The sequence below is a fragment of the Streptomyces bungoensis genome, assembly GCF_001514215.1.
Classification (GTDB): domain Bacteria; phylum Actinomycetota; class Actinomycetes; order Streptomycetales; family Streptomycetaceae; genus Streptomyces; species Streptomyces bungoensis.
Genome location: NZ_KQ948869.1, coordinates 1 through 56,201, shown reverse-complemented (window position 1 = coordinate 56,201; position 56,201 = coordinate 1). Strand labels below are relative to the sequence as shown.

Here is a 56,201-nt window from a genome sequence, read left to right as displayed (position 1 = left end):
GCGTCGCCGCGCACGGGAGGGCTCTGATGGTCCTGGTCTTCACTGTCTCTCTCCTGGTCGTGCGGAACCGAGGGCGCGACGGCGCGCCCGTTGCGAGACTGAGCTGTCACGGCACTTCACTGCGAGAAGACGCAGGTCAGGGCATTGAACGAGGGTGGCGCGATGACCACTTGGACCTTGCCGGGACAACGCTTGCACGCTAGGAGTGCACCTGGGGGAAGTCAATCCGTAACTTGTCGGTAGCTCGAACAAATATAGATGCGCTACCCAGCTTGTTTACGGAGGAAATAGGACACAACCCCACAGGAACTCCACCGTCCCGGCATTGAGACAGCGCTGTCACGAAAGGGCGGCGGGATGCGGGCGGCCTGTGCTAACTTCCGCCTCATGTCACCCGCTCAACGGCACCCCACGATGACCGACGTCGCCGAACGGGCCGGCGTCTCCCCGTCCACCGTCTCCCGCACCCTGCGCGGTCTGCCGACCGTCTCGCCGGAGGTGCGTGCCCGGGTCGAACAGGCCGCCCGCGAACTGAACTTCGCGGTCTCGCGCCAGGCCGCGAGCCTCGTGACGGGCCGGACCGGGGTCGTGGCGGTGCTCGTGCCGACGCTCAACTCGTGGTTCATGGGGTCGGCGCTGTCCAGCCTCGGGCCCATGCTGCGCGCGGCCGGGCGGGAGCTGAACGTCTACGTCATACCGGACCTGGCCGAGCGCACCGCGTTCTTCGAGCGGCTGCCGGCCCGCCGGAACGCCGACGCGCTGCTCGTCTTCGGATTCGACCTCACCGACGAGGAGACCGCGCGACTGGACGACCTCGGGATGCCGGTCATCTACGTCAGCCAGCACGCCGAGGGCCGGCCGAGCGTCTACGTCGACGACGTGGCCGGGGCGCTGATGGCCACCCGGCACCTGCTGAACCTCGGGCACCGCAGGATCGCGTTCGCGCCGACCGTGGGGGCCAGCGGCTTCAGCTTCAGCTCTCGTGAACGTCTGCTCGGCTACCAGCAGGCGCTCACCGAGGCGGGCATCCCGCTCGACGACGAACTGGTGGTCACGATGGCGATCGACGACAAGCGGGGCCTGGTCTCGGGGGTCGGGCGCCTGCTGGGCCTGCGGGAGCCGCCCACCGCGCTCTTCGCCGAGCAGGACGAGCTGGCCGTCGCCGTCGTGCACACCCTGCGCCGGGCCAGGATCGAGGTGCCCGAGCGGATGTCCGTCATCGGCTTCGACGACCACCAGGTGGCCGAGTGGTTCGACCTGTCGACGGTGGCCCAGTCGCCGTCGGACATGGGCCGGGTGGCCGGTGAGCTGGCCCTGCGGCTCATCGACGACTCCGAGGCGGACCACACGCGGCACGTCGTCCTGCCGGTCCAGCTGATCCCCCGGGCGACCACCGCCCCGGTCGCCGCGCCGTCGCGGCAACTCGCCGACCCCGCGGCGTCCTGACGGGGCGTCGGGACGAACGGGCCGTGCGGGGTGGGGAACATGCCGCTGACCGGAGCAATCGCCGGTGCGCCGCGTCCCGTCGCAGCAGGCTGGACCTTTGCCCAGGTCGTGTGACAGGAGTCCGGTGTGCGAAGGCCGCGTAAGCCGAACCGTCAGGAATGTCGTTCGCCCGAATGCCGCGCCCGCCGGGCCGCGCCGGCCGGGCCGCCGGTGCCGGCGCGCGGGAGCTCTGGGTGAGGCACCGGCATCCGGCCGGGGAGCCCGGGGCCGGCCCCGCCGTACGGATGCGGCTGCCCGCTCCCCCGGCCTGGCTGCGCTGGCTGCCCTTGCTGTACGTCGCGGGGGTGCTGGTCCTGGAGCCGCTCACGCCCGTCGACTGGCCGGTGAGCTTCCTGCTGATCGGCGTGCCGCTGGTGGCCGCGTTCGCGCACGGGCCCGTCATGACCGGCGCCGCCACGGTGTTCGCGGTGGTCTTCGAGGGGGTGCTGGCCGGCACCCCGTGCTGCGCCGGACGGTCCGTCGGCTACCTGTGGGACCGGCACTACGTGGCCTCGTACCTCTGCACGGCCCTGGTGGGCGGCCTCGGGACGGTTCTGGCCGCGCACCGCATCCGCCGCGAGCGGGCGCTCGCCGACGTCCGCTTCGTGGCCGAGGTCGCGCAGCGCGTCCTGCTGCGGCCGCCTCCCCACCGGATCGGCGGCCTGCTGCTGGAGAGCCTGTACCTCTCCGCCGCCGCGGAGGCGCGCATCGGCGGCGACCTCTACGAGGCGGTCCCGACGGCGCACGGGGTGCGGCTGCTCATCGGTGACGTCCGCGGCAAGGGCCTGCTCGCGGTGGAGACCGCGGCCGCGCTGCTGGGCGCGTTCCGCGAGGCGGCCCACGACGAGCCGGACCTGGCCGCCCTGGCGGGCCGCGTGGAGACGAGCATGAACCGCCGGGCGACCCAGCTGGGCGGCAGCGAAGTGGGCGAGCGGTTCGTCACCGCGATCTTCGCCGAGGTCCCCGCCGACGGCCGTCTCGTCCGCGTCGTCAACTGCGGCCACCCGCCCCCGGTCCTGATCCGCCCCGGCGAGGTGCGCGAACTGGACCACGGGCACCCGGCCCCGCCGCTGAACCTCGGGATGCTCGTCGACGACCCGTACCACGTCGACACCTACTCCTTCCTGCCAGGCGAGCAGCTCCTGCTGTACACGGACGGCGTCACCGAGACCCGCGACCCCGGCGGGACCTTCTACCCCCTGCTGGAGCGGCTCCGCTCCTGGGGACCGCTGCCGCCGCGGGAGCTGCTGGAACGGCTCCACGACGACCTGCTCGCCTTCAGCGGCGACCACCTGCAGGACGACACCGCGGCACTGGCCGCCTGTCTGCTCGCCGACGAGCCCGAGCCGGCGCCGGCCGGGACCGGCTGACCGCAGGGGCGGGCTCCGGGCGCCGGGTCCCGGCGGCGGTCAGGCGGTAGCCTGCTCGTGAGGCAGTCATGGCCGATGACGTACACATCCGGCTTCTCGGTGGCTTCGCCGTCGCGGTCCAGGACCGTCCGGTGCCCGCCGGGGCGTGGCGGCTGCGCAAGGCCCGGAGCCTGCTGAAACTGCTGTGCCTGGCACCGGGCCACCGGATGCACCGGGAGCGGCTCTACGACCTGCTGTGGCCGGACCTCGGCCGGACGGCCGCCGCGAACAACCTGCACCAGGTGCTGCACGCCGTGCGGCGCGCGCTCGCCTCGGCCGGCACGCCCGGCGAGGTCGTCGTACTCCGCGACGACCTGGTGCTGCTGGGGCCCGGCGGCGGGGTGCGCACCGATCTCGACGCGTTCGACGAGGCGGCCCGGCGGGCCGCGGAGGGGGGCGGCACCGCGGACTACCGTGCCGCGCTGGCGCTGGCCGGGCCCGGGCTGCTGCCGGAGGACCGGTACGAGCCGTGGGTCACCGAGGCGGCCGAGGCGCTGCGGACCCGGTGCACGGCCCTCAGGCTGGGGCTCGGCGAGACGCTGGAGCGCGACCACCGCCCGGACGAGGCCGCGGACGTGCTGCGGGAGCTGATCGCTCAGGACCCGCTGCACGAGCCCGGCCACCGGGCGCTGATGCGGGTCCTGGCCGGGGCCGGCCGGCGCGGGGAGGCGCTGGCCGTGTACGAGCGGCTGCGGGACGCCCTCGGCCAGGAGACCGGAGCCGACCCCGACCCGCAGACGCGCCGCCTCTTCCGCGTCCTGCTGGCCGACTCGGTCGAGGTGCCGGAGCGGCGTCCCGAGGCCGCGCGGCGCGGTCTGCCGGCGCCGGCGACGGCCCTGATCGGCCGGGAGCGGGAGACGGCCGAGGTGGCGGGGCTGCTGGAGCGGAGCAGGCTGCTGACCCTCACCGGGGCCGGGGGCTGCGGCAAGACCCGGCTCGCGCTGGCCGTGGCCGCCCGCCGGGCGGACGGCCACCGGGACGGGGCGTGGTTCGTGGACCTCGCCGGGCTGGCGGAGCCCCACCTCGTGCCGGAGGCGGTGGCGGCGGTCCTGGGGCTGCACCTGCCGCCGTCCGGCGGCGGCCGCGAGGCGCTGATCGCCCAGCTCGGCGGCCGGGAGCTGCTGCTGGTGCTGGACAACTGCGAGCACCTGGTCGACGCGTGCGCCGCCCTGGCCTCCGAGATGCTGGCCCGCTGCCCGGGCGTGCTGCTGCTCGCGACCAGCCGGGAACCGCTGCACAGCTACGGCGAACGGACGTACCGGGTGCCGTCGCTGGGCCTGCCGGATCCGCGCCGGCTGCCGCCCCTGGCGGAGCTGGGCCGGTTCCCGTCCGTGCGGCTGTTCACGGAGCGGGCGGCCGAGGCGGCCCCGGGGTTCCGGCTGACGGCGGAGAACGCGGCGGCGGTGGCGCAGATCTGCTTCCGGCTCGACGGGATGCCGCTGGCCCTGGAGCTCGCCGCGGCCCGGGTCCCGGTGCTGGCTCCGCGTCAGATCGCCGACCGGCTCGACGACGTCCTGGCCCTGCTCGGCCGCAGCGGCCGGCGCGGCGCGACCCGCCAGGAGACGCTGCTGGCCACCCTGGAGTGGAGCCACCGGCTCCTCGACGACGAGGAGCGGCGCGTGTTCCGGCGGCTCGCGGTCTTCGCGGGCGGGTTCTCCCTGGCCGCGGCCGAGGAGGTGGGCGCGGACGATCGCCTGGGCGCCCCGGTGCTGGACGTGCTCGGCCGGCTGGTCGACAAGTCCCTGGTGGGGGTGGAGCCCCGGGAGGACGAGGTCCGCTACCGGCTGCTGGAGACCATCCGCCAGTACGCCGCGGACCGCCTGCGGGCCGCCGGGGAACTGGCGGACACCGAGGCCCGGCACCGGCGTTTCTACCTGGCCCTCGCCGAGGCGCGGGACCGGGAGCAGCCCACCGGGGTCTCGGGGGCGCACTCGCTGGAGCTGGAGGCCGACTACGACAACCTCCGGGCCGCCCTGCGCTCCTTCCTGCGCCACGAACCGGACAGCGCGCTGCGGCTGGCCGTGTCGCTGCGGTCGTTCTGGCCGGAACGGGGACGCCTGGCCGAGGGCCGGCGCTGGCTGGAGGACACCCTCGCCGCGGCGCCGGAGCCGACCGCGCAGCGGGCCGGGGCGCTGATGGCGCGGGCGGTGCTGGCGATCCGGCTCGGTGACGGCTCGCCACTGGCGGACATCGCCGAGCAGATCGTGGCGATCCCGCGGCACCGGCAGGACCCGGTGGCCCTGGCGTACGCGCACTGCCGGCGGGCGATCCTGCTGTGGATGCGCGGCACGTGGGAGAGCGCGCGCACCGCACTCGACGAGGCCTGGGCCCTGGCCCGTGACGCGCACGCCGCCGAGGCCCTCGCCGTCGCCGCCCACCTCGAGAGTGTCTGGGCCGCCTGCCGCGGGGACGGGCCGGCGGCCCGGGAGGCGTGCGCGGAGTGCCTGCGGCTGCTGGCCGGCGTCGAAGCCGGAGGTGGCCCGTTCTTCCCGGTCATGACGCCGGGTTACGTGGTGGAGGAGGACGCGGCGGGGCGGGTGTCGCTGTTCTTCGAGGAGACGGTGCTCGCCGGCCGTACGGTCGGCCCGGCCCGGGCCCGCGGCTACGCGCTGGTGAACCTCGCGTGGGCGGGCCGGCTCGGCGGCCGCGCCGACGCGGCCGCGACGGCCGAGGAGGGGGCCGCGTGCTTCCGCGCGCTCGGCGACCCGCACGGTGAGTCCCTGGCCCTCAACGCCCTGGGCAACATCCACCGCGGTCTGGGCGACCTGGACGCGGCCCGCGAGTACCTCGGCACGGCGCTGGCGATCAGGCGCCGGCTCGGCGACCGCCGGGAGGAGGGCATCACCCTCGGCTGCCTCGCCCTGGTCCGGCTGGCCGGCGGGGACACCGGCGGCGCCCAGGCGGATCTCGCCCGGGTCCTCGCCCGCTTCGAGGAGATCGACGACATCCCGGGTGCCGTCAACAGCGTGCTGCACCTGGGGCTCGTGGCCCGGGCCGCCGGCGACCAGGCGCGTGCCCGGACCCTGCTGGCCCATGCGCAGCGCCTGGAGCACGTCGCCGGATCGGCCGCCGCCGCTGCCGGATGGGTCGCGCTGCTGCAGGCCCAGCTGCTGTGGCAGGCGGGTGAACGGGAGGCCGCCGGGGCGGCGGCGGCCCGGGCCGACGGCCTCTTCGGCCGCTTCGGCGACACCCGTGGCCGGGCCGTCCTGCGGCGCGCGCTGCCCTTCGGCCTGCCCGGCAAAGCCGCTGCTCAGTGAGTGCTAAGAGGCGCTGCCTAGCGTCGTGGACGTCGCTGCAAGCACGCACACCAAGGAGACGGACATGTCGATCGACACAGCCAGGGGAGTCCTGGGGGACGCCACCGTCGCCGAGCTGGAGGCCGGTCTGCGCGGCAGCGTCGTCCGCCCCGGCGACCCCGAGTACGACCAGGCCCGCGCGGTCTGGAACGCGACGCACGACCGGCATCCGGCGCTCGTCGTCCGCTGCGCCGGGACGGCGGACGTGGTCCGCGCCGTCGAGTTCGCCCGCAGCCAGGACCTGCTGGTCGCGGTCCGCGGCGGCGCCCACAGCATCGCCGGGTTCTCCACCTGCGACGACGGCATCGTCATCGACCTGTCGCCCATGAAGGGCGCCTTCGTCGATCCCGTGGCGCGCCGGGTGGTGGCCCAGGCGGGCATGACGTGGGCCGACCTCGACCACGAGACGCAGGTCTTCGGTCTCGCGGTGACCGGCGGCCTGGTGTCCTCGACCGGCATCTCCGGTTTCACGCTCGGCGGCGGCGTGGGCTGGCTGCTGCGCCGCCACGGGCTGGCCTCCGACAACCTGACGGCGGCCGAGGTGGTCACCGCGGACGGCCGGGTGGTGCGCGCGAGCGAACGGGAGAACGCCGAACTCTTCTGGGCGCTGCGCGGAGGCGGTGGCAACTTCGGGGTGGTGACGTCGCTCGAGTACCGGCTGCACCCGGTGGGGCCGCAGGTGCTGGCGGGCCTGATCTTCTACCCCGTGGAACAGGCCCGGCAGGTGGTCACCGGCTGGCGTGAGCTGACGGAGCGCATGCCCGACGACCTGACGACCCTCCTCGTCCTGACGACGGCGCCTCCGCTGCCGTTCCTGCCGCCGGAGGTCCACGGCACCCGGGTCGTGGTGCTGGCCGGCATGTACGCGGGCGACCTCGTCGACGGTGAGGAGGCCGTCGGCCCGCTGCGGACGCTGGGGACGCCCATCGCCGACCTGATGGGGCCGATGCCGTACACGGCCATGCAGTCACTGCTCGACCCGCTGTGGACGGCCGGCGCGTACAACTACTTCACCTCGGCCTTCGTCGAGCCGTCCGACGACGCGCTGGACGCCGTGCTGCGCCACCACCTGGAGACCCCGACGCCGTCCAGCGAACTGCACCTGCACCAGCTGGGCGGTGCGTTCGCCCGGGTGCCCGCCGAGGCCACGGCGTTCAGCCAGCGCTCCTCGCGCGTGCTGTGCAACGTGATCGCGCGCTCCCCGGACCCGGAGGGCTTCGACGCGCACGTCGCCTGGGCCCGCGGGGCCCGCGAGGACATCGCGAGCCACGGACGCGGCGCCATGTACGTCAACTTCACCGGCGACGCGGCCGAGGACAAGGTGCGGGCGTCCTACCCCGACGCGGTGTACGAGCGGCTGGTCCGGGTCAAGGACGCCTACGACCCCACGAACCTGTTCCGCCTCAACCAGAACGTCCGGCCCTCGGCCGCGGCGTGAGCCGGGTCGGGGGCCGGGGGGCGGAAGGGTCCGGGTGCGCGGTGCGTACCCGGGCCCGGTGGTTCAGGCGGCGAGTGCGTGACCGGGGTGCAGGACCACCTTGGTATAGCCCTCGACGCGCTGGTCGAACTTCTCGTACGCCTGCGGTGCCTGGTCCAGCGGGAGCTCGTGGGAGACCACGAAGCTGGGCTTGGCCCGGCCGGCGATGATCATGTCGCGCAACTGGCGGTTGTACCGCTTGACGTTGCACTGACCGGTGCCCATCTGCTGGCCCTTCTCGAACATCCGGCCGATGGAGACCAGCAACTGGCCGTGCTTGGCGTGCTCGTCGGGGCCGCCCGGGTCGGACGGCACGTACAGGCCCGGGACGCCGAGCATGCCGGTGGGCCGTACCGTCTCGACGAGCGCGTTGAGGACGATGGCGGGCTCCTCGTGGCTGGCGTCGTGCGCCTGGGCCTGGTACCCGACGGCGTCCACGCCCTTGTCGGTTCCCTCCCCGTTCGTCTGCTCCTTGATCTGCTCGGCCGGGTCGCCCTTGGTGAAGTCGATCGGGATGGCCCCGATCTCCTCCGCCTTGGCGAGCCGCTCGGGCACGCGGTCGACCGAGAACACCTTCGCCGCGCCGCGCAGCAGCGCGGAGTAGGCGGCCATCAGGCCCACCGGTCCGGCGCCGTAGACGGCCACGCTCTCGCCGGGTGTGACCTGGGCGAGTTCGCACCCGTGGTATCCGGTCGGGAAGATGTCGGCGAGCAGGATGAAATCGCTCTCGAACTCCTCGCCTGCCGGCAGTTTCAGGCAGTTGAAGTCGGCGAACGGGACGCGCAGCCGTTCCGCCTGGCCACCGGTGTACGGGCCCATGGCCACGTAGCCGTAGGCGCCGCCGGCGAAGCCGGGGTTCACCGTCAGACAGAACCCGGTCTTGCCGGCGAGGCAGTTCTTGCAGAACCCGCACGCCACGTTGAACGGCATCACGACCCGGTCGCCCTCGGACAGGGAGGTCACGCCGCTGCCGACCTCCTCGATCACTCCGAGGTTCTCGTGGCCGAAGACGATGCCGGCCTCGGCGGCCGTGCGGCCCTCGTACATGTGCAGGTCCGATCCGCAGATCGCGGTCGACGTGACGCGTACGATCACGTCGTTGGGGTGCTGTATCCGTGGATCGTCGACGTCCCTCACCGTGACGCTGAAAGGCTTTTCGTAAACGACGGCTTTCACCTGTGTCACCTCCGCGGCGAGCGCTGGATGACGGCGGCGAGGGAGCACCGCGGCCGGGGAACGCACACAGGAAGGACCCGGGCCCCAGGGCTGTGCCGTGGCCCGGCGTGCGCACTCCTCACCGCCGGTACTTCCAGGTAACGCCCCCTCGGGAGGGGCCGCAACCCACGCCCGCGGCGGGGCCCGGACGCCCGGCGGGGTCAGCGTGCCAGGGCGTCGAGCAGCACGTCCGGGTCCGGTTCCGGGCGGTGGTCCAGGGCCTGTTCGGCCCAGATCACCTTGCCCTGGGCGGCGTGCCGGGTGCCCCACCGCTGCGCGAACTGCGAGACGAGGAACAGGCCTCGGCCGCCCTCGTCGGTGGTGGCGGCGCGCCGCAGCCGGGGCGAGGTGCTGCTGCCGTCCGACACCTCGCAGACCAGGGTGCGCCCGAGCAGGATCCTGACCCGCACGGGCGGGGTGCCGTACCGGATGGCGTTGGTGAGGAGCTCGCTGACGATCAGCTCGGTGGAGAACGCCGCGTCACCCAGCCCCCAGTCGTCCAGGCGGCGGCCCAGCTCCGCCCGGACCCGCGACACCGCCCGGGCGTCGGACGGCACGTCCCAGACCGCCACCCGGGACGGGTCGAGCAGCCGGGTGCGGGCGACCAGGAGCGCCACGTCGTCGCCGGGGTGTGCGGGCAGCATGGTCTCCACCAGGGCGCGGCAGGTCTCCTCCGGGCTGCGGCCCGCGTCCGCGAGCGCCGAGCGCATCGCCGCGAGGCCCTCGTCGATGTCGCGTCCGCGGTCCTCCACCAGTCCGTCGGTGAACAGGACGAGCCGGCTGCCCTCGGGGAGGTCCAGCTCACCGGCCTCGAAGGGGTGCCCGCCCACTCCGAGGGGCGGCGACAGCGGCAGGTCGGGGAAGGTGACCCGGCCCCGGTCGTCCACCACCGCGGGGGCGAGGTGGCCGGCGCGGGAGAGGGTGCAGTGCCCGGCGACCGGATCGTAGACGGCGTAGAGGCAGGTGGCGCCGGTGAGCGGCGCGCGGTCGTCGTCGGAGCCGGCGGTGTGGCTGTCCAGCCGGGTCACCATCTCGTCGAGGTGGCCGAGCAGTTCGTCGGGTGCCAGGTCCAGGGAGGAGAAGTTGAGCACTGCGGTCCGCAGCCGCCCCATGGTCACCGCGGCGTGCAGTCCGTGGCCCACGATGTCGCCGACGACCAGGGCGACCCGGAAGCCGGGCAGCGGGATGACGTCGAACCAGTCGCCGCCGACGCCGGACCGCGCGGGCAGGTAGCGGGAGGCGATCTCCAGGACGTCCTGGTCGGGCAGGCCGACGGGCAGGAGGCTGCGCTGCAGGGTGTCGGCCATGGCGTGCTCGCGCGCGTACCGGCGCGCGTTGTCGATCGCGACGGCGGCCCGGGCGACCAGTTCCTCGGCCACCGCGACGTCCTCCTCCTCGAACCGCGGGGAGCCGCTGCCGCGCCAGAAGTTGACCATTCCCAGGACGATGCCCCGGGCCCGCAGCGGGACGGTGATCAGCGAGTGGATGCCGAAGTCCAGGGCCCGCTGCGCACCCCGCGGGTCGTGGGCGCGCCAGTCCTGGGCGGTGTGCAGGTCCGGCACCAGCACGGCCTTTCCGCGGTTGAGGGCGGCCACCATCGGTGTGTCCGCCACGACGAAGCGGATCAGGTCGCCGACCGGTTGCAGCGGGGGCCCGGCGCCCACCCCGCGCAGGGCCGTGCGCCGCATCCGGTGCACGGCGCCGGTGGGTTCCTCGCCGCGCAGCACGGAGTCGAGCAGTTCCACGGTGACGAAGTCCGCCAGGCGGGGCACCGCCACCTCGGCGAGCTCCTCGGCGGTGCGCCGCACGTCCAGCGTGGTGCCGATCCGCGTGCCGGCCTCGTACAGGTAGGACAGCCGGCCCCGCGCCACCTCGGCCTGGCCGGACAGGGCCGTCAGTTCCGTGGTGTCGCGGAAGGTGGCGACCATGCCCTGCGCCCCGCCGTAGGGTGCGGTGAGCCGGGTGTTCACCGCCAGCAGCCGGTCGCGGACCGGGACCACCTGGTCGGAGACGGCGCGGCCGGAGCCCAGCAGCCGGGTGGGGACGGGGCCGAGGCCCAGCTCGGTCACCGGCCGCTGGTCGGCGTCCTCGGGCAGGCCCAGCAGCCTGCGTGCCTCGTCGTTGGCGAGCAGCAGGCGGCCGTCGCCGCCGACGATCAGGACGCCCTCGCGCACGGCGTGCAGCACCGCGTCGTGGTGCTCGTACATCCGGGTCATCTCGGCCGGGCCGAGCCCGTGGGTCTGGCGCAGCAGCCGCCGGCCGATCAGGGCCGTGCCGAAGGTGGCCAGGAGGAGGGCCCCCGAGGCCGCGCCGAGCAGCATCGGCAGCTTCTCGTCCAGCAGGTGGCCCAGGGTCGCGATCTGGACGCCGGCTGTGACGACGCCGACCACGCGCCTGCTCGCGTCCGTGACGGGCACGACGGCGCGCACCGCGTCGGCGGGCCGGCCGTGGAAGGTCTGGGTGAACGACTCGCCGGCGGCGGCCGGGCCGATGTCCCGCGCCCGGGTGCCGATCAGCGCCGGGACGGGGTCGGTGAGCCGGACGCCGCGAGGGTCGAGGACGGTGACGAAGTCGACGCCGGATCCCCGCCTCGCCCGTTCCGCCGCGGGCTGCAGCCATGTCGTGGGGTGCGGTGAGCGCAGGGCGAGCGCGGTGCCGGGGCCGTGGGCGAAGGCCTCGGCGGCGGCCATGGACCGGTTGCGGGCGTTGTGCTCGGCGTCGTGGCGGTCCTGTGCCACCAGCACGGCGGCGGCGCCCGCGACGATCACCAGCATGATGAGGGCCTGCAGCACGAAGACCTGCGCGGCGAGCGTGCGGACGCTCAGGGGCCGCGCCAGGCGGCGTCCCTGTGCCGACCGGGGCCCGGGGCTGCGCGGTGGCGCCGTCCTCCCCCACGGCAGGCGGGAACGTCCGCTCATGTCCCCTTTTGTAACACCACGGCTCCGTGCGCGGCGACCGGTCCGGGTGGGCGGTGGGTGCTCAGAGTCCCGCGGAGGCGCGGCGCTGCGCCTGCTCGAACTCGGTCAGGGGGTCGCCGCCGGCCTGCCAGGGCCAGGGGGTGACGACACCGCCGAGCGTCTCGAAGACCGCGTGGGCCTCGCGCCGCCGGTCGGCGGCCGTCAGCGCGTAGGCGAGGGTGTTGAGGTCGGCGAGGGCCCCGGCGTGGCGGAGGAATCCCGGCTGCACCCAGGTGTGCGCCACGCGGTCCAGGGCCTGGGCGGCCATCGCGTGGGACCAGTGGTTGCGGGCCACCAGCGCCTCGACCCCGCCCCGGGCGAGGAGGGTGTGGTACTGGCGGACCTGGGCGGTCAGCTCCGTCGCCGCGCAGGGCACGTTCGCGGGCATGCGGGCGCCGAGGCTGTCCACGAAGTCCAGGACCTGGACGCGGGACCCCGCCTCCTCCGGGCTGAGGTAGCCGAGCATGCTCAGGTAGGCCTCGCGGTTCCAGCGGTCGCGGGCCAGCACCTCGTTCCACACGCCGAACACCTGCGACTGCTCCCGGCGCTCCAGCCGGGCCAGTTCCAGCAGCACCACCCAGGGGGTCGGGTCCTCGGGGGCGAGTTCGGCGGCCCGCAGGCAGCTGTCGACGGTGCCGGCCGGGTCGTCGGGGGCGCCCCCCTGGCGGCGGGCACGCGCCACCTGCGTCCAGGCGTGCAGCACGAGGGCGTTCGCGTTGCGCGGCTCACGGGCGGCCCAGGACCGCGGCAGGTGCGTCTCGGTCAGGTAGCCGGCCAGGACGTTGAGGCGGTGCGTACGGCGGTCCCAGTCGCGCGCGTCCTGGTCCAGCAGGCGGGAGATCTGCGCCGCGCACAGGTCCGTCGTGGCGATCGTCCCGGTCCTCGCCGTCGCCACCAGGGACTTCAGGAGCTTGCCCAGGTCCTGGTCGTCCAGTTCGGGGGCGAGGCGTGATCTCTTGCGGCGACTTGAAAGGAAGGCCATGCCGGGAGGCTAGAGGGAACGGGGACCGACACAAGCTTTCGGCCAAGATCGTTACTGATTGCGTTACTGATGACACGAATCACCTGCGGTTACCGGCCCGTACGGCGAGAAGGCCGTCCGCGTAGCCTGCTGCCGTGTCCGTCTCCGCGTCCCGTCTGCACCGTGTCGCCGTCGTCGTGCTCGAGGGTGCGAAACCGCTCGACGTCGGCATCCCGGCCCAGGTGTTCACCACCCGCGCGAGCATGCCGTACGAGGTGCGGGTGTGCGGCGCGGCGCCCGGTCTCGTCACCGGCGGGGACGGGCTGTCGTACCACGTCGCCCACGACCTCGGCGCGCTGGAGTGGGCGGACATCGTCTTCATCCCCGGCTACCGGTTCCCGGACCGCGACGATCCGCCGCGCGCGGTGGTCGACGCGCTGGTCGCCGCGCACGAGCGGGGCGCGCGGCTGGCCGCGATCTCCACGGGCGCGTTCGCGCTCGCCGCCACCGGGCTGCTCGACGGCCGGCGGGCCACGACGCACTGGCACTACGCGCGGGCGCTCGCCGCGCGGCACCCGCGGGTCCGCGTCGACGAGAACGTCCTGTTCGTCGACGAGGGCAGCGTGCTGACCTCGGCCGGTGCCGCGTCGGGCATCGACCTGTGCCTGCACATCCTGCGCGGCGACCTGGGCGTGGCCGCGTCGAACCACGCGGCCCGGCGGCTGGTCGCGGCTCCCTACCGCAGCGGCGGCCAGGCGCAGTACGTGCCGCGCAGCGTGCCCGAGCCGCTGGGCGAGCGGTTCGCCGCGACCCGCGAGTGGGCGCTGCGCCGGCTGGACGAGCCGCTCACCCTGGAGGCGCTGGCCCGGCACGCGGGGGTGTCCGCGCGCACGTTCTCCCGGCGCTTCGTCGAGGACACCGGCTACACGCCGATGCAGTGGGTCATGCGCGCCCGCATCGACCGGGCCCGTGAACTGCTCGAACGTTCCCAGCGCGGCGTCGAGCAGATCGCCGCCGACGTCGGTCTGGGCACGGGCGCGAACCTGCGGCTGCACTTCCAGCGCATTCTCGGCACCACTCCGAGCGAGTACCGGCGGACCTTCACGCGGGGCGAGTGACCCGCCCCGGGCGTGGCGCGATCCTTGTGAACCATGGCGATCACGCCGCTGTCCCGGCCGCCCGCGGCCCGCGAACCTGGTGGCGAACGGAAGGGACACCATTCATGACTCGCATCGCCATCAACGGATTCGGCCGCATCGGACGCAACGTGCTGCGCGCCCTGCTCGAGCGGGGCGGCGACCTCGAGGTGGTCGCCGTCAACGACCTCACGGAGCCCGCCACCCTCGCCCGGCTGCTCGCCTACGACACGACGGCCGGCCGGCTCGGCCGCCCGGTCACCGTCGACGGGAACGCACTCGTCGTCGACGGCCGGCGCATCGCGGTGCTCGCCGAGCGCGAGCCGGCGCAGCTGCCGTGGGCGGAGCTCGGCGTCGACATCGTGCTGGAGGCGACCGGCCGCTTCACCTCGGCGAAGGCCGCCCGCGCCCACCTCGACGCAGGGGCGAGGAAGGTGCTCGTCAGCGCGCCGTCGGACGGGGCCGACGTCACCCTGGCGTTCGGTGTGAACACCGGCGCCTACGACCCGGACCTCCACACGATCGTCTCCAACGCCTCCTGCACGACGAACGCGCTCGCCCCGCTGGCCGCGGTGCTCGACGAGCTCGCCGGCATCGAGCACGGCTTCATGACGACGGTGCACGCCTACACGCAGGAGCAGAACCTGCAGGACGGCCCGCACCGCGACGCGCGTCGCGCCCGCGCGGCCGCCGTCAACATCGTGCCGACCACCACGGGCGCCGCGAAGGCGATCGGGCTGGTCCTGCCGAACCTCGACGGCAAGCTGTCGGGCGACTCGATCCGCGTGCCGGTGCCCGTGGGCTCGATCGTCGAACTCAACACGACCGTCGCGCGCGACGTCACGCGCGAGGACGTGCTGGCGGCCTACCGGGCCGCGGCCGAGGGCCCGCTGGCCGGGGTGCTCGAGTACTCGGAGGACCCGCTCGTGTCGTCCGACATCACCGGCAACCCCGCCTCGTCGATCTTCGACTCGGCCCTCACCCGCGTCGACGGCCGCCACGTCAAGGTCGTCGCCTGGTACGACAACGAGTGGGGCTTCTCGAACCGCGTGATCGACACGCTCGAACTCCTCGCCGCCGGCTGACCGCGAGCGCGGCGGCCGCCGGTTCGCGGCGGCCTGCGGATGTCCCCCCTGCACCCGGTATCGGCTTCCAGCCGCCGGGTGCGGGGCGTTCACGGCGCGGCGCGCCCCGGGGCTCCGTCCGCGTACCGGCGGACCGCAGGACCCGAACGCCGCGGGCAGCCGACTCCGGATCCGCTCTCGGGCCGCCGTTCCGCGCGGGGCTGTCGCTCAGCGCGGCCAGTCCCGGGGGCCGCCGCCGCGCCACTCGATCCACTCCGCGCCCAGCACGTCCTCCGGCTCCACGTCGCCCAGACCCGCGCGGCGCAGGAACTCGACGAGGTCGATGACCGTGTACGCCATCCCGGCGAAGGAGTCGGCGACGCGGACGCGGCGGCCGCCGTCCTCCGCGGGCGGGTACACGATCACCTGGGGCATGGCGCCACCCTCGCCCGGAGCACGCCGCACCGCACCCCGGGGGCGCCCGTTGGTGCGAACGCCCGCCCTCTGCGGGACAGCCGCGCCGAGGGGGTATGAGGATGACATCAGGACCGTGTTCGGGGGTACTTCTGTGTGCGGAGGTGCATATGTTCGAGGCAGGCGATATCCGTGAGTGGCGCGGTCACGACGTGGTGGACCCGGGCGGCCACAAGATCGGCGTTCTGGAGTCCGTGTACGTCGACACCGCGACCGACCAGCCGTCCTTCGCCACGGTGACCGTCGGCCTGCCCACCCGTCGCCGGCTGGCGTTCGTCCCGCTGTCCGGTGCGACGGTCGGTCCTGGCTATCTGAAGGTCGTCCACAGCAAGGACGCGGTCAGGAAGGCCCCTTCGATCGACACCGACGGCGAACTGCTCGCCTCGGACGAGCCCGGGGTGTTCGCCCACTACTCGATGGACTACACCCCGGGCGCCGGCGGCGAGCGACGCCTCGCCCGCCGCTGACGCACCGAGACCGCCGGGAGATCCGATGAGCCTGTTCCTCCTGCTGATCCTCGTGGCCATGGCCCTGGGGATCGTCGGGTTCGCCGTCCACAGCCTGTTCTACCTGCTGATCATCGGTGTGGTCGTGCTCGTCGCCGACCTCGTCTACGCCGCGCTGCGCTTCCGGCGCGGAGGCCGCAAGCACCGCATCGCGCGCTGACCTCCCCCGCACCGGGGCCGGGACGGTGCGCGGTCAGTTGAGGCCGAGGACGTCCATGGTGCGCTCGGCCATGCGCTGTTCACCGAGGGCGTTGGGGTGCACGGGGACGATGTTCCGCCCGAACAGCAGCGGCTCGATCCACCGGGTGCCGGCGGGCTTGCACGCGTCGTGCCCCTCGGACGCCTGGGCGAAGTCCACGTAGGTCGCCCCCGTCTCCCGGGCGGCCCGTTCGACGACGGCGTTGAGGTGGGCCTGCATGGCGCGCAGGTAGGGCACGTCGCCGGAGGCGATCGGCAGCTTGACGAAGCAGGACGGGTCGGCCGTGGCCGGCGTGATCCACGGGTAGCCGAGCACCGCCACACGGGCCTGGGGCGCCTTGGCGCGGACGGCGCGCAGGGCGTTCTTCAGCGCGGGATAGGTCTTCGCGTCGATCGCGTCGTCGAAGGAGCTGCCGTAGGTGTCCTTGCAGGGGCTGCCCTGGCCGCCGCTGAGGACGCCCGCGGTGCCGCAGGCGAGGATGGCGTTGACGAAGGTGCCGTTGTCGTTGCCGCCGATCGTCATCGTGACCAGGTCGGTGCCCGTGGTGACCGCGTCGGCCTGCGGGGCGACCCCGGGGTACTGACCCGTCGTGAAGTCCTTGGTCTGCGCGGCGCCACAGGTCACGTCGGTCAGGCGGGCGCCCGTACGCGAGGCGAGCACGTGGGGGTAGTTCGCCGTGGAACGCAGGCAGAGCAGGTTGCCGGTGTCCACGGGGAGGACACCGGAGGCGGCGCTGTAGCTGTCCCCCAGGGCGGTGTAGTCGAGGGGTTCGGCGGCGCGGGCGGCGCTGCCGGGTCCGGTGAGGCCGAGGGCCAGGGCACCGGCGAGTGCTGCTGTCGCGGTCATGACACGAGTCAGTCCGGGCATGGGTGTGTGGTCTCTCTGCTCGGGGAGGGCGCGCGAGGAGGTACGCGCGGCCGAGGGGCGTGACGGTGCCCGCCGGCATGCCGGCTCGCAGGCGTGGGGCGGCTCGGGCGGTGGGGGTGGCGGCCGGCGGACGTGGGGTTACCGTGCGGTTCTACTGCTAGGTAATGTGCGGCCGCCGGAACGGCGAGTCAACATAGTTGACCGAACTTCTCGGAACGCTCACGAATGCCGGTCCGCAAGTCCCCCTCGGCGCTGCCGCACCCTCACGGCAAGGGAGTTGGGGGAATCGCGGAATCACCGAAAGGCGGTGTACCGCCGCCTATGCTGTGCCGCATGCCGCCGACCGGAACCGGTACCGCCACCCGCGAAGCCATCCGGACCGCCGCCGCCCGGCTGTTCCGGGACCAGGGGTTCGCCCGGACCACCGTCCGCCGGATCGCGGCCGACGCCGGGGCCGACCCCGCGCTGGTGATCCGCCACTTCAAGAGCAAGGAACTGCTGTTCCTCGAGACCATGCACCTGACCGTCGACGAGGCCCCGCTGCTCGACGTCGCGGTGGAGCAGCTGGGAGAGCGGCTCGCCGAACTCCTCCTCGACCTCGACGGGTCCGCCCGAGGCATCTTCCTCGCCCTCGTGCACGGCAGCGACGAGCCGCAGATCCTCGACCGGCTGCGGCGGACCCACGAGCGGGTGCTGATCGAACCCCTCCGCAACCGCCTGCCCGGCCCCGACGCCGACCTGCGCGCACGGCTGGCGGCCTCGACGGCCGCGGGCCTGCTGTACGCCCTGTGGGTGGCGGGGGACGAGGGCCTGCTGCGGGCCGACCGCAAGGAGCTCATCCGGCACTACGGAGCACTGCTCCAGGAGGCCCTGACCCCGCACGCCCGAGAGGCCGCCGGACCCGTCCGGCGGGCGGACGCCAAAAGTGGAACCGATGGTTCCGTGACATCCCCCACACCCGCCCCCCAACCTATGGGTGCCGGATAGTAGGCGCGCCTCCGACGACATAAGGGATTTGTCCGGCTTGACGTAGGTGGACGGCCCGGCGGATCCGGCGACGCGCGGTCCACCGGTCCGCTTCCCCCGGTACCGCCACCTGCAGCGGGTCCTGACGGCAGGTCAGTCTCCCGGCTGACCGGTGACCACTGGTTCAGCACGTCCCCCCACACTTGGCAAGAGGGTCCTCCCGCTACGAGGCGAGGTAGTAGCGAGGCCCTTTGCGTGCTCTTCGGCGCCGTTCCCACAATGACGGCCCGCAAGGCGATTCCGCGGCTCGGAAGCGGAGTCTGCCCAGAGCAAGCCGCGCAAGGACGCTCGGCGATTCCGAGTGAGGTCACGCATGGGGAAGCACCGCAAGCAGCAGCACTACCGCCGGTTCGTCATCGCCGCCGCCGTCGTGGGCGCCGTGGGCGTCCCGTCGGTCGCCATGGCCTGTGGCGACTGGCAGGACGGCGAGGCGGGTCAGCCCTCCCCCGCCCCCGCCGGCGCCGCAGCGGCGGCGTACACGGCCGGGCCCTGGCAGTACGGCACCCCGGTTCCGCACCACCGCCACCACCGCCACCACCACCACGCCGGCAAGACCGCGGCGGCGAAGCCGGCCGCGCCGGTCACCGCCCCGACGGCTCCGGGCACTCCACGGAGCACCGCACCGAAGCCCGCACCCACCGCCACCGCCCCGGCGGCCACGCCCACCGCCACCGTGCCGCGGCCGAGCAGCCCGAAGCCCACCGCCTCCGCGCCTGCTTCCGCGCCGAGCACCCCGCAGCCCGCCGCCACGGCGTCCTCGGTCGTCGCGCGCATCGTGGAGCTGGTCAACGCCGAGCGGAGCAAGGTGGGTTGCTCCGCCCTGACGCTCAACGCGACCCTGACCAAGGTGGCGCAGGCGCACAGCGACGACATGGCGGCCCACCAGAACATGTCCCACACCGGGTCCGACGGGTCCTCCCCCGGGGACCGCATCACCGGCGCCGGCTACGCGTGGAGTTCCTACGGCGAGAACGTCGCCTACGGATACGCCACGCCCGAGGACGTCATGGCGGGCTGGATGGCCAGCCCCGGACACCGCGAGAACATCCTCAACTGCTCGTTCAAGGAGATAGGCGTCGGCCTCGCGCAGCCGAACAGCTACTGGACGCAGGACTTCGGAACCAGCCGCTGAGCCGGTGACACGGCGGCCCCGGCCGCCTACCGACGAGAGCCTCGGCCCCTTCGCGGGGCCGGGGTTCTCACTCGTCGGAGTCGGGCTTGCCGCGGGCCGCCGCGTACGCCTGGGCCGGGGTCATCGGGACGCCGTTCAGTTCGACCGTCCGGTACGGGCTGACCTTGGCGCAGGTCTTGGCCTGGTCGGCGGTCTGGGCGTGGGCGCCGCCGACCGCGGTCTTGGCGTCGGCGGACGAGGACGCGCCGCCGGGGTAGCCGGTGCCGCTCGGCCAGTCGCCCCCCACCACCAGGATCAAGCCGCTGCCGGTGCCCTGCTTGAGGTGCGAGCCGGGCAGGCCGAGGGCCTTGGCGGCGGTCTTCGCCTCGGCCTTCTGGCCGGGGCCGTAGGTGAGGGTGGTGGTGGCCGCCGCGCTCGGCGCGTTCGCCGTGGTCGTGGCCGGGCTGAAGCCCTGGTCGGCGAGCGCGGTGGCGACGGCGGAGGCGCGGCCGGTGATGCTCGTGCCGTTCTCGACCGTCACGGCGATCCGGGACGCCGGCACCGCCGGGGCGGTGGCCTTCGCGGTCGCGGCGGCCGCGGCGGACTTCCCGCCGGAACCGGTCGTCAGGGACCGGTCCTCGGCGATGGTGGCGAAGAGGGTCCTCGCGCCCTGGCCCACGACGACCCGGTTGTCGTCGGCCGGGTCGGGGGCGGTCTGCATGGTGGCGAAGGTGATGCGTTTCGCCGGCACCTTGTTGACGTCGGTGGCCAGCCCGATCAGCTTCTTGACGGTGCCGAGGCCGTCGTCGACGGTCAGCGCCTTGGTGGCGGCGTCCGCGAGCTTGTACACCGCGGTGGGGTCGGTGAGGGTGCCGGCGCTCTTGAACTGGCGGATCATCGCGCTGAGGAAGATGTGCTGGGAGATGGTGCGGCCGAGGTCGCTGCCGTCGCCGAAGCCGTGCCGGGAACGGACGAACTCCAGCGCCCCGACTCCCTTCAGGGTGTGGGTGCCCCGGGACAGCTTCAGGTGCGAGTAGGTGTCGTACACGTCGTCGCTGACGCACACGGAGACGCCGCCGACCGCGTCCGACATCTTGACCACGCCGGAGAAGTCCAGTTTGACGAAGTGGTCGATGGGGACGCCGGTGAGGTCGTGCACGGTGGCCACCTGGCAGGCGGGACCGTACTGCAGCGCGCTGTTGATCTGGCCGTAGTAGCCGGTCGTCGCCTTGCCGGTCGCGGGGTCCTTGCAGGCCGGGACCTTGGTCATGGTGTCGCGGGGGATGCTCATCACGGTGGCGTTCGAGCGGTCGGCGGATATGTGGACCACCATCTCCACGTCCGCGTTGCTGCCGGTCTGCACGCCGGTCTTCGAGCAGCCGCCGCCGAGTTCGCAGTCGGCTTTGCTGGTGCGGCCGTCCGAGCCCATGACCAGGATGTTGATCGGGGTGCGGCCGAACGCGTCGGCCTTCTCCGCGCCGCCCTTGCCGTCGAGCGAGACGCTGTGGATGTTGCCGTTGAGGTGCTCGTAGAACCACCAGCCGGCGCCGGCGGTGGCCACGATGACCCCGGACAGGCCCACCCCGACGATCTTCAGGGCCCGCCTGCCGCGCCGTACCGGTGCGGCCCTGCGGGCGCCCTTGCCGGTGCGCGCGCGGGACGCCTGCCGGGCGGCCGCCCGGCCGCCCGCGGGACGTATCGTCTCGGATCCGGCCGTGCGCTGCTGGGGCATCTCCAGGTTACGGCTGCGCGTGGCCTGGCCGCCCGGGCCGTCCCACGGGTCGCTCATCTCCCACTCCCATGACCGGTCGGGCTCGGCGGACCGGCCGTCGGGAGGCGGGCCGGGCGTGCGAGGCGGTGTCAGCGCAGGCAGCGCGGCACGGGCCCCGCCTGATCGCGTAGTTGCGCAATCTAACAAACCCATGGCCGAAACAGCACAGATCCTGTGCGAATTCACAGGTGAGGGTTCTCTCGCCGGCGTCGCCGCGGCGCCCGTAGCCGGCGTTTCGGCCATCCCTCCTCCGGCCGACCGCCGTTGCGGGGCAAGGGCCGGTGCACGGCGGAGGCGGTGTGACGCCCGCGGTGCCGGGGATCGGGACACGTCCGAAACACGTGTGTTCGATCGTGCGTGCCGGGTCGTTGAGCCGCGTGAACAGCGGATGCGATGTCAGGGGGTCACGTTGACGCAGGCCGACGCACGCGAGCAGCAGGACACGGCTCCGCCACCGCCGCCGCCGGCGGAGATCCGGTACAGCGGGCAGTACTCGGTCAACCCGCTCGCCGAGGTCTCCTTCGGGCGGATGTGCGCGCAGATCCCGGCGGTGCTGGCCCGGATCGCCCGGCTGTCGTGGCGCACCGACCGCCGGGCGGTGCAACTGCTGGCCGGCTGCCAGGTGGTGACGGGCCTCTCCGCGGCGGTCCAGCTCGCCGCGACGGCCCGGGCGATGGGCTCGGTCCTCGGTGCGGGAACGGTCGGGCAGCGGCTGGGGGCGGCGTGGCCCGCCCTCCTGGTCCTGGCCGTGGCGGCCGCCCTGGGCCGCGGCGCGACCGCGGTGTCGGCGTACGCCGACCGCCGGATCACCCCGCGGCTGACCACGGAGACCGACAGCGCCCTGGTGGAGGCGGTGTGCCGGGTGGAGGCGGCGGCCTACGCGGTCGACGGGTTCACCGACCGGCAGGAGGCGGCGGAGATGGGGGTGATGCGGACCCTGGTGATGGTGGCCGACGCCCAGCGGTTCCTGTCCGCGCTCATCCGCATGGTCACCGCGGGCGGGGTGCTGTCCGTGCTCAACCTCGTGATGCTGCCGCTGCTCCTGCTCGCCGTGCTGCCCGCGGGGATCGGCGCGGTGCTGACCGCCCGGGTGGACTACGAGATCCACTACGCCAACGTGGCCGACCGCAACGTGCGCGGGATGATGCGCTGGTGGGCCACGACCTCGAAGTACGGTGACGAGGTCCGCGCCAACTCGATGACGGACTACCTGGTGTTCTGGTACCGGTCGCTGTCCGACCGGTGCGACCGCCGCACGCTGGCGGCCGCGCCGCGGATGCTGCGGATCGCGCTGCTCACCTCGCTCGCCGGCGGGGTCTTCCTGGTGGCCGCCTGGGGCGCGCTGGCCTGGCTGGCGGTGACCGGCCGGATCGCGCTCGCCATCGCCGCCACCGCGGTCGTCGCCGTCCAGACCACGCTCGCCGCCCTGTCGCAGGTGGTGGTCAACGGCGCCGCCGTCTTCCACACCAGCCTCTACCTCGGTGACATGCAGGCGTTCCTGGACGACGCGGCGGCACGGGCGCCGCGGCGGGGACAGCGCGACATCGGCGGACCGGTCGAGGAGATCCGGCTCGAGGAGGTGGTCTACCGCTACCCCGGCAAGGACCGGCCGGCCGTGGACGGCGTGTCCCTGACGCTGCGCAAGGGCACGATCCTCGCGATCGTCGGCGTCAACGGCTCGGGGAAGTCCACGCTGACGCGGTTGCTGACCGGGATCTACCTGCCCGACAAGGGCCGTGTCAGCTGGGACGGCACGGACCTCGCCGACGCCGACCCGGCCACGGTCTGGGCCAGGACCGGCCTGGTGCCGCAGATCTTCGCGCAGTGGCCGCTGCGGGTCCGGGAGAACGTCACCCTCGGCCAGCCCCGCACCGGCGACGACGGGCCCGTCTGGGAGGCCGTCGACGCGGTCGGCATGCGGGAGGCGGTGGAGGCCCTCCCCGCGGGGCTGGACACCCTGCTCGCCCGGGACATCTTCGGCGGGGCCGAGCTCTCCGGCGGCCAGTGGCAGCGGCTGGCCTGCAGCCGCGCCCTGTACCGCCGGCCCGAACTGCTCATCCTCGACGAGCCGACCTCGCAGATGGACCCGCGCGGCGAACACGGCGTCTTCGAGCGTGTCAAGGCCGTCGCCGCCGACCGGATCACGGTCGTGGTCACGCACCGGCTGGAGAACACCAGGATCGCCGACCACATCGTCGTGCTGGAGGACGGCCGCATCACCGAACAGGGTTCCTACGACGACCTCGTGCACGCGGGCGGCACCTTCGCCGAGCTGCTGGAACTCTCCCACGACCGCTGAACGCGCGCGGGCCGCGCGGCGAGGGCGCTCGGGCGGGGCTCCCGGGCGGAGCTTTCGAACGGGGCAAAACGGGCACGCGGTCGGGGTACCGATGCCGACCGAGAGACGGTGCCGCGATGGCCGAGTACGAACGCTCCCGCACGATGGCCGCGGAGCCCGAGCAGGTCTTCGACCGGGCCGCCGACGTCGGGCAGCTCGACGCCTGGCTGCCGGACGACCTGCACGTCCGGGCCGAGGAGCCGCCCGCCGTCACCGTGCACGAGGACCACCGGGACCACGACACCTCCGCCGTGCTGCGCGCCGAGGGCGACCAGATGCGGCTCGAGTGGGGCACCCGCGAGCAGGGCGGGTACGCCGGCTGGCTGCAGGTCGCGGGGATCGGCAGCGGCGCCAGTGAGGTGACCGTGCACCTGTCCTTCTTCGACGCCGGCCACGACCCGGGCGAGCAGCGGGTGTGCGAGGCCCTCGACCGCAGTCTGCTGCGGCTGGAGGAGCGGGTGCGGACTCGGGGCGGCGACCCGGCGGGCTGAGACCGGGCGCCCGGCCCCACGAGCCCAGGTGTCGGACCGGGGTCCGGGGGCATCGGCTGAAGTATGAATGCACAGGCATGGGCAGCGGGTGGACGGGGCGGGGCGCGCCGTGCGGCGGACAGCCCGGCGATGGCCGCGGCGGCGCGCGCGGGTTTCGCCGCCCGCGGGCTGATCTATCTCCTGGTGGGGGTCATCTCCCTGCAGATCGCCTTCGGTGGTGACAGCGGCGGCAAGCAGGCCGACCGCGGTGGGGCGCTGAGCGAGCTGGCCCAGCGGCCGTTCGGGTCGGCGATGCTGTGGATCGTCGGCATCGCGCTCGCCGGCATGGCGCTGTGGCGGCTGTCGCAGGCCGTGTTCGGCGGCGCGGGCACGGACGGGGGCAAGCCGTCCAAGCGGGCCATGGCCGCCGGCCGGTTCGTCTTCTACGGCGTGGTGTCCTGGTCGGTGCTCTCGTACGCCGCCGGCGACAAGGGCAGTGGGAGCGGTTCCTCCGACCGCCGTACCGACGACATGACCGCCACGGTGCTGGGGTGGCCGGGCGGCCAGTGGATCGTCGGGATCGCCGGAGCGGCCGTGGTGGGCGCCGGGCTGTACATAGCGGCCCGGGCCGTGATGAAGAAGTTCCGCAAGCACCTGAACACGGCGGTCATGTCCGCGAAGGCGCGGAAGGTCACCGGCTTCTTCGGTGTGGCGGGTGGCACGGCCCGCGGGATCGTGTTCGCCGTGGCGGGTGTGTTCGCGCTGGTGGCGGCGGTCCGGCACCAGCCCGGCAAGGCGAAGGGCATGGACGACACCCTGCGCGCGTTCCGGGATCTGCCGGCGGGCCCGTGGCTGCTCGCCGTGATCGCGCTCGGTCTGGCGGCGTTCGGCGTCTTCTCCTGGTGCGAGGCCCGCTGGCGCAAGCTCTGACGTCCCGTCAACGGCGGTACGGTGGCGGGGACATGGCCCAGCGGATGGTCCGGGTGAGCAGGTGACCGGCCGGGCGCACCGTGACGTCCTCGACGAGGGGCACACGGGGCAGCCGCAGCAGCGTCCGGGCCCAGGAAGGCAGCAGGGTCACCCCGGCCGCGGCGAGAGCGCCGTACAGGGGGCGGACGGCGAGCGGCAGCGGAGGGTCGAGGAGCAGGAAGCGGGCAGCGGCCCGGGCTTCGGGAGTGAGCCGGAGCTCGGGCCGGTACGCGTTCAGCCGTGCGGACAGGGTGCGCCGGTCGCGCGGCGGGTCGGTGACACCGAGGGCCTCGGCGACGCGCGCGGTGTCGGCGACGTAGGCGTCGTAGCCCGCCGGGTCCAGCGGGTGGGAACCGTAGCGCCGGTGGGCGCGCAGGAAGCACTCCGTCTCGGCCGCGTGGACCCAGCCGAGCAGATGGGGGTCGGCGGCGTGGTACGGCTCGCCGTCCCGCGTGGTCCCGCGCACCCGCTCGTGGATGCCGCGGACCTGGTCCACGGCCGCCTGCGCGTGCGCCGCCGTGCCGTAGGTCGTCACGGCCAGGAAGGCGCTGGTGCGCTGCAGCCGCCCCCAGGGGTCGCCGCGGTAGCCGGAGTGCGCGGCCACGGCGGCCATGGCCAGGGGGTGCAGGGACTGCAGGAGCAGGGCGCTGAGCCCGCCGGCGAACATGGCGGCGTCGCCGTGCACGACGCGGATGGGGCGGTCGGGCGCGAACCAGCGGGGGCCCGGTGTGTCGTGAATGCGGGCGCGGGTGGCGGGTCCGTCCGGACCCGCCACCCGGCGGAAGAGCAGTGCGCCCAGCTCGGCGCGGACGTCCGGCAGCACGAGTCACTCCCGTCTCTCGTCCCGCCCGCCGCGACCGTTCGTCAGCGGGGGACAGGCACATCGTCTCGTTCCCGGTCGGACCGGGGCCACACGTAGGGCAGATCGTCCGGTGTCCCGGGGAAGGCCGGCGCGTAGGTGTCGGGGTCCTTGCGGACGAGCGCGGAGCGGTGGCTCAGGTGGAAGGCGTCGTCGCCGAGCCAGGGCGGCAGTTCCCCGGCGGCCGCGAGGGCCGGCTGGTCGCGGACGGGAGCGCCCGGGCGGACGTGGGCGAGACCGGCGACGAGGGAGGCCGCGCAGCTGTCCTGGTGCCCCTGGTCCCGCCAGACCCGGCAGATCTCCAGCCCGTAGCGGACGAGTGCCTCCTCGTACCCCGTCCACATGCGTACGGCGGGATGCCGGCGCCACCCGTATCCCGGCACGGTCAGGCCGCGCAGGACCTGGAGCGCCTCGACCCGCTGTTTGCCGAGGCGCCGGCGGTCCAGGAGCAGGGCGGACCGGTGGAAGTCGGGGTCGGGCAGGAATGTCTGCATGGCGGCCCTCCTGGTACCTCGCCGGCGTCGCCGTCCCGGGCGGGTCGGTCGCCCCGCCGAGTGCCCGGAGGGCACCGGCCGGAACCGGTGCAGCGGACCGACCCGGCGGTTCGCGCCTCCCGGGTGCGGGGGCCGCCGATCCGGCCGATGCTGGAGCAATGGACGGGAAACGCCCCGTGATCGTGCACCTGCCGTCCCCGACCGGCGGCCGCCGGGTGCGGGTCGACGGCGAGATCCTCGGCCTCGCGCACAGCGTGCGGGACCTGGTGGAGTTCCTGCGCCGGGCGGGACTGGAGATCGAGCCGGAGGAGGTGGCCGACTCGCCGCTGATCGACTGGCGCGGTGTGGGACCCGACCGGTGGGAGGCCGAGTCCCGGGCCTGACCTCGGGCGTCACGCACCGGCCGGGCGGTACAGGACGGGCAGGTCGGCGGGGCGCACCCGCAGGGTCACCGGCAAGGTGGCCTCGACCTCGCCGTCGGCGCCGTAGGGGACGGGCCGGGTGGCCTCGATGCGCAGTTCCCGGCCGCGCAGGACGCGCACTTCGGGGCGGCGCAGGTGGGCGCCGGTCTTCAGCTCGTTCATCAGGGTGAAGAACAGCCGGCGCGGCGCCTCGCGGATCAGGACGACGTCGAGCAGTCCGTCGTCGACCCGTGCGCCGGGGGCGATGAGGCGGCCGTAGCCGTAGTAGGGGGAGTTGGCGGCCACGACGGTGTAGCCGCGGTGCGGGTGCTCCTCGCCGTCGACCGTGACGCGGTAGTCGGCCGGCCGCCACTGGGTGACGGCGCGCAGGCCGCCGGCGTAGTAGGAGGCGGCGCCGCGCAGCAGCCGGCTGTCGTTCGCGTGCCGGTTGGCCAGCGCGTCGACGCCCGCGTACACGCTGCCCAGGACCACGGTGCGGTGGTGGGCGGCCGACTCCACCTCGATGGTGTCGACGTGCCGGGGTTCGGCGTGCAGCAGGACGTCGGCGAGGTCGGCGGGGTCGCGGGGCAGGCCGAGGGCGCGGGCGAAGTCGTTGCCGCGGCCGGCGGGGACGAGCCCGAGGACGGTGCCGGTGCCGCTGAGCGCTCCCCCGATGCCGCCGGCCATGCCGTCGCCGCCGACCGCGAGGACCACCCGGCCGCGTTCCCCGGCCCGCCGGGCGATCTCCTGGGCGTGGGTGAGGCTGTGGCTGTACTCCGTCTCCAGAGCGGCCCCGGCCTCGCGGAGCAGGCGGGCCACGTGGAGCAGCGCCGCGGCCCCGGTCGAGTCGCCCGCGGTGGGGTTGACGACGGCGGTGAACTGTCGCATCGGTGTGCCTCCGGGGCAAGCGGTCCGGTCGGGGTCAGTCGGTGGGGAGCAGGACGCCGGGGTTGAGGATCCCCTCGGGGTCGAGGCGCCGCTTGACGGCCTGGAGGGCCGCGATGCCCAGCGGTCCGGCCTCCCTGACGTACCAGTCGCGGTGGTCGGTGCCCACCCCGTGGTGGTGGGTGATGGTGCCACCGGCGGCGAGTACGGCGTCGTTGGCGGCGTGCTTGGCGGTCGCCCAGTGTGCCACCGGGTCCTCGCCCTGGGCGCTGACGACGGTGAAGTACAGCGAGGCGCCGTTCTCGTACACGTGGGAGATGTGGCACATCACCAGGGGCGGGGTGCCGGCCCGGGTGAGGGCGTCGGTGAGCGCGGTGCGCACGCCGTCGTAGAGGCCGGGGACGGCGGACCAGAACGCCGCCGTCTCCAGTGTCTCCGCGAAGGCGCCGGCGTCCAGCAGGGCGTCGCGCAGGTAGGGCGCGGAGTAGCGGCCGTGGGCCCAGCGTTCGCCCGGTTCGGCGCCCAGGAGGGTGCCGCCGCAGGCGGTGAGGACGGCCGCGGCCTGTGCGCGGCGGTGCGCGGTGTCCTCGGCGGTGCCCTCGTAGCCGGTGATCGCGAGGCATCCGGCGTCGCTGTGCGCCGCTCCCGCGCCGATGGCGTCGGGCTGGGCGAGGCCGATGAGCGTCTCGGTCTCGTCGGACAGGCGCAGCACGGTCGGGCGGGGTCCGTCCTGGGCGAGGCGGCGCAGGGCGGCGGCTCCCACGTCGAAGGAGGCGAACCGCCAGCCCTCGTAGTGGCGCGTCTCGGGCAGCGGGCGGATCCGTACGAGGACGGAGGTGATGACGCCGAAGGCGCCCTCGGAGCCGAGGACCAGCTGGCGCAGGTCGGGTCCGGCGGCGGAGCGGGGGGCGCGGCCCGTCTCGACGGTTCCCTCGGTCGTGGCGAGGGTGAGGCCGAGCACCATGTCGTCGAAGCGGCCGTACCCGGCGGAGGCCTGGCCGCTGGAGCGGGCGGCGGCGAAGCCGCCGATGGTGGCCCACTCGAAGGACTGCGGGAAGTGGCCGAGGGTGAAGCCGTGCCCGGCGAGCAGGGCCTCGGCCTCGGGGGCGCGCAGGCCGGCCTGGAGGACGGCGGTGCGGGAGACCGGGTCCACGGCCTGCAGGCGGTTCATGCGGCGCAGGTCGAGGGCGACGAAGGGGCGGCGTTCGGGGGCGAGTCCGCCCACGACGGAGGTGCCGCCGCCGAACGGGACGACGGCCAGGCCGTGCGCGGCGCAGGCCCCGAGCACGGCGAGGACCTCGTCGTGGGAGGCGGGCAGGACGACGGCCTGCGGGACGTCGGAGACGTCGCCTGCGCGCAGGCGCAGGAGGTCGGGCGTGGACTTGCCGCGGGTGTGGCGGATGCGGCTCTCCGCGTCCGTGCGCACGTGTTCCTCGCCGCCGGCCGCACGGGCCAGCGCCGCGAGCGCGGCGGGGTCCGCCGTGGAGCCGGGCAGACGGATGTCCTCGAGCGCGAGCGGGGGTGCGCTGCGCGGCTTGACGCCGAGCAGGTCGCGCAGCAGTCCGGTCACCGTCTCGGGCAGCGGGGCCGCCTTGGCCGGGTCGCCCCAGCCGTTCCACAGCATGTCCATCGAAGGCTCGTCCTCACGGTTCGGTGTGCCCGGGTCGGCGCGGCGGCGTCGGCCGCCCGGCCCCCGGGGCGTTACACTGTGACACATGACGCCTATTCGTCACAACGGTGAGGACACCCCGGGCAGCGACCCCGTGCTCGACGCGGTGCGCGACTGTGTGCTGGCCGTCGGAGTCCGCCGCACCACCCTCGCCGACGTGGCGCGCCGCGCCGGCGTGTCCCGGATGACGCTGTACCGGCGCTGGCCCGACCTGCGCACGCTGGTGGGCGACCTGATGACCCGTGAGTGGATCGGCGTGGCGACCCGCGCGATACCCGAGCCGGCGCCCGGTACGCACACCCGCGCCCGGATGGTGGCGGGACTGGTGGCGGGGGTGGAGGCGTTCCGCGCCCACCCGCTGTTCCGCAAGATCGTCGACGTGGATCCCGAGCTGCTGCTGCCCTACGTCCTGGACCGGCGCGGGGCCAGCCAGGAGGCGCTGCTGGCGCTGCTGGCCGACGCGCTGCGCGAGGGCCACGCGGACGGGTCGGTGCGGGTCGCCCCCGTCGAGCGGCAGGCCCGCGCGCTGCTGCTGATCGTGCAGTCCTTCACCCTGTCCCTGCGCACGATGACCGACGAGGACGACCCCGCCCTCGACTCGGCCGCCTTCCTCGGCGAGCTGCGCACCCTCCTGGAGAGGACCCTGACGCCATGAGCACCGCCACGGCTCTGCCCGGCTCGTCCCTCGACGCGGCCCGCCGTACCCGGGAACTGGCCGAGGCCGCGGACGGCCGGATCGCCGACGTCCTGGTCGTCGGGCTCGGCGCCACGGGCGCGGGAGCCGCCCTGGACGCGGCGGCCCGCGGGCTGGACGTCGTCGCCGTCGACGCGCACGACCTGGCCTTCGGCACCTCCCGCTGGAGTTCCAAGCTGATCCACGGCGGGCTGCGCTACCTGGCCTCCGCGCAGTTCGACGTGGCGCACGAGAGCGCCGTCGAACGCGGGGTGCTGATGACCCGCACCGCCCCGCACCTGGTGGCCGCGCAGCCGTTCGTGCTGCCGCTGACCCCGCTGGTGTCGCGGGCCCAGGCCTCGCTGGCGTGGGCCGGGTTCCGGGCGGGTGACATGCTGCGGCTGGCCGCCCGGACCCCGCGGCGGGTGCTGCCCGCGCCGCGCCGGCTGTCGGCGGCGGAGGCCCGCCGGCTGGCGCCCCCGGTGCGCCCGGACGGCCTGCGCGGCGGGCTGCTGTCCTGGGACGGGAAGGTGACCGACGACGCCCGCCTGGTGACCGCCCTCGCGCGCACCGCCGCCGTGCACGGCGCCCGGGTGCTCACCCGGGTCAGGGTCCTCGGGCTGACCGGCACGGGCGCCCGCGTCCGCGACGAACTCACCGGCGAGGAGGGCGAGATCCGGGCCCGGGCCGTGATCAACGCCGCCGGTGTGTGGGCCGGCGACCTCGCCGGCGGCATCCGGATCCGCCCCTCCCGGGGCACCCACCTGGTGCTGCGCTCGGAGCGGCTCGGCGTGCTGCCGGCGGGCCTGCACATCCCGGTCCCCGGCGAGACCAACCGCTTCGTGCTGGTGCTGCCCCAGGGCGACGGGCGGGTCTACGTCGGCCTGACCGACGAGCCGGTCGAGGGACCGGTCCCGGACGTGCCCGAGGTGCCCGAGAGCGACATCGGCTTCCTGCTGGACGTGCTCGACTCGGTCCTGGAGGTTCCGGTGCACCGCGACGAGGTCGTCGGCGCCTTCGCCGGGCTGCGGCCGCTGCTGGACACCACCGGCGACGACGGCCCGGCGCGCACCGCCGACATCTCCCGCCGGCACGCCGTGCTGACCTCGCCCGACGGTGTGACGACCGTCGTCGGCGGCAAGCTCACCACCTACCGGAGGATGGCCGAGGACGCCGTGGACGCCGCGACGCGGGCCCGGGGCCTGCCCGCGCGCCCCTCCCCCACCGCCGCGCTGCCGCTGGCCGGTGCCGCCGCGCCCGCACGGCTGCGCGCCCTGCCCGTGGCCCGCCGGCTCGTGCGCCGCTACGGCACCGAGGCACCGGCCGTGCACGCCCTGGCCGAGCGGGACCCCGCCCTGGCCCGGCCCGTCCTGCCGGGGCACCCGGTGACCCGGGCCGAGCTGGTGTGGGCCGCCCGGCACGAGGGCGCCCTGGACGCGGCGGACCTGCTGGACCGGCGCACCCGGATCGGCCTCGTGCCGGAGGACCGCGCCGCGGCGCTCGCCGTCGCCGAGGACCTGCTGGCGCGGACGGCCGAGGAGATCAGGTCAGCGAACCGGTGTTGACGAGGTCGCCGGTGGCGGGCCGCGGGACGGTGCCGCTCGCCGGGGGCTCCTCGTGCCGCTCCACCCAGGCCGTCAGCGCGGTGAAGGCGGCCCGGTAGCAGGGCAGGATCGGCCGCAGCCGGTCCGGGTAGGTGTCGTAGAGGCTGTCGACGTGGGTGCCGCCCTCGATCCGGTAGTAGCGGTGCAGCCGGGAGCGGCCCTGCCCGGCGATCATCCCGGCGTAGACGTCGGACTGGACGCGGATGGGGATCAGGGCGTCCAGGGTGCCGTGCAGGGTGATCATCGGCTTGCCGATGCGGCCGGTGAGCGAGATCCGGGCCACCGCGTCGTGGACCTCGCGGGGCCGCGCCGCGTAGTCGTAGGCGGCGTCGGAGGGGCACGGGGCGAAGATCTCCTCGGCGGTCGTACCGGCCGAGGCGCCCGGGCACGCCGGGTCGTAGTCGAAGTCGAGGGCCGCGCGGTAGATCTTCTGGGTCAGTCCCCAGTACGCCTTCTCGTGGTACGGCCACAGGAACTCCGAGCCCCGGGCGAAGCCGGCGGCGTACATGTCCTCGTCGCCGGCGCGGCCGAGCTGGCGGGCGACCGCGGTGGGCAGAAAGGTCAGCAGGTTCGGCCCGTCGGGCCGCCACAGCGGCCCCTCCCAGTCGACTCCGCCGTCGTACAGCTCGGGGTGGTTCTCCAGCTGCCAGCGGGTGAGGTAGCCGCTGTTGGAGATGCCGGTCATGTACGTGCGGCGCGGCGCGTGCCCGTAGTACTGGGCCACCACGGCCTTCGCCGCCCGGGTGAGCTGGGTGGTGCGCCGGTTCCACTCGGCGAGGGCGTCGCCGGGGCGGCTGCCGTCGGTGTAGAAGTCGGGGCCGCTGTTGCCCTTGTCGGTGGCGGCGAACGCGTAGCCCTGGGCCAGCGCCCAGTCGGAGACCAGGGTGTCCATCGCGTACTGCCTGCGGACGCCGGGGGCGCCGGTGACGACCAGCCCGCCGTTCCAGTCGTCGGGCAGCCGGAGCACGAACTGGGCGTCGTGGTTCCAGCCGTGCGCGGTGTTCAGCCGGGAGGAGTCGGGGAAGCAGCCGTCGATCTGCACGCCGGGCACGCCGGACGGGTTGTGGGTGCCCTGGGCGGCGAGTCCCGCCCAGTCCGCCGGGTCGGTGTAGGGCGTGCCCGTCAGGGCGCTGGTCGTCAGGTCCGCGTGGCGGGAGACCTGCTGCCGCTCGGCGCCGGGGACGGTGATCCGGCGCCGGCCGGTCCGGCCGCCGTCGGCCCGGGCCTCGGTTGCGGGGGTGACCGCCGCGGCTGCGAGCGCGGCGGCGGACAGGAGCGTGGTTCGTCGACTGGGGCGCATGCGGCCCATCGTTGGGGACGTGGCGCGCACACGACCATGGGCCGTACGCACACTCCGCCAGCGTCCTGAGTGGGCACCGGGCACATGCGCCCCGGCCGGTCAGGCGTCGTCGAGCCGGCGGACGTCGTCCTCGTCCCAGGCGCGGGTGTCGCGGGGTTCGACGTAGGGCTCCGCCTCGGGCGGGTAGCCGCCGGCGATCGCCCGCTGGCGTGCGGTCTCCGCGTCGAACTCCAGGCCCAGCAGGATCGCCAGGTTGCTGATCCACAGCCAGACGAGGAAGACGATGACGCCGGCCATGGTGCCGTAGGTCTTGTTGTACGAGGCGAAGCCGGCGACGTACAGCGCGAATCCGGCGGACGCGACCAGCCAGATGACCAGGGCGAGGAGGCTGCCGGGGGTGATCCAGCGGAAGCCCTTGACCTTGGCGTTGGGGGTCGCCCAGTACAGGATCGCGATCATCACCGTGACGAGCAGGACCAGCACCGGCCACTTGGCGATCGACCAGGCCGTCAGCGCGGTGTCCCCGATGCCGAGGGCCTGCCCGGCGTGGCGGGCGATGCCGCCGGTGAACACGACGATCAGCGAGCTGATCACCGCGAGCACCATCAGGACGACCGTGACGCCGACGCGCACCGGAAGGATCTTCCAGACCGGCCGCCCCTCCGGCATGTCGTAGACCGCGTTGGCGGCGCGGATGAAGGCGGCCACGTAACCGGAGGCCGACCACACCGCGACGACGATGCCGACGACGGCCATGAGCGAGCCGGTGCCCGCGTTGCCCTGCAGTTGCTCCACCGCGCGGGTGAGGATGTCCCGTGCGGGGCCGGGCGTGAGCTTCTTGAGGTTGTCCAGCACCGTGTTCGTGGCCGACCTGCCGGTGATGCCCAGCAGGGAGATCAGCACCAGAAGCGCCGGGAAGAGGGCGAGTACGCCGTAGTACGTCAGGGCTGCGGCGCGGTCGGCCAGGTCGTCGTCCTTGAACTCGCGCAGCGAGCCCTTGAGGACCTTGCCCCAGGCCTTGCGCGGCAGCTTGGCCGGCGTGTCCGGGGCCCGCCGGTCCACGTCGGGCCCGGGCCCCGCCTCCTCGGGCGGGGGCGCCTGCCGCTCGGGGGTCTCGTCACTGCCGTGCCTGCTCCCGTGTCCCGGAAGATGCAACTTTGCCATGCACGTCGAGTAACCCGTGGACGCGCGGTTACGCCGGGGCGTGTGGCCCCGGCCACCGGGCCGCCCTCCGTCAGGTGAGCGCTCCCGCCAGCAGTGCGGCGGTCTCGGCGATCAGGCGGCTGTCGGGCGAGGCGTCCGGCTCGTGCCGTGTCGTGAGGACGGCCAGGACGAGCGGTGCGCGCCCCGGGGGCCAGGTGACGCCCACGTCGTGGCCGGTGCCGTAACTCCCGGTCCCCGTCTTGTCCGCGACGGTCCAGTCGCCGGGCAGGCCGGCCCGGAGCCTCTCGCCGCCCGTGGTGTTCCCCAGCAGCCAGCCGGTGAGCCGTTCGCGGTCGCCGGGTGCCAGTGCGGTGCCGAGCACCAGGCGCGCGTAGGTCCGTCCGATGGCGCACGGGCTCGTGGTGTCGGTGGCACGCCAGGGTTCGGCGGAGTTCAGGTCGGGCTCCCACCGGTCGAGCCGCGTCGTCCTGTCCCCGATCGAGCGGCAGAACCGGGTGATCGCGGCCGGTCCGCCCAGTTCCCGCAGCAGGAGGTTGGCCGCCGCGTTGTCGCTGTGGCGGATCGCGGCGGCACACAGGTCCTCGACGGCCATGCCGGCGGCGAGGTTCTCCGGCCTGCCGGTGATCGGTGCGTAGCCCGAGTCCCTGACGTCCCGCTCCGTGTAGCGGACGCGCCTGGCCAGGAACTCCCCGTCACGGTCGAGGTCGCGCAGCACCGCCGCGACGGCCGGCGTCTTGAAGACCGAGCAGATCGGGAAGCGCTCGTCCGCCCGGTACCGCACCGTCCGGCCGGTGGCGGTGTCGCGGGCGTGGACACCCAGCCGCGCGGCATGGCGCTGCTCCAGCCCCTTCAGCCGGCGCACGATCTCCCTGCCGCCCTCCCACGTCGCGGCCCGGGCGCTCCCGCTCGCGGGCAGGGCGGCGGCCAGCGCCGCGCCGGCTCCGGACGTGAGCAGGCTGCGCCGGGACGGGGTGCTCCGTGCGGTGTCCAAGGTCGTCCTCTCTCGCGGCTCCCGCTGTACCGTCCGCGCATGAGCATCCGGCGCGTCCGGGTGGCGCGGGCCAGGTCAGCCGGCGGCCACCGGGGGTCTGCTCGCCGCGGCCTCCACGGTGCGGCCGGGCGCGGCCGCCAGGCGGGGCAGCAGGCTGGTCCAGAACTCCAGCATGCGCTCGTTGGACAGCCAGTCCGGGTCGCGGCTGCCGAGCACCTCGAAGCCGACCGTCGCGGCCACCACGGCCATGGCCACGCACTCGGGCGAGACACCGTCCGTCAGTTCGCCCGCGTCCTGCGCCTGGCCGGCCATCTCGCGCACCCAGCCGTGCCAGGAGTCCACTACCACCGCCCCGCCGTCCCGCGTGGGGTCGCCGCTCAGCGCGAATCCGGCCCGCACGACCGGATCGGCGGCGAACGCGACCACCAGCTGGCGGATCGCGGCCACCAGCATTCCGAGGGCGCTGCCGCCCGTGGACCGGAAGCGCTCGGCCATCTCGTCCACCGTGCGGGCCGCCGCGCTCTCGATCTCACCGGCGAGGGCGTCCTTGCTCGGGAAGTGGAAGTGCAGGGCGCCGGCGCTCACCCCGGCCCGCCTGCTGATCGCGGGCAGGGAGGCGCGGGCGTATCCGTCGTGGGCGAAGGCCTCCGCCGCCGCCTGGATGAGGGCCTGCCGCGTACGGACCGCTCGGACCTGCCTGACCATGACGCCCTCCTCCTGGGCCTGCGCGGAGACGGGTCCACACCTCCGGGCCCGGTAAAACCGCGTGTTCAGTATGTTTACGGCCGCCCGGGGCGGCAAGCCCCGGCGCCCGGCCATGGCCGGAACACCGTCGTCCGCCCGCGCAGGACCGGACCGGGCAGCCGGCCGCCCCGGGCCGCGGCCTGACAGGTTGTCAAACCGCTGGCCCGGTGCGGCCGGTCATGCCCGGTGCGGCCGGTCCGGGGAAAGAGGACGGCGCGCCGACGGCCGTTCAGGACGCCGACGGGCCCAGCAGCACGGGCAGCGACCGGTAGCCGTTCAGCATGAACGTCGGCAGCGGCGCCAACTCCTCGGGCGCACAGGCCAGTCGTACCTCGGGGAAGCCCTCGAAGAGCCGGGAGAGGGCCGAGGCCGCCTCGATCTCCCCGAGCGGGGCGCCCAGGCAGCGGTGCGGTCCGTGGCCGAAGCCGAGGATGTCGCGGTCGGCGGTGCGCAGCACGTTGAAGCGGTCCGCGTCGGGCCCGTGCCGGTCCGTCTCGTGGCCGCCGGCCGCGAAGTTGACGAGGATGCAGTCGCCCTTGCGGATCAGCACCCCGTCGAGGTCGATGTCCTCGACCGCGAACCGCATCGGCGCGTACGCCCCGGGCGTGTGCACCCGCATGGTCTCGGCGACCACGTCGGCCCACGTCGCCCGGCCCGCCCGCACGTGCTCCAGCTGCTCGCGATGGGTCAGCAGGGCACCGGCCGCGTTGGTGATGAGGGTGGCGGTGGTGTCCTGGCCGGCCGCGATGAACATGAAGAGGGAGCCGAGCAGTTCCTCCTCGGTGAGCCGGTCGCCGTCGTCCCGGGCGGCGATCAGCGCGCTGGTCAGGTCGTCACCCGGCCGCTCCCGCTTGTCCTTCACCAGGGCGGCGAGCCGCCCGAAGGCCTCCAGCCGCGCGCCCTCCATCTCCTGAGCGCTGACGGTGGAGCTGAACACGGTGCTCAGCGCCGCGGACAGGGCGTCGGTCTCGGCGCCCCGCGGTACGCCGAACAGCTCGCAGATCACCCGCAGCGGCAGCACCTCCGCGTACGCGGTGCGCAGGTCCACCGGCGTGCCGTGCGGGAGCGCGGCCAGGGCGGCGAGGAGTTCGTCCGACAGCTCCTCCACGCGGGGGCGCAGCTCCTGCGAGCGCCGGGCGGTGAACGCCCCGGCCATCAGCCGGCGCAGCCGGGTGTGGTGCTCCCCGTAGGCGAAGAGCATGTTCTCGTTGGCCACCCACGGGTAGAGCGGCCACTCCTCGGTTATCTTGCCCTCGATGAACGGCGGCCAGTGCAGGCGGGCGCTGCGCGAGACCCGCGGATCGGTCAGCAGCCGCTCCACGTGGCTCTGGCCGACGACGGCCCAGGCGAGGACGCCGCCCGGCAACTCGACCTGGACCGCGGGGCCCTGGTCGCGCAGCATCGCGGCCTCCCCCAGGTGGTCCTGGCCGGTGAGGTCCAAGGCGTACGGGCAGCCGGTCTTCTCCATGGGTGTGCTCCCTGGGTCGGTCTTGCATCACGGTGTGGCGTGGCGACGGGCCCATGGAGGCGGGGTCCGCTCCCCCGCGAGGGGCGGCTGCCGGCGACCGCGGCCGGCGGGGTGCCGGTGCGGCTCAGCCGGCGGCCGGGGCCCGGGGCAGTTCCCGGCGCAGCTCGAGGGCCTCTTCGTGGACGCGCCTGCCCCGGTCGAGCGACATGTCCAGCCGCACGAGCACGGCGGGGACCGCGATGCAGGTCATCAGGTGCCGGTAGAGGTCGACGACCCGCTCCGTCAGGTCGGCGTGGTCGCTCATTATCTTGGACAGCACCTGGGCCCCGGTGAACGCGGCCACGAAGGCCTTCGCCGAGGCCTCGACGTCGACCTGGGGCAGCACCTCCCCGTTCGCCTTCGCCCGTTCGAGCAGCTTGGCGTTGTGGTCCACCCAGGAGGCCATGGGCACCCGCCGGTCCAGCCCGTCGTGCGGTGAGCCCTGGTCCACGGTCAGCCGGATGCTGCCGCGCACCATGGGGTCGCCCGAGCCGAGCAGGTGGGCCAGCAGGAAGCCGGCGTCCAGTCCTTCCTGGAGCACCAGTTCGCGCGGCGGGGACTGCGGCACGGCGTTGAGCTGGTCGGTCAGCACCGCCTGGGCGAGCTGCTCCTTGGAGGCGAAGTGGAAGTAGAGGGCGCCCTTGGTGACGTTCGCCCGCTGGAGGATCTCCGAGATGGTCGCGGCCTCGTAACCGACGTCCGCGAACACGTCGGCGGCGGCCACCAGGATGCTGCGCCTCGTCCTGATCGCTCGTTCCTGCAGGGCCACGGCACATCCTCCGCACTGGCTTCACAGACCGGTCGGCCCCCGAAAGAAACCGACAGGTTCGTATCCTGCCACCCCGGAAGATGGGCTTTCAAGCATACGAATGTCCCCCTCCTCGCCCCGTACGCGGAACCTCCGGGCCCGTCGCCGACCGCCACGATAAAACCTGTCGTCCGGTATCTCAACGCTCACGACACAGCGCCCCCAACCCATCGGCGTTCGGCCACCGTTGGCAGAAATTTGGCTTGATAAGCAAACCGGGAGGTCCGTATCTTCTGACTCTGCGCGTCCCAGCCTTCCGGATCTGCGACTACGGGAGAGGGCCATGACCCTTCTGACACCCCAGGTACACCTCCCCTCCGTGCCGGATACCGGGCAGGAGCTGGCGCGGCTCCTCTTCGACGGCGACGACCGGGAGCACGTCCACGGGATGTGGCGCGACCTGATAGCGAAGGAGACGTTCCGGCACCGCCCCGGTCTTGGCGCCGGCGAACGCGCCGCGCTCGCCTACGAGTGGCTGCGCCTGGTGAACGACACGGCCGGCAGCGCCGAGCAACTGGCGGACGATCCCGCGCTGCTGGCCGCGCTGCACGAGTGGGCGGCGATCGTGGACGGCGGCGGGGGCCTGTGCACGGTGGCGAGCATCCACTACAACCTGTTCCTCGGCAGCCTGCTCGACCACGAGGGCGCCGGGCGCCGGGACCTGTCCGCCTTCACGACGCTGCGCCGCACCGGCACCTTCCTGTGCACCGAACTGGAGCACGGCAACGACGCCTCGGCCCTGGAGACCACCGCCGAGCCGGACCCGGCCACCGGCGGGTTCGTGCTGCACACCCCGCACGCGGGCGCCCAGAAGTTCATGCCCAACACCAGCACGACCGGTGGGCCCAAGAGCGCCGTGGTGGCCGCCCGCCTCCTGGTCGGGGGCCGGGACGAGGGCGTCTTCCTGTTCCTGACACCGCTGAGCGACGAGCGGGGCCTGCTGCCCGGGGTGCGGGTGCGCCGGCTGCCGCAGCGCACCGGCGCCCCGCTGGACCACTGCCTGACCGCGTTCGACCGGGTGCGGCTGCCCCGGGAGGCCCTGCTGGAGTCCGAGTACGGCCGGCTGGACGCCGAGGGCCGGTTCCACAGCAGCCTGGGCAACCGCCGCAAGCGGTTCCTGCAGTCGATCGGGCGGGTCACGATGGGCAAGCTGTGCATGAGCGGCGCCGCCGTCGGCGCGACCCGGGCCGCGCTCGCCGTGGCGGTGCGTTACGGCGACCACCGGCAGGTGAGCGGGCACCGGGCGGGCGAGCGGATCCCGGTCAACGCCCACCGTCCGCACCACGCGCGGCTGTTGAGGGGGCTGGCCACCGCGTACGCCATGACGTTCCTGCACCGCTCGGTGCTCGCCCGCTGGACGCGGCTGCGGACCTGCCGGGACGCCGGGGAGCGGGCGGAGACCGAGCGGCTGATCGCCGTCGCCAAGAGCTGGATCACCTGGCAGGCGCGGGACATCGCCGTCGAGTGCCGGGAACGCTGCGGCGCGCAGGGCCTGTTCGCCGCCAACGGCCTGTCCGAGTTCCCGCACTACATCGAGGGCACGATCACCGCCGAGGGAGACAACCTGGTCATCTGGGTGAAGGCCGCCGCCGAGATGCTCTTCGAGCACCAGGCGCCCCGGCAGGACGTCGTACCTCCCCGTGGGGTCGAGCAGTTGACCGATCCCCGGCATCTGCGCGGGCTGCTGGCGGCGGCCGAGTCCGTCTGGCAGGACAGGGCCCGGGCCGCGCTGCGCCGGGGGCCGTCCAAGGACCCGGTGGAGCGGTGGAACGGGGCGTCAGGCGCCGCGCTGGAGATGGTCTCGGCGCACGCACGGCTGCGGGCGGCCGACGCCTTCCTGGACGCGGCCGGCCGGGCCGGGAGCCGGGACGCCGGTGAACTCCTGGAGAGGCTCTGCGTCCTGTTCCTGCTGGAGCAGATCGGCGAGCACACCGGTGACCTGCTGGCCGACGGCCACCTGTCCGCCGACCAGGTCCGCGCGCTGCCCCAGGTGCGGGACGACGTGCTCGGCGGCCTCGCGCCGCGCATGACGGACCTGGTCGAGGGCTTCGACCTGCCCGCCGCGTATCTGGACGCCATCCCCCTGGCCAACCCGGACGGCGTCTCGCTGGCGGACTACGCCGTCGAGGCCGAGTGACGGTCAGGAGCCTGCCAGAGCGTCGATCCAGGAGGTCAGACGGGCGCCCTGAGCGGCCATCAGACCCGGGTCGCGCAGGATGTTGGTGAGGACGGACATCCCCTGGTAGGCGGCGACGAGCTCGACGGCGAGCGCGCGGGCGTCGGGCCGGCCCAGCTCGCCGAACTGGCGCTCGACCCAGTCGAGCAGCGCCCGCATCACCTGGGCCGCGGCCAGGTCCAGGCCGTCGTCGCGCTTGTCCAGCTCGGTGGCCAGGGTGCCGAAGGGGCAGCCGAAGCGCGCCGCGGTCTCGCGCTGGCCGACCCAGCCCTCGATGAGGGCCTTCAGCCGGGCGGCCGGGTCGGGGAGCGCGTCCAGTCGGTTCGTGAGCGCGGTGAGCCGGTCGCAGTGCGCCTCCACCGCGGCCTCGACCAGCAGGTCCTTGCTCCGGAAGTAGTAGTAGACGTTTCCGAGCGGCACGTCGGCGGCCCGGGCGATGTCCGCGAGCGTGGTCTTCTCCACGCCCTGCTCATGGAAGGCCCGGACGGCGGCCTCGACGAGGCGTTCCCGCTTGCCGGGCCGCTGGGACGGTGAGTCAGTCACCTGACTGAGGATAGACACCGCGCGAGGCGGCGGCTAACGTGGCTACTTAGTCAGTCAACTGACTCACTCACTTACGGGGAGACCTCATGATCGTCGTCACGGGCGGTACCGGGAACGTCGGACGGGCGCTGGTCGCGCGGCTCGCCGAGGCGGGGGCGGCCGTGACGGCCGTGGCGCGGCACATCACTCACGAGGACGTCCCGCCGGGCGTCCGGATCCTCGCCGCCGACCTCGGCCGGCCCGACGCACTCGCCTCCGCCTGGGAGGGCGCCACCGCGCTGTTCCTGCTGGTGGCCGGGGACGACCCGGAGGGGCTGCTGAAGCGGGCCGCCGCGGCCGGCGTCCGCAAGGTGGTCCTGCTGTCCACCCAGGGCGTCGGCACCCGGCCGGAGAGCTACGCCCACGCGGCCCGTTTCGAGGCGGCCGTCGCCGATTCGGGACCGGCGTTCACCGTCCTGCGCTCCGGCGGGATGGCCTCCAACACGCTCGCCTGGGCCGAGCCGGTCCGCCGTCACCGCACCGTGGCGGCACCCTTCGCCGACGTGGCCCTGCCGTTCGTCGACCCCGACGACGTCGCCGCGGTCGCCGCCGCCGTCCTGCGCGAGGACGGACACGACGGCCTCACCTACACGCTGACCGGCCCCGAGGCGACCACACCGCGGCAGCGGGCCGCCGACCTCGCCCGGGTCCTCGGCGAGCCGGTGACGTTCGTGGAGCAGAGCCGGGAGGAGGCCCGTGCGCAGATGGCGGCGTTCATGCCGGACGCCGTGGTGGAGGGCACCCTCGCCATTCTCGGCGAGCCGACCCCCGAGGAGCGGGCGGTCAGCCCGGACGTGGAGCGGATACTGGGCCGCCCGGCAACGCCCTTCGCGCACTGGGCGGCGCGCAACGCCGCGGCGTTCCGCTGACCGGCCCGGGGAGGCGCGCCGCGCCCGGCCTCACGGGTGCGGCCGGCCGACCTCCCGCTCGGCCCGGACGATCTTCCCGTCGACCGTGCAGCGGGCGCCCCGGCGGTGAGCGAGCCGGGCCACCAGGAACGGGCCCCGGCCGCCCTCGTCCGTGCTGCGGACGTGCCTCAGCCGCGGCGCGGTGCGACCGGCGCCGGTGACCTCGTGGGTCAGCCGGGCGTCGCGTACGACCCGGTCCGCGCCGAGGTCGGGGGCGCGCGGGCCGCCCCACGGCCTCCCGCGCGGAATGCCCCAGCGGCGCCCGGGCGCCCGGGGTCCCGCCGGCCACCGTGCCGTCCGCCGAGATCACCGCGGCCTCGTCGGCGAACGCGTCCAGCGGCTCACGCGGCTCACACGGCTCACACGGCTCACACGGTGCTGCCGGTCCGCCCCTCGTGCACGGTCCGGCCGCGGGCCGGGCCGCACACGGTGGCAGCATGGAGGTACCGGTCCGCGGCGCCCGGGCGTGGGCCGCGAGGACACCGCGGGCCCCGGCCGGTGAGGAGGCCTGGCATGGCGGTGGATTCCTTCCGCGCCGGGGACGACGAGCACGGCCCTGATCAGCCCCGGCCGACGGGCCTGCTCGACGTGCTCAGCGTGGCCGCGGTGGCACTGGACACCAGCGGGCGCATCGTCTTCTGGACGCCGCAGGCCGAGGACCTGTTCGGCTACACGGCCCAGGACGTCCTCGGCAAGTACGCGGCGCGGGTGCTCATCCGTCCCGAGCACCTGCAGGCCGTGGTGAGCCTGTTCACGGAGGTGCTGGAGACCGGCCGGGGCTGGGCCGGCGCCTTCCCCGTGCTGCACAAGGACGGCAGCAGCCGCCTGACCGAGTTCCGCACCATGCGGCTGCTGGACGACCTGGGCGACGTGTACGCGCTGGGCATCGCCGCCGACCACACCCTGCTGCAGCGGGTGGAGACGGATCTGGCGCTGTGCGAGCGGCTCATCAACCAGTCCCCGATCGGGCTGGCCCTGCTGGACCCCGAGCTGCGGTACATGCTGGTGAACCCCGCGCTGGAGCGGATCGACGGCATCCCGGCCGGGGACCACATCGGCCGCCCGCTGCGGGAGGCGCTGTCCTTCATCGACGTCGGCACCGTCGAGTCGTGCCTGCGCCAGGTGCTGGCCACCGGCACTCCCCTGCTGGACCAGTACCACGTGGGCCGCCCTCCGTCCGACCCCGGCCAGGAACACGCCTGGTCGCTGTCCTTCTACCGGCTGGAGGACCCGGGCGGCGGGCGCGTGCTGGGCGCGGCCGCCTCGGTCGTCGACATCACCGAGCGGCACCGCGCGGCCGCCGAGGCCGACCGGGCCCGGCGCCGGCTGGCCCTCATCGCGGACGCCTCCGCCCGGGTGGGCACCACGCTGGAGGTGGAGCAGACCGCCCGTGAACTGGCCGACATCGCCACCCCGGTGCTCGCGGACGTGGTCGCCGTGGACGTGCTCGACTCCGCGCTGGCCTGCCGCCCGTTGCGCCGGCCGGACAACGGCCCCGCGCTGTTCCGCGCCCTCGCCCTGAAGGCGGCCCACCCCACCGAGGCGCTGTCCGCCGCCGACTCGCCGGGTGACCTGGCCGCCTACGACGGGGACCGGCTGGTCACCCTGTGCGTGCACACGGGCCGGCCGGTGATGGTGCGCCGGGTCGGGGAGCGGGACCTGCCGCGCATCGCGCGCAACGCCGAGGCCGGCGAGGCGCTGGCGCGCGCCGGTGTGCACTCGTATCTGGCCGTGCCGCTCATCGCGCACGGTGAGGTGCTCGGCGCGCTGGACCTGAAACGCACCCGCAACCCGCTGCCGTTCGACGAGGACGACGTCGTCCTGGCCAGTGAGCTGGCCAGCCGGGCCGCCGTGGCCATCGACAACGCCCGCTGGTTCCAGAGCGTGCGCAACACCGCGCTGACCCTGCAGCGCAGTCTGCTGCCCGACCACTCCTCGCACCACACGGGCCTGGAGCTCGCCTCCCGCTACCAGCCCGCCCAGTCCACCAGCGAGGTCGGCGGCGACTGGTACGACGTGATCGCGCTGGCCGGCGACAAGACCGCCCTGGTGGTGGGGGACGTCATGGGCAACGGCATCGACGCGGCCGCCACCATGGGCCGGCTGCGCACCGCGACCTGCGCGTACGCGGACCTGGACCTGGCGCCCGCCGCGGTGCTGGAGCACCTGGACCGGATCACCTGCGACCTGGAGCACTACATCGTCACCTGCCTGTACGCGGTCTACGACCCGCACACGCGGCGGTGCACCATGGCCAACGCCGGGCACATGCCGCCCGCCCTGGCCCGGCCCGGTGCGCCGCCGGTGCTGCTGGACCTGCCGCCCGCGGCGCCGCTCGGCGTCGGCGGCGTCCCGTTCGAGGCCACCGGCACCGACCTGTTCCCCGGGGACCTGCTGGTGCTGTACACCGACGGCCTGGTGGAGACGCGGCAGCATCCGATCGACGACCGGCTGAACGTGCTGCTCGGCTTCCTGGACGAGCCCGGCCGGCCGCTGGAGGAGACCTGCGACCTGCTGCTGCACGGCCTGCGCCATCCCGACGACCACGACGACGTGGCCCTGCTCGTCGCCCGTGCCCTGTAGGCCCTGCGGCGGCGCGGGCGGCCCGCTTGGTGGGCCCCGCCCGGCGGTGCGACGCTGGGGGGAGAGGTCATCCGAGGAGCGAAAACCCAGGAGGGCCGATGGGACGAGACGTCCCGGCGCTCGTCTTCACCCGCGAGGACCGCCGCCGGTACCGGATCAAGATGCAGGAGTGCCTCGACGCGTTCGCCCAGATGCTGCGTGAGGAGCAGTTCGAGTCGGAGCGGCCGCAGGTCGGCCTGGAGATCGAGCTGAACCTGGTCGACGACCAGGCCGAGCCGGCCATGCGGAACACCGACGTGCTGGAGGCGATCGCCGATCCGGCGTGGTCCACCGAGCTGGGCCGGTTCAACCTCGAGATCAACGTGCCGCCCCGGGGACTGACGACGGGCGGCCCCGACGCCTGGGAGTCGGAGATCCGCGCCGCGCTGAACCACGCCGACGAGCGGGCCGGGTCGGTGGGCGCCCGGCTGGTGATGATCGGCATCCTGCCCACGCTCCGGCAGGAGGACATCGGGGAGGGGACGCTGTCGGAGAACCCCCGCTACCGGCTGCTGAACGACCAGGTCTTCGCGGCCCGGGGCGAGGACCTGCGGATCGAGGTGGACGGGACCGACCGGCTGCGGACCTACGCGGACACCATCACCCCGGAGGCCGCGTGCACCAGCACCCAGTTCCATCTGCAGGTGTCGCCGGAGAGCTTCCCCGACTACTGGAACGCGGCGCAGGCCGTCGCCGGCGTCCAGGTCGGGCTGTCGGCGAACTCGCCGTTCCTGTTCGGCAAGGAGCTGTGGCACGAGACCCGCATCCCGCTGTTCGAGCAGGCCACCGACACCCGGCCCGAGGAGATCAAGGTGCAGGGGGTGCGGCCCCGGGTGTGGTTCGGCGAGCGGTGGATCAACAGCGTCTTCGACCTGTTCGAGGAGAACCTGCGCTACTTCCCCGCCCTGCTGCCGCTGTGCGACGAGCAGGACCCGGTGGAGACGCTGCAGAGCGGGGACGTGCCGGAGCTGTCGGAGCTCACCTTGCACAACGGCACGATCTACCGCTGGAACCGGCCGGTCTACGCCGTCGACCACGACAAGCCGCACGTCCGGGTGGAGAACCGGGTGCTGCCCGCCGGCCCGACCGTCGCCGACACCCTGGCCAACGGCGCGTTCTACTACGGGCTCACCCGCGCCCTGGTGGAGGAGGACCGGCCGGTGTGGTCGCGGATGTCCTTCGCCGCGGCGGAGGAGAACCTGCACGCGGCGGCCCGGGGTGGCATCGAGGCGCGGCTGTACTGGCCCGGCATGGGCGAGGTGCCGGTGCCCGAGCTGGTGCTCAGGCGGCTGCTGCCGCTGGCGCACCGCGGTCTGGAGCTCTCCGGGATGGACGCGGCGTGGCGGGAGCCGCTGCTCGGGATCATCGAGCAGCGCTGTGTGACCGCCCGCAACGGGGCCGTGTGGCAGAAGGAGATGTTCCACCACTTCGAGGACACGACCCGGGCCGGCCGCCACGAGTCGCTGCGGCGGATGACACAGCTGTACATGGACTACATGCACCTGAACGCCCCGGTGCACACCTGGCCGGTCGACTGAGGCGGCACCCGGCTGCGGCCGTGGCCGGGGCCCGACGGCCGCCCGCGGAGCGCGCGCCCGCCCCACGTCCGTTCAGGGTCTGCCGCGGCGCGCAGGGGGCACAGGTCCTGCGGAGGGAGCGGCGGGTGGTGCGGCGGTAGTGTGGCCGCACGGTCGACGAGCGGGTGGTGGCGGATGGAGTGGCGGGAGTATGCCGAGGCGATGGCCCGGCTGGCACGGCAGTTGCTGGAGCAGGACTCGGTGCAGGCGACGCTGGACGAGATCGCGGAGTCCGCGGTGCGGCTCGTGGCCGGCTGCGACGCGGCCGGGATCCTCGCGGTCCGCAAGGGCCGGACGGTGACGCTGGCCGCGTGCGGCGACGTAGTCGCGCAATGCGACCGGTTGCAGGGCGAGGTCGGCGAGGGGCCGTGCTTCGACCTCGTCCGCCGCAAGGACGACAGCCGCGTCTACCGCATCGCGGACATGAGCGAGCCGCAGCCGGACTGGGAGCGCTTCGCCTCGGGAGCCCGTGACCTGGGGGTGGGCAGCATGACCGGTGTGCTGCTGTACGCGGACAACGAGGACTTCGGCGCGCTGAACCTCTACTCCGGCCGGCCGGGCGCCTTCGGCGAGGAGATCGAGACGGCCGCCTGGCTGCTGGCCTCGCACGCCGCCGTGGCCCTGGCCGGGGCCCGCACCATCGACCAGCTCGAGCACGGACTGGAGAGCCGGCACGCGATCGGCGAGGCGATGGGCATCCTCATGGAACGCCACCGGCTGAGCGAGGAGGACGCCTTCAACGTCCTGCGCCGGATCTCCCAGGACCACAACGTGAAGCTGCGGGACGTGGCCCAGCGGGTCAGGACCGGGCGTCCGCCGTCCGGCTGATCACCGGGGGGCCGCTCAGCCGGCCAGGACGAGGACGAGCGGTACGCCGTGGCAGGGCACCAGGCGCAGGCCGTCGTACGCGCCGGGCGCCGTGCCGGTGAGCAGGCCGCCGAAGTCGGGCCCACGGGTGAGGGAGCCCGCGAGGTGCGCGGGGTCGGCCGAGGCGGCGACCCGGCCGCGGGCGTTCACCAGGTGGGCGGGGCGGGACAGGCGGCGCAGCAGCGGCAGGACGGCCGCCTCGAAGTGCCGCAGGTACACGTCGGCGGCGGCCACTCCGGCGAACCGCCCCTGGATCAGCACCGGTTCGGACAGGGTGAGGCTGTACTCGTCGGAGCAGAGGTAGTCGACGTACGGTCCGGCGACGGCCCGCCGGCCGGTGTCGCGGGGCAGCGCGAACCAGTCCCAGTGGGTGTAGTCGGAGTACGCCGAGTGGCCGGGGTCCAGGTCGAGGAGCAGCGGGCGTACGTCGCCGTCGGCGGCCGACTGCCACCACTCCAGCCAGGCCGGTACGTCGGTCAGCAGGCCGGGAGCGGCCACGAAGCCGACGCCGGAGACCAGGTCCTCCAGGCGCAGGCGCTGGTGCAGGCCGGGGCGCAGGGCGGCGAGGTCGGCGCTGGCCGGTGGGCGGCCCCTGGCGGTGACCCGGTCGAGCAGGGCCTCGGTGTCGGCACGGGTGGCGGCGACCGTCTCGAAGACGGCCTCCAGCGCGCCGCCCACCTGGGAGGCCACCCATGTCTCTGTCTCCGTGTCGAGGGTGGCGAGCCCGGGGCTGACGCCCATGGTGTCCTCCAGCGGACGGGAACCGGACGCGGCGCGGTCAGAGGGACAGGCGTACGGCGACGAGCCGGGCCGCCGACTCCCTGACGCACCGCTCGGCCAGCGTGCCGGCCGTTTCGTGGGCCCCATCCTGCACGGCGGAGATCACGGCGCGGTGACATTCCGCAACTTCTTCACGACATGCGTCGTCGGCCAGGACGAGGCACATGAGCGCGCCCACCTCGCTCTGCAGGGCGACCTGTTCGCGGGTGAGCCGGGCCGACTGGGCGGCGGCGGCGAGTTCCACGTGGAAGCGGCCGTACAGGCGGCTGCGGGCCGGTGCGTCCGCGGCGCGGGCCAGTTCCTCGGCGGTGCGGCGCAGGGGGTCCAGGTCCTCGGGCGCGGTGCGCTGGGCGGCGAGGCGGGCGGCGGCGCCGGACAGGGCGGCCCAGTGGTCGCCCAGGTCCCGGAGTTCCTCGGTGCTCCAGCCGCGCAGCCGGGCCCGGAGGCGGTCGTCGGCGGGGACCTCGGGGAGGGAGACGAAGCTGCCGCCGCCGCGGCCCCGCCGGGTGGTGACCAGACCCCGCTGCCGCAGGGCCATGAGCGCCTCGCGCAGGGTGACGGTGGAGACGCCGAGCTGCCCGGCCAGCTCGGTCTCGCCGGGGAGCTGCTCGCCGTCGGCGAGCAGGCCCAGCTCTATGGCGTCGCCGAGGCGGTGGACGACCGCGTCCACCCGGGCCCGGTTGTCGACCGGGCTGAAAACGGCCTTGCGGGCGCCGCTGTCGGTCTCGTACTGCCTCACGGCCACCACCTCGTGCGTTGACTCAAGCTTTACCCTAAGGGGCTCTTGAGGTTTGAACTATGACTTCATATGTTTGCAGTCAACGTACCGCGCGCCAGAAAGGTTCCCCCATGGAGGGACGTGCGATCCGGCTGCAGGACCTGCACAAGTCGTTCGGCGGGACGACCGCCGTCGCCGGTGTCGACCTGGAGATCCGCGACGGGGAGTTCTTCTCGATGCTGGGTCCCTCCGGCTCCGGGAAGACGACGGTCCTCAGGCTCGTCGCCGGGTTCGAGACACCCGACCGGGGCCGGATCGAACTCGCCGGGCAGGAGGTCACCGGCCTCGCCCCGTTCGAGCGGGACGTGCACACCGTCTTCCAGGACTACGCGCTCTTCCCGCACATGACCGTCGAGCAGAACGTCGCCTACGGGCTGAAGGTCCGCCGGGTACCGAAGGCCGAACGCCTGGTCCGCGCCCGCAAGGCGCTCGCCGAGGTCCGCCTCGAGGGCTACGGCCAGCGCCGGCCGGCCCAGCTCTCCGGCGGGCAGCGCCAGCGCGTCGCGCTCGCCCGCGCCCTCGTCGGCCGCCCCCGCGTCCTGCTGCTGGACGAACCGCTCGGCGCCCTCGACCTGAAGCTGCGCGAGCAGATGCAGGTCGAACTCAAGGCGATCCAGCGGGAGGTGGGCATCACCTTCGTGTTCGTCACCCACGACCAGGAGGAGGCCCTGACGATGAGCGACCGCATCGCCGTCTTCGACCGGGGCCGGATCGCCCAGGTCAGCACGCCCGCGGAGATATACGAACGCCCGGCCACCGCCTTCGTCGCCTCCTTCGTCGGCACCTCCAACCTGCTCGACGGCGAGACGGCCCACCGGATCGTCGGCGCGCCCGGCACGTACAACATCCGGCCGGAGAAGATCCGCGTGCTGAAGGAGTCCGCCGAGGCGGACGAGCCGGAGCACACCACCGCCGGCGGCACGGTCGCCGACGTGGTCTACCTCGGGGACGCCACCCGCTTCCTCGTGGACCTCGACGGCGGCGGCCGGCTGACCGCGCTGCAGCAGAACCTGGAGACCTCCTCCGAGGACGTCGCCGCCTACCGGGGCACCCGGGTCCGCCTGCAGTGGCACCGCCGGCACGCCGTACCGCTGCCCTCCTGACCACTCCCCCGCCTACGTCCCGTCCCCTGGAGAACGCCGTGCGTCCCACCCGTACCCTGCGCGCCGCCGCCTGCGCCGCCGCGCTGCTGCTCGCCGCCGCCTGCGATTCCTCCGGCTCCGGCGGTTCGTCCGCCGGCGGCCTCAACCCGCCCGACCTCAAGGCGCCCACCAAGCTGGGCCGGACGGAGGGGCAGGTCAACCTGATCGCCTGGGCCGGTTACGTCGAGGACGGCTCCAACGACCCGAAGGTGAACTGGGTCACCGACTTCGAGAAGCAGACCGGCTGCCAGGTGCACTCCAAGGTCGCCGCCAGCTCGGACGAGATGGTCAAGCTGATGAAGACCGGCGAGTACGACGCCGTCTCCGCCTCCGGTGACGCCTCCCTGCGCCTGATCGCCTCCGGTGACGCCGCCCCCGTCAACACCGCTCTGGTGCCCCACTACAAGGACATCTTCAGCGGGTTGAAGAACGGCCCCTGGAACTCGGTGAAGGGACGGATGTACGGCATCCCGCACGGCCGGGGCGCCAACCTGCTGATGTACAACACGCAGAAGGTGCGCCCCGCGCCCACCTCCTGGTCCGCGGTCTTCGACGGGGCCCCGGCGCACAAGGGCCACGTCACCGCCTACGACTCGCCGATCTACATCGCGGACGCCGCCCTCTACCTCCGGGCGACCAAGCCGGAGCTGAAGATCAAGGACCCGTACGCGCTGGACCAGAAGCAGTTCGACGCCGCCGTGGCGCTCCTCAAGCAGCAGAACGCGAACGTCGGCGAGTACTGGAGCGACTACCTGAAGGAGGTCTCCGCCTTCAAGAGCGGCGACTCCGTCGTCGGCACGACGTGGCAGGTGATCGCCGGCCTCGCCGCCTCGGAGGGCGCGAAGGTGAAGACGCTGGTCCCGAAGGAGGGCTCGACCGGCTGGTCCGACACCTGGATGGTCTCCAGCAAGGCCAAGCACCCCAACTGCGCCTACAAGTGGCTCGACTGGATCGTCTCCCCCAAGGTCAACGCCCAGGTCGCCGAGTACTTCGGGGAGGCGCCGGCCAACTCGAAGGCGTGCGCCGAGACCAGTGACAAGAACTTCTGCACCGTCTACCACGCCGCCGACGAGAGCTACTGGAAGAAGATCGCGTTCTGGAACACGCCCATCGAGCAGTGCCTCGACGGCCGTACGGACGTGAAGTGCGTCCCGTACGCCAAGTGGGTGCAGGCCTGGACCGAGATCAAGGGCTGACCGTGACGACCGACGTGACGACCGCCGCCGGCCGGGGCACCGTCCGGCGGCTCGCCGGGAGCCTGCACCGCCGGCCCCGGCTGCGGCTGGCCCTGCTGCTCACCGCCCCCCTGCTGTGGCTGACCGTCCTCTACCTCGGCTCGCTGGCGGTGCTGTTCGTCTCCGCGTTCTGGACGACCGACTCCTTCACCTCCCAGGTGGTCAAGGTCTGGTCGACGGACAACTTCCACGAGCTGCTGACCACCCCCGTGTTCCGGCAGGTCGTCCTGCGCAGCGTGGGGGTGGCGCTCGCGGTGACCGTGCTCTGCGCGCTGATCGCCTTCCCCGTCGCCTTCTACACCGCGCGGGTCGCCAGGCCCCGGTGGCGCCCGCTGCTGGTGGTGGCCATCCTCACCCCGCTGTGGGCGAGTTACCTGGTCAAGGTGTACGCCTGGCGGCTGATCCTGTCCGAGGGCGGACTCGCCGACTGGGCGCTGGCCCCCTTCGGGCTGAGCGGGCCCGGCTTCGGCCTGGCGGCCACGGTCCTCACCCTGACCTACCTCTGGCTGCCGTACATGATCCTGCCGATCCACACCGCCCTCGAACAGCTCCCGGACAACCTCCTCGACGCGTCGGCCGACCTCGGGGCCCGCGCCGGGCGGACGTTCCGTTCGGTGGTCCTGCCGATGGTGCTGCCGTCGGTCGCGGCGGGCTCGGTCTTCACCTTCTCGCTCAGCCTCGGCGACTACATCACCGTGCAGATCGTCGGCGGCAAGACGCAACTGGTCGGCAACCTCGTGTACTCCAACATCGAACTCAACCTGCCCATGGCCGCCGCACTCGGCCTCGTCCCCGTGCTGGTGATCGTCCTGTACCTGCTGGCGATCCGCCGCACGGGCGCGCTGAACAGCCTTTAGGCCTCCAGGAGACAAGCGCCATGCATCTCAGCCGCACCGCGCGCATCGCCCTGCGCATCGGCGCCGGGCTCGGTTTCGCGGTGATCTACGTCCCGCTCCTGCTCGTCCTCGTCAACTCCCTCAATCCCGACCGCAGCGCGAGCTGGCCGCCGCCGGGGCTGACCGGGCACTGGTGGTCGGTGGCGGTGCACGACTCCGGTGCGCGCGCGGCCGTGTGGGTGTCGGTGAAGGCCGGTCTGGGGGCCACCGCGGTCGCGCTCGTCCTCGGCACGCTGTTCGCGTTCGCCGTGGCCCGGCACCGCTTCTTCGGCCGGGACACGGTGTCGTTCATAGTGGTCCTGCCGATCGCGCTGCCCGGCATCGTCACCGGCATCGCCCTCAACTCCGCGTTCAGCACGGTCCTGCGGCCGCTCGGCGTCGGCCTCGGGCTGTTCACCGTGATCGTGGGGCACGCCACGTTCTGCATCGTCGTGGTGTTCAACAACGTGGTGGCCCGGCTGCGGCGCACGGCCGCCTCCTACGAGGAGGCGGCCATGGACCTCGGCGCGAGCACCTTCCGCGCCTTCGCGGACGTCACCTTCCCGCTGGTCCGCTCGGCGCTGCTGGCCGGCGCGCTGCTCGCCTTCGCCCTGTCCTTCGACGAGATCGTGGTGACGACCTTCACGGCGGGGCCCGGCATCGAGACCCTGCCCATCTGGATCTTCACCAACATGACGCGGCCTCAGCAGGCGCCGGTGGTGAACGTCGTGGCCGCCGTCCTGGTGCTGCTGTCGGTGGTCCCGATCTACGTGGCCCAGCGGCTGTCCGCGGACACGGCCACGTCGAGCCGCGTGTGAGCACTCCTGCGTGAGCACCCCGGTGTGAACGTTCCCGGGTGAACGCGCCGCGCGGCCGAAAGCGGGTCGCGTGAAGGTTGCCTCGCGGGTAACCCGCGATGTCATGAACGCGTTGACGAAGCGGCCGACGAGGCCGTGGCAGAAGCAGCCGTGCCCGACCGCCGACCCCGGGCCGGGGTGGTGACCGTGATCTTCCTCGTCGCCGCCCTGCTCCTGCTGGGCATCGTCGTGGGCTCGGCCGCCTACCTCCCCTGGCCGGTCACCGTCCTCCTCGGCGTGGTCATCGCCGCCTGGCTGCTCGTCTTCACGGGCCGCGAACGGCGGCGGCGCCGGAGCCGGGCGGGGAGGGCGTAGCCGATGCGACTCACCGCTCCCCCGTCGCGCCGGACGGGCCGCCGGGACACCGAGGGCATGGCCGTGGCCTCCTTCGTGCTCGGGCTCGTCGGGCTGCTGGTCCTCAACATCGTCCTAGGGCCCATCGCCATCGTGCTGGCCGTCATCGCCCTGCGCCGGGACACGCCGCGCCGGTTCCGCGCGCTGCTCGGTCTGGGGCTCGGCGTCGCCGACCTCGTCGTCCTGGCCGCGCTGATGGCCGCGCACGGGTCGGGGTCCTGGTCGGTCTGGGGCGGCTGACTCAGCAGCCGCTTCCACCGCCGGACTTATGCCGGACTCATGCCGGACTCAAGTCCGACAAAGGGCAATGAGTCCGGCTTGATGACGGGAAAATGACGACCGGCAGACTTTTCACCGTCGGCCGGCCGAACTCCCTGCGGCCACCGGCTCGCTCATCGGAACCCGCACCGTCGCAAAAGAGGACCAACCCGCGTGCCGAGCTGGGGCGTTGGGTCCCCTGCGTGGTGCGTTGACTCCCCTATGTCAGTGATAGCATCCCCGCGTCTGCGACCTTGGTCCCCACCGGCCCGGCCGCCGTATTGAGATCACCCCCGTTCTCAACTCGTCGGCGTGCACGAGTCGTTCCAGCGGTTGTGCCCCGGATTCCTGCGAGGCCCTTCCGCCGACGGCCGCAGGCTACACATAGGAAAGGTTCCCATGAATCGAGACGCACTCGTGTGGTGCCTGGTTGCGGTCGCGGCGATCGCCGTCGCCGCGGCCCTGGTGCTCAGTCGTCGCAACAAGGCCATAGCGGCGAAGAGGCAGCAGGTCGAGGCCGCCCTCACCCAGAGGCTGAGCGAGGCCGACAGCCAACTCGCCGTTTTAAGAGGTGAGTTGCAGCAGCACAAAGCGGAACACGACAAGACCATCCAAGAAGCGGAAGAAGCGGCGGAGGAAAGCACCAAGGCCGTCCTCAAGGGTTCCGCGCGCTTTCTGCAGAGCCTTGCCGCGGAACAGCTCACGCTTCTCGAGGAAATCCAGCTCAAGTACGGCGGTCATTCCGTGCTCGGCGATCTGCTGGAAGTCAGCCACGCCAATGCGCAGATGGCCCGAAAGGCACAGGGCATCGCGGTCATGTGCGGTGCGCCGCTCGGCCGCCGCAACAGGCCGGCGAGCGTTTACGACGTGGTGCGCAGCGCACAGGGGCAGATCCGCAATTTCCGGCGCGTCGAAATCATGCAGCAGACCGGTTTCGCGCTGAAGGCCTCCGCGGTTTCCCCGGTGGCTCTCGCCGTCGCCGAACTCCTCGACAACGCTGCCAGTTTCTCCCAGCAGGGTTCGCCCATCGAGGTCACGTTCCAGCGGGTGCAGAAGAACCTGTGCATCGTCATCGACGACGCCGGCGTCGGTATGAACGACGAGGAGCGGCAGAAGGCCTCCGCGCTGCTCTCCGGCGACTACCGCCCGCGCCTGTCGCACCTGGGGAACCAGCCGAAGTTCGGTTTCCCGGTCATCGCCCTGCTGGCGCAGCAGTACGGGTTCCGGGTCGACGTCACCGGCGTCTCCCGCTACGGCGGCGTCCGCGCGGTCGTCCTGCTGCCGGAGGAGCTGTGGACCGAGGAGGAGACGGCGCCGGCCGGGGACTCCCGGGTCAGCAGCATCCGCGACGCCGTCGGCCGCCCCGAGCCGGTGGCCCGTACGGCCAACGGCCTACCGCGGCGGGGAGGCCGCCAGGTGCCCATCGCCAGCGTGCCCGACCGGGACGCCCCGGCGCCCGGCGCCGTGCCGGAGGATGCCGGCCGCGCCGCGGCCCGGAGCCTGGGGGCCTTCCAGCGCGGCACGCTCTCGGGCCGCAACCTCGCCTCGGCGCCGTCCGAAGGGGCCGATGAGGCATGACCACAGACCTGTCGTGGATGCTCGAGGACATCGTGCACAACGTGCCGAGGGCACGCCACGCTGTCCTGCTGTCCGCGGACGGCCTTCCCCGCGGGGCGACCGAGGGCATGGACCCGAAGGACGTGCGGACGATCTCCGCCGCCATGGCGGGCATGCAGTCGCTCAGCCGGGCGACCTCGCACTTCGCCGGGCCGGGGGAGGACAGGCAGTGGAACCAGACGATCATCGAGTTCTCGCACGGCTGGATCTTCCTGATCGGGGCCGGGCAGGGCGCCTACCTGGCCGCGGCCGCGGCGCCCGACGTCGACATGCAGCAGATCTCCTTCCGCATGCACCGGCTGGTCGCGCGGCTCGGCAACAACCTCACCTCGCCGCCGCGGGTGAACGCTGAGGACGCCGAGGGACGGGCCGGGCGGGACCGGTCGCGGCAGCAGGCGGCGGGAAGCACCGGGATCTCCATCGCGGACCTCGACGAGGTGGTCGCCGACGTGCACGGCGCCCGGCACGCGGTGCTGCTCGGCGGCGACGGTCTGCCCCGCGGTGCCACCACGGGCATGAGCCAGGACCTGGCGGACACCATCTCGGCGGCGATGACGGGCATTCACGCCTACAGCCGTGCCACGTCGCAGTTCGCCGGTGTGGCGCCGGACGCGCAGTGGCGGCAGACGGTCATCGAGTTCCAGCACGGCTGGATCTTCCTGATCTCGGCCGGCCGGGGCGCCTTCCTGGCGGCGGCCGCGGAACACGACGCGGATATCGAGGAGTTCACCACCCGGCTGCACGAGGTGGTGCCGCGGCTGAGCGGATATCTGGCACCACGCGGGGAGGCGAGCGTCACGTGAATGGCGAGCCGGACGAGGAACTGGAACTGACGTCCGCATTAGTTCCGCTCTTCGTGATCACCAACGGGCGGGGCCTGCCGCCGGATCACGCGTACGAACGCACGACCCTGGTGTCCGCGCAGGAGGACACCGGTGCCGCGGCCCGCACGCTTTCGCCGGAGGCGGGCCGGGTTCTGGAGCTGGTCACGGACGGTTTTCTCTCCGTCGCCGAAGTGGCCGCCCACGCGCATCTGCCGCTGGGGGTCGTGCGGATTCTCCTGTCGCAGATGGAGGAGAGCGGTCTGATCGTCGCGCGGAAGCCGGTACCCCGCGCCGAACGGGTCGACCGGGAAGTGCTCAACGCCGTACTCGACGGCCTCAAAGCCCGATTCGGAGCGTGATTCGTGTACCTGGATTCAGGTGTCCTGACCGCGGTGAAGATCCTCGTGGTGGGGCACTTCGGGGTCGGGAAGACCACGTGCATCGGCAGCATCTCCGAGATCGAGCCGCTGCAGACCGAGGAAGAGATCACCGAAGCCAGTGTGGGGTTCGACGACCTGTCGGGCACCCCGGACAAGACCACCACCACGGTCGCCATGGACTTCGGCCGCCTGACCATCAGCGACGAGGTGGTGCTCTACCTCTTCGGCACGCCCGGTCAGGAGCGCTTCAAGGAGATGTGGGAGGAGCTGTCCCGGGGGGCACTGGGCGCGCTCGTCCTCGTCGACCCCGAGCGGCTGTCGGAGTCCTTCCCGGTCCTGGACCTGGTCGAGCGGTTCGGGCTGACGTACGCCATCGGCGTCAACCGCTTCGACGGCACGACCGACTACCCGCTCGCGGAGATCCGTGAGGCGCTGGAGCTGTCCGACCGGACCCCGATCGTCGTCTGCGACGTGCGGGACCAGCAGTCGTCGGCGCAGGCCCTCATCACCCTCGTCCACCACCTACTGTCCCTTCTCGA

Annotated in this window: 51 protein-coding genes (1 of these 51 running past the window's edge); 31 read left to right on the top strand and 20 right to left on the bottom strand. The window is 73.6% G+C overall.

The annotated features are described in order from the left end of the window. Positions 1-43, bottom strand: partial view of an ABC transporter substrate-binding protein gene (locus tag AQJ66_RS29230; RefSeq protein WP_061928088.1) — the beginning only. The gene continues 1,256 nt to the left of window position 1, outside the view; only the first 43 of its 1,299 coding nucleotides appear in the window; its start codon is at positions 41-43; its stop codon lies off the left edge, out of view. 344 nt (positions 44-387) lie between these two features. Here AQJ66_RS29230 and AQJ66_RS29225 point away from each other — a divergent pair, with 344 nt between their 5' ends. From AQJ66_RS29225 to AQJ66_RS29210, 4 genes are all read left to right on the top strand, one after another. Next, positions 388-1,446: a LacI family DNA-binding transcriptional regulator gene (locus AQJ66_RS29225; protein ID WP_341849431.1), complete on the top strand. Its 1,059-nt coding sequence runs from the start codon at positions 388-390 to the stop codon at positions 1,444-1,446. Positions 1,447-1,730: 284 nt separating this feature from the next. Then, entirely contained in the window at positions 1,731-2,855 is a 1,125-nt protein-coding gene (locus AQJ66_RS29220) for a PP2C family protein-serine/threonine phosphatase (RefSeq protein WP_208611484.1), read from the top strand. A gap of 68 nt (positions 2,856-2,923) precedes the next feature. Further along, positions 2,924-6,151 carry an ATP-binding protein gene (locus tag AQJ66_RS29215; protein WP_061928086.1) on the top strand — a complete coding sequence of 1,076 codons (3,228 nt, stop codon included), beginning with the start codon at positions 2,924-2,926 and terminating at the stop codon, positions 6,149-6,151. 64 nt (positions 6,152-6,215) lie between these two features. Next, positions 6,216-7,628, top strand: a complete 1,413-nt coding sequence (locus tag AQJ66_RS29210; RefSeq protein WP_061928085.1) for an FAD-binding oxidoreductase — start codon at positions 6,216-6,218, stop codon at positions 7,626-7,628. Between the two features lie 63 nt (positions 7,629-7,691). Here AQJ66_RS29210 and AQJ66_RS29205 read toward each other — a convergent pair whose 3' ends face one another. The 3 genes from AQJ66_RS29205 to AQJ66_RS29195 all read right to left on the bottom strand — a co-directional run bounded on the left by AQJ66_RS29205 (position 7,692) and on the right by AQJ66_RS29195 (position 12,821). Next, entirely contained in the window at positions 7,692-8,843 is a 1,152-nt protein-coding gene (locus tag AQJ66_RS29205) for a glutathione-independent formaldehyde dehydrogenase (protein WP_061928084.1), read from the bottom strand. 200 nt (positions 8,844-9,043) lie between these two features. Then, positions 9,044-11,800, bottom strand: a complete 2,757-nt coding sequence (locus AQJ66_RS29200) for a SpoIIE family protein phosphatase (RefSeq protein WP_167359195.1) — start codon at positions 11,798-11,800, stop codon at positions 9,044-9,046. A gap of 61 nt (positions 11,801-11,861) precedes the next feature. Then, the gene (locus AQJ66_RS29195) at positions 11,862-12,821 is read right to left on the bottom strand and encodes a hypothetical protein (protein ID WP_061928083.1); all 960 of its coding nucleotides are present in this window, start codon (positions 12,819-12,821) and stop codon (positions 11,862-11,864) included. A 134-nt stretch (positions 12,822-12,955) separates the two neighbouring features. Here AQJ66_RS29195 and AQJ66_RS29190 point away from each other — a divergent pair, with 134 nt between their 5' ends. Both AQJ66_RS29190 and gap read left to right on the top strand, forming a co-directional pair. After that, entirely contained in the window at positions 12,956-13,918 is a 963-nt protein-coding gene (locus AQJ66_RS29190; RefSeq protein ID WP_061928081.1) for a GlxA family transcriptional regulator, read from the top strand. A 104-nt stretch (positions 13,919-14,022) separates the two neighbouring features. Further along, on the top strand, positions 14,023-15,021 hold the full coding sequence (gene gap, locus AQJ66_RS29185) for a type I glyceraldehyde-3-phosphate dehydrogenase (protein ID WP_061928079.1): 999 nt from the start codon (positions 14,023-14,025) through the stop codon (positions 15,019-15,021). Positions 15,022-15,228: 207 nt separating this feature from the next. Here the strand turns inward: gap and AQJ66_RS29180 are convergent, their stop codons facing one another. Next, a complete protein-coding gene (locus AQJ66_RS29180) occupies positions 15,229-15,435 on the bottom strand; it encodes a hypothetical protein (RefSeq protein WP_061928077.1) in 207 nt (68 codons plus the stop codon). A gap of 149 nt (positions 15,436-15,584) precedes the next feature. Between AQJ66_RS29180 and AQJ66_RS29175 the strand changes: the two genes are divergently transcribed. After that, positions 15,585-15,941, top strand: coding sequence for a PRC-barrel domain-containing protein (locus AQJ66_RS29175; RefSeq protein WP_061928075.1), 357 nt, complete (start codon positions 15,585-15,587; stop codon positions 15,939-15,941). Between the two features lie 25 nt (positions 15,942-15,966). After that, positions 15,967-16,140 carry a hypothetical protein gene (locus AQJ66_RS39530; protein WP_167359194.1) on the top strand — a complete coding sequence of 58 codons (174 nt, stop codon included), beginning with the start codon at positions 15,967-15,969 and terminating at the stop codon, positions 16,138-16,140. 33 nt (positions 16,141-16,173) lie between these two features. Here AQJ66_RS39530 and AQJ66_RS29170 read toward each other — a convergent pair whose 3' ends face one another. Further along, positions 16,174-17,025, bottom strand: a complete 852-nt coding sequence (locus tag AQJ66_RS29170) for an SGNH/GDSL hydrolase family protein (RefSeq protein ID WP_208611481.1) — start codon at positions 17,023-17,025, stop codon at positions 16,174-16,176. A gap of 354 nt (positions 17,026-17,379) precedes the next feature. Between AQJ66_RS29170 and AQJ66_RS29165 the strand changes: the two genes are divergently transcribed. Both AQJ66_RS29165 and AQJ66_RS29160 read left to right on the top strand, forming a co-directional pair. Then, on the top strand, positions 17,380-18,033 hold the full coding sequence (locus AQJ66_RS29165) for a TetR/AcrR family transcriptional regulator (RefSeq protein ID WP_079060511.1): 654 nt from the start codon (positions 17,380-17,382) through the stop codon (positions 18,031-18,033). Between the two features lie 352 nt (positions 18,034-18,385). Beyond that, the gene (locus tag AQJ66_RS29160; RefSeq protein WP_061928070.1) at positions 18,386-19,204 is read left to right on the top strand and encodes a CAP domain-containing protein; all 819 of its coding nucleotides are present in this window, start codon (positions 18,386-18,388) and stop codon (positions 19,202-19,204) included. Between the two features lie 67 nt (positions 19,205-19,271). On the opposite strand, the gene AQJ66_RS29155 is transcribed toward AQJ66_RS29160, so the two are convergent. Further along, positions 19,272-20,972, bottom strand: coding sequence for an LCP family protein (locus AQJ66_RS29155; RefSeq protein WP_244162968.1), 1,701 nt, complete (start codon positions 20,970-20,972; stop codon positions 19,272-19,274). 370 nt (positions 20,973-21,342) lie between these two features. Between AQJ66_RS29155 and AQJ66_RS29150 the strand changes: the two genes are divergently transcribed. The 3 genes from AQJ66_RS29150 to AQJ66_RS29140 all read left to right on the top strand — a co-directional run bounded on the left by AQJ66_RS29150 (position 21,343) and on the right by AQJ66_RS29140 (position 24,692). Continuing rightward, complete coding sequence (locus AQJ66_RS29150) at positions 21,343-23,253, top strand: ATP-binding cassette domain-containing protein (RefSeq protein WP_167359193.1); 1,911 nt, start codon at positions 21,343-21,345, stop codon at positions 23,251-23,253. A gap of 116 nt (positions 23,254-23,369) precedes the next feature. Next, entirely contained in the window at positions 23,370-23,783 is a 414-nt protein-coding gene (locus AQJ66_RS29145; protein WP_061928066.1) for an SRPBCC family protein, read from the top strand. A 129-nt stretch (positions 23,784-23,912) separates the two neighbouring features. Then, positions 23,913-24,692 (top strand): DUF1206 domain-containing protein, encoded by a 780-nt coding sequence (locus AQJ66_RS29140; protein WP_061928064.1) that lies wholly within the window; start codon positions 23,913-23,915, stop codon positions 24,690-24,692. A 7-nt stretch (positions 24,693-24,699) separates the two neighbouring features. Here AQJ66_RS29140 and AQJ66_RS29135 read toward each other — a convergent pair whose 3' ends face one another. Next, a complete protein-coding gene (locus AQJ66_RS29135) occupies positions 24,700-25,554 on the bottom strand; it encodes an oxygenase MpaB family protein (RefSeq protein ID WP_061928062.1) in 855 nt (284 codons plus the stop codon). Positions 25,555-25,595: 41 nt separating this feature from the next. Then, on the bottom strand, positions 25,596-26,084 hold the full coding sequence (locus tag AQJ66_RS29130) for an MSMEG_6728 family protein (RefSeq protein ID WP_061928060.1): 489 nt from the start codon (positions 26,082-26,084) through the stop codon (positions 25,596-25,598). Positions 26,085-26,242: 158 nt separating this feature from the next. Here AQJ66_RS29130 and AQJ66_RS29125 point away from each other — a divergent pair, with 158 nt between their 5' ends. Next, positions 26,243-26,467, top strand: coding sequence for a hypothetical protein (locus AQJ66_RS29125; protein ID WP_208611479.1), 225 nt, complete (start codon positions 26,243-26,245; stop codon positions 26,465-26,467). A 9-nt stretch (positions 26,468-26,476) separates the two neighbouring features. On the opposite strand, the gene AQJ66_RS29120 is transcribed toward AQJ66_RS29125, so the two are convergent. Together AQJ66_RS29120 and AQJ66_RS29115 are read right to left on the bottom strand one after the other, a co-directional pair. After that, a complete protein-coding gene (locus tag AQJ66_RS29120; protein WP_061928058.1) occupies positions 26,477-27,373 on the bottom strand; it encodes a YegS/Rv2252/BmrU family lipid kinase in 897 nt (298 codons plus the stop codon). Positions 27,374-27,407: 34 nt separating this feature from the next. After that, positions 27,408-29,000 (bottom strand): FAD-binding oxidoreductase, encoded by a 1,593-nt coding sequence (locus AQJ66_RS29115; protein WP_061928056.1) that lies wholly within the window; start codon positions 28,998-29,000, stop codon positions 27,408-27,410. 85 nt (positions 29,001-29,085) lie between these two features. Between AQJ66_RS29115 and AQJ66_RS29110 the strand changes: the two genes are divergently transcribed. Both AQJ66_RS29110 and AQJ66_RS29105 read left to right on the top strand, forming a co-directional pair. Continuing rightward, the gene (locus AQJ66_RS29110) at positions 29,086-29,694 is read left to right on the top strand and encodes a TetR/AcrR family transcriptional regulator (protein ID WP_061928053.1); all 609 of its coding nucleotides are present in this window, start codon (positions 29,086-29,088) and stop codon (positions 29,692-29,694) included. Continuing rightward, positions 29,691-31,277, top strand: coding sequence for a glycerol-3-phosphate dehydrogenase/oxidase (locus AQJ66_RS29105; RefSeq protein ID WP_061928051.1), 1,587 nt, complete (start codon positions 29,691-29,693; stop codon positions 31,275-31,277). The genes AQJ66_RS29110 and AQJ66_RS29105 overlap by 4 nt, the downstream gene beginning before the upstream one ends. On the opposite strand, the gene AQJ66_RS29100 is transcribed toward AQJ66_RS29105, so the two are convergent. From AQJ66_RS29100 to AQJ66_RS29075, 6 genes are all read right to left on the bottom strand, one after another. Further along, complete coding sequence (locus tag AQJ66_RS29100) at positions 31,255-32,616, bottom strand: tannase/feruloyl esterase family alpha/beta hydrolase (protein ID WP_208611478.1); 1,362 nt, start codon at positions 32,614-32,616, stop codon at positions 31,255-31,257. The two genes, AQJ66_RS29105 and AQJ66_RS29100, sit on opposite strands and share 23 nt — an antisense overlap. A 99-nt stretch (positions 32,617-32,715) precedes the next feature. Next, on the bottom strand, positions 32,716-33,780 hold the full coding sequence (locus tag AQJ66_RS29095; protein ID WP_061928047.1) for a YihY/virulence factor BrkB family protein: 1,065 nt from the start codon (positions 33,778-33,780) through the stop codon (positions 32,716-32,718). Between the two features lie 70 nt (positions 33,781-33,850). After that, complete coding sequence (bla, locus tag AQJ66_RS29090; RefSeq protein WP_061928045.1) at positions 33,851-34,771, bottom strand: class A beta-lactamase; 921 nt, start codon at positions 34,769-34,771, stop codon at positions 33,851-33,853. A gap of 75 nt (positions 34,772-34,846) precedes the next feature. After that, positions 34,847-35,476 (bottom strand): ScbR family autoregulator-binding transcription factor, encoded by a 630-nt coding sequence (locus AQJ66_RS29085; protein WP_061928043.1) that lies wholly within the window; start codon positions 35,474-35,476, stop codon positions 34,847-34,849. Between the two features lie 268 nt (positions 35,477-35,744). Then, entirely contained in the window at positions 35,745-36,983 is a 1,239-nt protein-coding gene (locus AQJ66_RS29080) for a cytochrome P450 family protein (RefSeq protein ID WP_061928041.1), read from the bottom strand. Positions 36,984-37,107: 124 nt separating this feature from the next. Then, the gene (locus AQJ66_RS29075) at positions 37,108-37,791 is read right to left on the bottom strand and encodes a ScbR family autoregulator-binding transcription factor (RefSeq protein ID WP_061928039.1); all 684 of its coding nucleotides are present in this window, start codon (positions 37,789-37,791) and stop codon (positions 37,108-37,110) included. Positions 37,792-38,113: 322 nt separating this feature from the next. On the opposite strand from AQJ66_RS29075, the gene AQJ66_RS29070 reads away from it, so the two are divergent. Next, positions 38,114-39,967: an acyl-CoA dehydrogenase family protein gene (locus AQJ66_RS29070; protein WP_079060494.1), complete on the top strand. Its 1,854-nt coding sequence runs from the start codon at positions 38,114-38,116 to the stop codon at positions 39,965-39,967. Positions 39,968-39,970: 3 nt separating this feature from the next. Here AQJ66_RS29070 and AQJ66_RS29065 read toward each other — a convergent pair whose 3' ends face one another. Beyond that, positions 39,971-40,549 carry a TetR/AcrR family transcriptional regulator gene (locus tag AQJ66_RS29065; RefSeq protein ID WP_061928037.1) on the bottom strand — a complete coding sequence of 193 codons (579 nt, stop codon included), beginning with the start codon at positions 40,547-40,549 and terminating at the stop codon, positions 39,971-39,973. Between the two features lie 86 nt (positions 40,550-40,635). Between AQJ66_RS29065 and AQJ66_RS29060 the strand changes: the two genes are divergently transcribed. The 4 genes from AQJ66_RS29060 to AQJ66_RS29045 all read left to right on the top strand — a co-directional run bounded on the left by AQJ66_RS29060 (position 40,636) and on the right by AQJ66_RS29045 (position 46,523). Further along, positions 40,636-41,457, top strand: coding sequence for an NAD(P)H-binding protein (locus AQJ66_RS29060; protein WP_061928035.1), 822 nt, complete (start codon positions 40,636-40,638; stop codon positions 41,455-41,457). Positions 41,458-42,009: 552 nt separating this feature from the next. Continuing rightward, complete coding sequence (locus tag AQJ66_RS29055) at positions 42,010-44,079, top strand: SpoIIE family protein phosphatase (protein WP_061928033.1); 2,070 nt, start codon at positions 42,010-42,012, stop codon at positions 44,077-44,079. A gap of 98 nt (positions 44,080-44,177) precedes the next feature. Next, positions 44,178-45,656, top strand: a complete 1,479-nt coding sequence (locus AQJ66_RS29050) for a glutamate-cysteine ligase family protein (protein WP_061928031.1) — start codon at positions 44,178-44,180, stop codon at positions 45,654-45,656. Positions 45,657-45,830: 174 nt separating this feature from the next. Continuing rightward, positions 45,831-46,523 (top strand): GAF and ANTAR domain-containing protein, encoded by a 693-nt coding sequence (locus AQJ66_RS29045; protein WP_061928029.1) that lies wholly within the window; start codon positions 45,831-45,833, stop codon positions 46,521-46,523. A 15-nt stretch (positions 46,524-46,538) separates the two neighbouring features. On the opposite strand, the gene AQJ66_RS29040 is transcribed toward AQJ66_RS29045, so the two are convergent. Together AQJ66_RS29040 and AQJ66_RS29035 are read right to left on the bottom strand one after the other, a co-directional pair. Beyond that, positions 46,539-47,303: a PDC sensor domain-containing protein gene (locus tag AQJ66_RS29040; protein ID WP_061928027.1), complete on the bottom strand. Its 765-nt coding sequence runs from the start codon at positions 47,301-47,303 to the stop codon at positions 46,539-46,541. 37 nt (positions 47,304-47,340) lie between these two features. Then, complete coding sequence (locus tag AQJ66_RS29035; RefSeq protein WP_061928170.1) at positions 47,341-48,081, bottom strand: FadR/GntR family transcriptional regulator; 741 nt, start codon at positions 48,079-48,081, stop codon at positions 47,341-47,343. Positions 48,082-48,191: 110 nt separating this feature from the next. Here AQJ66_RS29035 and AQJ66_RS29030 point away from each other — a divergent pair, with 110 nt between their 5' ends. The 10 genes from AQJ66_RS29030 to AQJ66_RS28985 form a co-directional block, all read left to right on the top strand. Beyond that, positions 48,192-49,223 carry an ABC transporter ATP-binding protein gene (locus AQJ66_RS29030; RefSeq protein WP_061928025.1) on the top strand — a complete coding sequence of 344 codons (1,032 nt, stop codon included), beginning with the start codon at positions 48,192-48,194 and terminating at the stop codon, positions 49,221-49,223. Positions 49,224-49,261: 38 nt separating this feature from the next. Continuing rightward, positions 49,262-50,458 carry an ABC transporter substrate-binding protein gene (locus AQJ66_RS29025; RefSeq protein WP_061928023.1) on the top strand — a complete coding sequence of 399 codons (1,197 nt, stop codon included), beginning with the start codon at positions 49,262-49,264 and terminating at the stop codon, positions 50,456-50,458. 2 nt (positions 50,459-50,460) lie between these two features. Further along, on the top strand, positions 50,461-51,354 hold the full coding sequence (locus AQJ66_RS29020; RefSeq protein ID WP_061928021.1) for an ABC transporter permease: 894 nt from the start codon (positions 50,461-50,463) through the stop codon (positions 51,352-51,354). 20 nt (positions 51,355-51,374) lie between these two features. Further along, positions 51,375-52,190, top strand: a complete 816-nt coding sequence (locus AQJ66_RS29015) for an ABC transporter permease (RefSeq protein WP_061928019.1) — start codon at positions 51,375-51,377, stop codon at positions 52,188-52,190. A gap of 150 nt (positions 52,191-52,340) precedes the next feature. Further along, positions 52,341-52,544: a hypothetical protein gene (locus AQJ66_RS29010; RefSeq protein WP_061928017.1), complete on the top strand. Its 204-nt coding sequence runs from the start codon at positions 52,341-52,343 to the stop codon at positions 52,542-52,544. 3 nt (positions 52,545-52,547) lie between these two features. Continuing rightward, a complete protein-coding gene (locus AQJ66_RS29005; protein WP_061928015.1) occupies positions 52,548-52,823 on the top strand; it encodes a hypothetical protein in 276 nt (91 codons plus the stop codon). 417 nt (positions 52,824-53,240) lie between these two features. After that, positions 53,241-54,419 carry an ATP-binding protein gene (locus AQJ66_RS29000; RefSeq protein WP_061928013.1) on the top strand — a complete coding sequence of 393 codons (1,179 nt, stop codon included), beginning with the start codon at positions 53,241-53,243 and terminating at the stop codon, positions 54,417-54,419. Then, positions 54,416-55,261, top strand: coding sequence for a roadblock/LC7 domain-containing protein (locus AQJ66_RS28995; RefSeq protein ID WP_244162967.1), 846 nt, complete (start codon positions 54,416-54,418; stop codon positions 55,259-55,261). The genes AQJ66_RS29000 and AQJ66_RS28995 overlap by 4 nt, the downstream gene beginning before the upstream one ends. Next, positions 55,258-55,641: a DUF742 domain-containing protein gene (locus tag AQJ66_RS28990; RefSeq protein ID WP_061928011.1), complete on the top strand. Its 384-nt coding sequence runs from the start codon at positions 55,258-55,260 to the stop codon at positions 55,639-55,641. Before AQJ66_RS28995 ends, AQJ66_RS28990 begins: the two co-directional genes overlap by 4 nt. Before the next feature lie 3 nt (positions 55,642-55,644). Further along, positions 55,645-56,201, top strand: a 557-nt coding sequence (locus AQJ66_RS28985) for a GTP-binding protein (protein WP_061928008.1), incomplete at its 3' end; no start/stop codon positions are given.

Bases quoted from the DNA above. Each gene is read 5' to 3' on its own strand.
- AQJ66_RS29225 (WP_341849431.1), top strand. From the start codon at position 388: ATGTCACCCGCTCAACGGCACCCCACGATGACCGACGTCGCCGAACGG.
- AQJ66_RS29220 (WP_208611484.1), top strand. From the start codon at position 1,731: ATGCGGCTGCCCGCTCCCCCGGCCTGGCTGCGCTGGCTGCCCTTGCTG.
- AQJ66_RS29215 (WP_061928086.1), top strand. From the start codon at position 2,924: ATGGCCGATGACGTACACATCCGGCTTCTCGGTGGCTTCGCCGTCGCG.
- AQJ66_RS29210 (WP_061928085.1), top strand. From the start codon at position 6,216: ATGTCGATCGACACAGCCAGGGGAGTCCTGGGGGACGCCACCGTCGCC.
- AQJ66_RS29200 (WP_167359195.1), bottom strand. From the start codon at position 11,800: ATGAGCGGACGTTCCCGCCTGCCGTGGGGGAGGACGGCGCCACCGCGC.
- AQJ66_RS29195 (WP_061928083.1), bottom strand. From the start codon at position 12,821: ATGGCCTTCCTTTCAAGTCGCCGCAAGAGATCACGCCTCGCCCCCGAA.
- gap (WP_061928079.1), top strand. From the start codon at position 14,023: ATGACTCGCATCGCCATCAACGGATTCGGCCGCATCGGACGCAACGTG.
- AQJ66_RS29180 (WP_061928077.1), bottom strand. From the start codon at position 15,435: ATGCCCCAGGTGATCGTGTACCCGCCCGCGGAGGACGGCGGCCGCCGC.
- AQJ66_RS29175 (WP_061928075.1), top strand. From the start codon at position 15,585: ATGTTCGAGGCAGGCGATATCCGTGAGTGGCGCGGTCACGACGTGGTG.
- AQJ66_RS39530 (WP_167359194.1), top strand. From the start codon at position 15,967: ATGAGCCTGTTCCTCCTGCTGATCCTCGTGGCCATGGCCCTGGGGATC.
- AQJ66_RS29170 (WP_208611481.1), bottom strand. From the start codon at position 17,025: ATGACCGCGACAGCAGCACTCGCCGGTGCCCTGGCCCTCGGCCTCACC.
- AQJ66_RS29165 (WP_079060511.1), top strand. From the start codon at position 17,380: ATGCCGCCGACCGGAACCGGTACCGCCACCCGCGAAGCCATCCGGACC.
- AQJ66_RS29160 (WP_061928070.1), top strand. From the start codon at position 18,386: ATGGGGAAGCACCGCAAGCAGCAGCACTACCGCCGGTTCGTCATCGCC.
- AQJ66_RS29155 (WP_244162968.1), bottom strand. From the start codon at position 20,972: ATGAGCGACCCGTGGGACGGCCCGGGCGGCCAGGCCACGCGCAGCCGT.
- AQJ66_RS29150 (WP_167359193.1), top strand. From the start codon at position 21,343: ATGCGATGTCAGGGGGTCACGTTGACGCAGGCCGACGCACGCGAGCAG.
- AQJ66_RS29145 (WP_061928066.1), top strand. From the start codon at position 23,370: ATGGCCGAGTACGAACGCTCCCGCACGATGGCCGCGGAGCCCGAGCAG.
- AQJ66_RS29140 (WP_061928064.1), top strand. From the start codon at position 23,913: ATGGCCGCGGCGGCGCGCGCGGGTTTCGCCGCCCGCGGGCTGATCTAT.
- AQJ66_RS29130 (WP_061928060.1), bottom strand. From the start codon at position 26,084: ATGCAGACATTCCTGCCCGACCCCGACTTCCACCGGTCCGCCCTGCTC.
- AQJ66_RS29125 (WP_208611479.1), top strand. From the start codon at position 26,243: ATGGACGGGAAACGCCCCGTGATCGTGCACCTGCCGTCCCCGACCGGC.
- AQJ66_RS29120 (WP_061928058.1), bottom strand. From the start codon at position 27,373: ATGCGACAGTTCACCGCCGTCGTCAACCCCACCGCGGGCGACTCGACC.
- AQJ66_RS29115 (WP_061928056.1), bottom strand. From the start codon at position 29,000: ATGGACATGCTGTGGAACGGCTGGGGCGACCCGGCCAAGGCGGCCCCG.
- AQJ66_RS29110 (WP_061928053.1), top strand. From the start codon at position 29,086: ATGACGCCTATTCGTCACAACGGTGAGGACACCCCGGGCAGCGACCCC.
- AQJ66_RS29105 (WP_061928051.1), top strand. From the start codon at position 29,691: ATGAGCACCGCCACGGCTCTGCCCGGCTCGTCCCTCGACGCGGCCCGC.
- AQJ66_RS29100 (WP_208611478.1), bottom strand. From the start codon at position 32,616: ATGCGCCCCAGTCGACGAACCACGCTCCTGTCCGCCGCCGCGCTCGCA.
- AQJ66_RS29095 (WP_061928047.1), bottom strand. From the start codon at position 33,780: ATGGCAAAGTTGCATCTTCCGGGACACGGGAGCAGGCACGGCAGTGAC.
- AQJ66_RS29085 (WP_061928043.1), bottom strand. From the start codon at position 35,476: ATGGTCAGGCAGGTCCGAGCGGTCCGTACGCGGCAGGCCCTCATCCAG.
- AQJ66_RS29080 (WP_061928041.1), bottom strand. From the start codon at position 36,983: ATGGAGAAGACCGGCTGCCCGTACGCCTTGGACCTCACCGGCCAGGAC.
- AQJ66_RS29070 (WP_079060494.1), top strand. From the start codon at position 38,114: ATGACCCTTCTGACACCCCAGGTACACCTCCCCTCCGTGCCGGATACC.
- AQJ66_RS29060 (WP_061928035.1), top strand. From the start codon at position 40,636: ATGATCGTCGTCACGGGCGGTACCGGGAACGTCGGACGGGCGCTGGTC.
- AQJ66_RS29055 (WP_061928033.1), top strand. From the start codon at position 42,010: ATGGCGGTGGATTCCTTCCGCGCCGGGGACGACGAGCACGGCCCTGAT.
- AQJ66_RS29050 (WP_061928031.1), top strand. From the start codon at position 44,178: ATGGGACGAGACGTCCCGGCGCTCGTCTTCACCCGCGAGGACCGCCGC.
- AQJ66_RS29045 (WP_061928029.1), top strand. From the start codon at position 45,831: ATGGAGTGGCGGGAGTATGCCGAGGCGATGGCCCGGCTGGCACGGCAG.
- AQJ66_RS29040 (WP_061928027.1), bottom strand. From the start codon at position 47,303: ATGGGCGTCAGCCCCGGGCTCGCCACCCTCGACACGGAGACAGAGACA.
- AQJ66_RS29030 (WP_061928025.1), top strand. From the start codon at position 48,192: ATGGAGGGACGTGCGATCCGGCTGCAGGACCTGCACAAGTCGTTCGGC.
- AQJ66_RS29015 (WP_061928019.1), top strand. From the start codon at position 51,375: ATGCATCTCAGCCGCACCGCGCGCATCGCCCTGCGCATCGGCGCCGGG.
- AQJ66_RS29005 (WP_061928015.1), top strand. From the start codon at position 52,548: ATGCGACTCACCGCTCCCCCGTCGCGCCGGACGGGCCGCCGGGACACC.
- AQJ66_RS29000 (WP_061928013.1), top strand. From the start codon at position 53,241: ATGAATCGAGACGCACTCGTGTGGTGCCTGGTTGCGGTCGCGGCGATC.
- AQJ66_RS28995 (WP_244162967.1), top strand. From the start codon at position 54,416: ATGACCACAGACCTGTCGTGGATGCTCGAGGACATCGTGCACAACGTG.